Source organism: Gemmatimonadota bacterium (genome assembly GCA_026706845.1).
Taxonomy (GTDB): domain Bacteria; phylum Latescibacterota; class UBA2968; order UBA2968; family UBA2968; genus VXRD01.
Map to the genome: position 1 here is coordinate 1 of JAPOXY010000082.1, position 57,671 is coordinate 57,671.

General features: G+C 51.7%; 51 protein-coding genes and 2 riboswitches. Of the genes, 9 read left to right on the top strand and 42 right to left on the bottom strand.

The window, feature by feature from the left end:
• A partial coding sequence (locus OXG87_07895) for a cache domain-containing protein (GenBank protein MCY3869466.1) occupies positions 1-1,045 on the top strand: 1,045 nt, incomplete at its 5' end.
• 80 nt (positions 1,046-1,125) lie between these two features.
• Here the strand turns inward: OXG87_07895 and fdhF are convergent.
• The 9 genes from fdhF to thiO are packed head-to-tail and all read right to left on the bottom strand — an operon-like array spanning position 1,126 to position 11,704.
• Positions 1,126-3,936, bottom strand: coding sequence for a formate dehydrogenase subunit alpha (fdhF, locus tag OXG87_07900; GenBank protein MCY3869467.1), 2,811 nt, complete (start codon positions 3,934-3,936; stop codon positions 1,126-1,128).
• Positions 3,929-5,524 (bottom strand): SLBB domain-containing protein, encoded by a 1,596-nt coding sequence (locus OXG87_07905; GenBank protein ID MCY3869468.1) that lies wholly within the window; start codon positions 5,522-5,524, stop codon positions 3,929-3,931. Before OXG87_07905 ends, fdhF begins: the two co-directional genes overlap by 8 nt.
• Before the next feature lie 14 nt (positions 5,525-5,538).
• Positions 5,539-7,527, bottom strand: a complete 1,989-nt coding sequence (locus tag OXG87_07910; GenBank protein ID MCY3869469.1) for an SLBB domain-containing protein — start codon at positions 7,525-7,527, stop codon at positions 5,539-5,541.
• An 8-nt stretch (positions 7,528-7,535) separates the two neighbouring features.
• Positions 7,536-8,147, bottom strand: coding sequence for a thiamine phosphate synthase (thiE, locus tag OXG87_07915; GenBank protein ID MCY3869470.1), 612 nt, complete (start codon positions 8,145-8,147; stop codon positions 7,536-7,538).
• 7 nt (positions 8,148-8,154) lie between these two features.
• On the bottom strand, positions 8,155-8,949 hold the full coding sequence (gene thiD, locus OXG87_07920) for a bifunctional hydroxymethylpyrimidine kinase/phosphomethylpyrimidine kinase (GenBank protein ID MCY3869471.1): 795 nt from the start codon (positions 8,947-8,949) through the stop codon (positions 8,155-8,157).
• Positions 8,946-9,560 carry a thiamine phosphate synthase gene (locus OXG87_07925; GenBank protein MCY3869472.1) on the bottom strand — a complete coding sequence of 205 codons (615 nt, stop codon included), beginning with the start codon at positions 9,558-9,560 and terminating at the stop codon, positions 8,946-8,948. The genes thiD and OXG87_07925 overlap by 4 nt, the downstream gene beginning before the upstream one ends.
• Positions 9,557-10,333 (bottom strand): thiazole synthase, encoded by a 777-nt coding sequence (locus OXG87_07930; GenBank protein MCY3869473.1) that lies wholly within the window; start codon positions 10,331-10,333, stop codon positions 9,557-9,559. Before OXG87_07930 ends, OXG87_07925 begins: the two co-directional genes overlap by 4 nt.
• Before the next feature lie 23 nt (positions 10,334-10,356).
• Entirely contained in the window at positions 10,357-10,563 is a 207-nt protein-coding gene (thiS, locus tag OXG87_07935; protein ID MCY3869474.1) for a sulfur carrier protein ThiS, read from the bottom strand.
• A gap of 4 nt (positions 10,564-10,567) precedes the next feature.
• Positions 10,568-11,704, bottom strand: a complete 1,137-nt coding sequence (thiO, locus tag OXG87_07940; GenBank protein ID MCY3869475.1) for a glycine oxidase ThiO — start codon at positions 11,702-11,704, stop codon at positions 10,568-10,570.
• 53 nt (positions 11,705-11,757) lie between these two features.
• Positions 11,758-11,853: riboswitch (TPP riboswitch) on the bottom strand.
• Positions 11,854-11,949: 96 nt separating this feature from the next.
• A riboswitch (TPP riboswitch) is annotated at positions 11,950-12,039 on the top strand.
• A 60-nt stretch (positions 12,040-12,099) separates the two neighbouring features.
• On the opposite strand from thiO, the gene thiC reads away from it, so the two are divergent.
• The gene (gene thiC / locus OXG87_07945) at positions 12,100-13,782 is read left to right on the top strand and encodes a phosphomethylpyrimidine synthase ThiC (protein MCY3869476.1); all 1,683 of its coding nucleotides are present in this window, start codon (positions 12,100-12,102) and stop codon (positions 13,780-13,782) included.
• Between the two features lie 81 nt (positions 13,783-13,863).
• Here the strand turns inward: thiC and mltF are convergent, their stop codons facing one another.
• From mltF to OXG87_08050, 21 genes are all read right to left on the bottom strand, one after another.
• Positions 13,864-15,978: a membrane-bound lytic murein transglycosylase MltF gene (gene mltF / locus OXG87_07950; GenBank protein ID MCY3869477.1), complete on the bottom strand. Its 2,115-nt coding sequence runs from the start codon at positions 15,976-15,978 to the stop codon at positions 13,864-13,866.
• Between the two features lie 160 nt (positions 15,979-16,138).
• Entirely contained in the window at positions 16,139-16,504 is a 366-nt protein-coding gene (locus OXG87_07955) for an STAS domain-containing protein (GenBank protein MCY3869478.1), read from the bottom strand.
• A gap of 61 nt (positions 16,505-16,565) precedes the next feature.
• The gene (locus tag OXG87_07960; GenBank protein ID MCY3869479.1) at positions 16,566-16,916 is read right to left on the bottom strand and encodes an STAS domain-containing protein; all 351 of its coding nucleotides are present in this window, start codon (positions 16,914-16,916) and stop codon (positions 16,566-16,568) included.
• Positions 16,917-17,103: 187 nt separating this feature from the next.
• On the bottom strand, positions 17,104-17,592 hold the full coding sequence (locus OXG87_07965; GenBank protein MCY3869480.1) for a CinA family protein: 489 nt from the start codon (positions 17,590-17,592) through the stop codon (positions 17,104-17,106).
• 15 nt (positions 17,593-17,607) lie between these two features.
• Positions 17,608-18,606 carry a Gfo/Idh/MocA family oxidoreductase gene (locus OXG87_07970; GenBank protein MCY3869481.1) on the bottom strand — a complete coding sequence of 333 codons (999 nt, stop codon included), beginning with the start codon at positions 18,604-18,606 and terminating at the stop codon, positions 17,608-17,610.
• A gap of 1 nt (position 18,607) precedes the next feature.
• Positions 18,608-21,304 (bottom strand): valine--tRNA ligase, encoded by a 2,697-nt coding sequence (locus OXG87_07975; protein ID MCY3869482.1) that lies wholly within the window; start codon positions 21,302-21,304, stop codon positions 18,608-18,610.
• A 38-nt stretch (positions 21,305-21,342) separates the two neighbouring features.
• Positions 21,343-22,881, bottom strand: a complete 1,539-nt coding sequence (locus tag OXG87_07980) for an AI-2E family transporter (protein MCY3869483.1) — start codon at positions 22,879-22,881, stop codon at positions 21,343-21,345.
• Positions 22,878-23,408 (bottom strand): cyclic nucleotide-binding domain-containing protein, encoded by a 531-nt coding sequence (locus tag OXG87_07985; protein MCY3869484.1) that lies wholly within the window; start codon positions 23,406-23,408, stop codon positions 22,878-22,880. Before OXG87_07985 ends, OXG87_07980 begins: the two co-directional genes overlap by 4 nt.
• Positions 23,408-24,202, bottom strand: coding sequence for a DNA repair protein RecO (recO, locus tag OXG87_07990; GenBank protein MCY3869485.1), 795 nt, complete (start codon positions 24,200-24,202; stop codon positions 23,408-23,410). Before recO ends, OXG87_07985 begins: the two co-directional genes overlap by 1 nt.
• Positions 24,199-24,567 (bottom strand): septum formation initiator family protein, encoded by a 369-nt coding sequence (locus OXG87_07995; protein MCY3869486.1) that lies wholly within the window; start codon positions 24,565-24,567, stop codon positions 24,199-24,201. The genes recO and OXG87_07995 overlap by 4 nt, the downstream gene beginning before the upstream one ends.
• A gap of 32 nt (positions 24,568-24,599) precedes the next feature.
• Positions 24,600-25,745 carry a glutamate 5-kinase gene (proB, locus tag OXG87_08000; protein MCY3869487.1) on the bottom strand — a complete coding sequence of 382 codons (1,146 nt, stop codon included), beginning with the start codon at positions 25,743-25,745 and terminating at the stop codon, positions 24,600-24,602.
• A 5-nt stretch (positions 25,746-25,750) separates the two neighbouring features.
• Entirely contained in the window at positions 25,751-26,548 is a 798-nt protein-coding gene (gene hisF, locus OXG87_08005; GenBank protein MCY3869488.1) for an imidazole glycerol phosphate synthase subunit HisF, read from the bottom strand.
• 1 nt (position 26,549) lies between these two features.
• Positions 26,550-27,152: an imidazole glycerol phosphate synthase subunit HisH gene (gene hisH, locus OXG87_08010; protein ID MCY3869489.1), complete on the bottom strand. Its 603-nt coding sequence runs from the start codon at positions 27,150-27,152 to the stop codon at positions 26,550-26,552.
• A 1-nt stretch (position 27,153) separates the two neighbouring features.
• Positions 27,154-27,960: a pyrroline-5-carboxylate reductase gene (gene proC, locus OXG87_08015; protein MCY3869490.1), complete on the bottom strand. Its 807-nt coding sequence runs from the start codon at positions 27,958-27,960 to the stop codon at positions 27,154-27,156.
• Positions 27,961-27,985: 25 nt separating this feature from the next.
• Positions 27,986-28,915 carry a branched-chain amino acid transaminase gene (locus OXG87_08020; GenBank protein ID MCY3869491.1) on the bottom strand — a complete coding sequence of 310 codons (930 nt, stop codon included), beginning with the start codon at positions 28,913-28,915 and terminating at the stop codon, positions 27,986-27,988.
• Positions 28,916-28,936: 21 nt separating this feature from the next.
• Positions 28,937-29,713 (bottom strand): 16S rRNA (adenine(1518)-N(6)/adenine(1519)-N(6))-dimethyltransferase RsmA, encoded by a 777-nt coding sequence (gene rsmA, locus OXG87_08025; protein ID MCY3869492.1) that lies wholly within the window; start codon positions 29,711-29,713, stop codon positions 28,937-28,939.
• Complete coding sequence (locus OXG87_08030) at positions 29,710-30,480, bottom strand: TatD family hydrolase (protein ID MCY3869493.1); 771 nt, start codon at positions 30,478-30,480, stop codon at positions 29,710-29,712. The genes rsmA and OXG87_08030 overlap by 4 nt, the downstream gene beginning before the upstream one ends.
• Before the next feature lie 35 nt (positions 30,481-30,515).
• Complete coding sequence (locus tag OXG87_08035) at positions 30,516-30,752, bottom strand: hypothetical protein (GenBank protein MCY3869494.1); 237 nt, start codon at positions 30,750-30,752, stop codon at positions 30,516-30,518.
• Between the two features lies 1 nt (position 30,753).
• Positions 30,754-31,290 (bottom strand): GNAT family N-acetyltransferase, encoded by a 537-nt coding sequence (locus tag OXG87_08040; GenBank protein ID MCY3869495.1) that lies wholly within the window; start codon positions 31,288-31,290, stop codon positions 30,754-30,756.
• Positions 31,271-33,157: a methionine--tRNA ligase gene (gene metG, locus OXG87_08045; GenBank protein MCY3869496.1), complete on the bottom strand. Its 1,887-nt coding sequence runs from the start codon at positions 33,155-33,157 to the stop codon at positions 31,271-31,273. Before metG ends, OXG87_08040 begins: the two co-directional genes overlap by 20 nt.
• Before the next feature lie 14 nt (positions 33,158-33,171).
• A complete protein-coding gene (locus tag OXG87_08050) occupies positions 33,172-34,206 on the bottom strand; it encodes a hypothetical protein (GenBank protein ID MCY3869497.1) in 1,035 nt (344 codons plus the stop codon).
• 372 nt (positions 34,207-34,578) lie between these two features.
• On the opposite strand from OXG87_08050, the gene OXG87_08055 reads away from it, so the two are divergent.
• Entirely contained in the window at positions 34,579-34,998 is a 420-nt protein-coding gene (locus OXG87_08055; protein MCY3869498.1) for a co-chaperone GroES family protein, read from the top strand.
• Positions 34,999-35,055: 57 nt separating this feature from the next.
• On the opposite strand, the gene OXG87_08060 is transcribed toward OXG87_08055, so the two are convergent.
• The 5 genes from OXG87_08060 to OXG87_08080 form a co-directional block, all read right to left on the bottom strand.
• A complete protein-coding gene (locus tag OXG87_08060) occupies positions 35,056-35,994 on the bottom strand; it encodes a formylglycine-generating enzyme family protein (protein ID MCY3869499.1) in 939 nt (312 codons plus the stop codon).
• Between the two features lie 164 nt (positions 35,995-36,158).
• On the bottom strand, positions 36,159-36,476 hold the full coding sequence (locus tag OXG87_08065) for an HU family DNA-binding protein (protein ID MCY3869500.1): 318 nt from the start codon (positions 36,474-36,476) through the stop codon (positions 36,159-36,161).
• Positions 36,477-36,626: 150 nt separating this feature from the next.
• The gene (locus OXG87_08070; protein MCY3869501.1) at positions 36,627-37,610 is read right to left on the bottom strand and encodes an aldo/keto reductase; all 984 of its coding nucleotides are present in this window, start codon (positions 37,608-37,610) and stop codon (positions 36,627-36,629) included.
• 30 nt (positions 37,611-37,640) lie between these two features.
• Complete coding sequence (locus tag OXG87_08075) at positions 37,641-38,402, bottom strand: SDR family oxidoreductase (GenBank protein MCY3869502.1); 762 nt, start codon at positions 38,400-38,402, stop codon at positions 37,641-37,643.
• 17 nt (positions 38,403-38,419) lie between these two features.
• The gene (locus OXG87_08080) at positions 38,420-39,436 is read right to left on the bottom strand and encodes an alcohol dehydrogenase catalytic domain-containing protein (protein ID MCY3869503.1); all 1,017 of its coding nucleotides are present in this window, start codon (positions 39,434-39,436) and stop codon (positions 38,420-38,422) included.
• A gap of 161 nt (positions 39,437-39,597) precedes the next feature.
• Between OXG87_08080 and OXG87_08085 the strand changes: the two genes are divergently transcribed.
• From OXG87_08085 to OXG87_08110, 6 genes are all read left to right on the top strand, one after another.
• Positions 39,598-42,450, top strand: coding sequence for an exonuclease domain-containing protein (locus OXG87_08085; protein ID MCY3869504.1), 2,853 nt, complete (start codon positions 39,598-39,600; stop codon positions 42,448-42,450).
• Positions 42,447-43,868, top strand: a complete 1,422-nt coding sequence (locus OXG87_08090) for an HD domain-containing protein (GenBank protein MCY3869505.1) — start codon at positions 42,447-42,449, stop codon at positions 43,866-43,868. The genes OXG87_08085 and OXG87_08090 overlap by 4 nt, the downstream gene beginning before the upstream one ends.
• Before the next feature lies 1 nt (position 43,869).
• Positions 43,870-44,187: a hypothetical protein gene (locus tag OXG87_08095; GenBank protein MCY3869506.1), complete on the top strand. Its 318-nt coding sequence runs from the start codon at positions 43,870-43,872 to the stop codon at positions 44,185-44,187.
• Between the two features lie 200 nt (positions 44,188-44,387).
• Positions 44,388-45,860, top strand: a complete 1,473-nt coding sequence (locus OXG87_08100; protein ID MCY3869507.1) for a DUF1800 domain-containing protein — start codon at positions 44,388-44,390, stop codon at positions 45,858-45,860.
• Between the two features lie 39 nt (positions 45,861-45,899).
• Positions 45,900-47,333, top strand: a complete 1,434-nt coding sequence (locus OXG87_08105) for a DUF1501 domain-containing protein (protein MCY3869508.1) — start codon at positions 45,900-45,902, stop codon at positions 47,331-47,333.
• 82 nt (positions 47,334-47,415) lie between these two features.
• On the top strand, positions 47,416-49,560 hold the full coding sequence (locus tag OXG87_08110; protein ID MCY3869509.1) for an RNB domain-containing ribonuclease: 2,145 nt from the start codon (positions 47,416-47,418) through the stop codon (positions 49,558-49,560).
• On the opposite strand, the gene OXG87_08115 is transcribed toward OXG87_08110, so the two are convergent.
• From OXG87_08115 to OXG87_08145, 7 genes are all read right to left on the bottom strand, one after another.
• Positions 49,557-50,153: a UbiX family flavin prenyltransferase gene (locus OXG87_08115; protein ID MCY3869510.1), complete on the bottom strand. Its 597-nt coding sequence runs from the start codon at positions 50,151-50,153 to the stop codon at positions 49,557-49,559. The genes OXG87_08110 and OXG87_08115 overlap by 4 nt on opposite strands.
• Positions 50,154-50,172: 19 nt before the next feature.
• Positions 50,173-51,069 (bottom strand): putative 4-hydroxybenzoate polyprenyltransferase, encoded by an 897-nt coding sequence (gene ubiA, locus OXG87_08120; GenBank protein MCY3869511.1) that lies wholly within the window; start codon positions 51,067-51,069, stop codon positions 50,173-50,175.
• Positions 51,035-51,898 carry a peptidyl-alpha-hydroxyglycine alpha-amidating lyase family protein gene (locus OXG87_08125; protein MCY3869512.1) on the bottom strand — a complete coding sequence of 288 codons (864 nt, stop codon included), beginning with the start codon at positions 51,896-51,898 and terminating at the stop codon, positions 51,035-51,037. The genes ubiA and OXG87_08125 overlap by 35 nt, the downstream gene beginning before the upstream one ends.
• A gap of 161 nt (positions 51,899-52,059) precedes the next feature.
• A complete protein-coding gene (locus tag OXG87_08130) occupies positions 52,060-54,567 on the bottom strand; it encodes a beta-propeller fold lactonase family protein (GenBank protein MCY3869513.1) in 2,508 nt (835 codons plus the stop codon).
• Positions 54,568-54,571: 4 nt separating this feature from the next.
• Entirely contained in the window at positions 54,572-54,961 is a 390-nt protein-coding gene (locus OXG87_08135; GenBank protein MCY3869514.1) for a hypothetical protein, read from the bottom strand.
• Positions 54,961-56,541, bottom strand: coding sequence for an Ig-like domain-containing protein (locus OXG87_08140; protein ID MCY3869515.1), 1,581 nt, complete (start codon positions 56,539-56,541; stop codon positions 54,961-54,963). Before OXG87_08140 ends, OXG87_08135 begins: the two co-directional genes overlap by 1 nt.
• Positions 56,542-56,647: 106 nt before the next feature.
• On the bottom strand, positions 56,648-57,535 hold the full coding sequence (locus OXG87_08145; GenBank protein MCY3869516.1) for a tyrosine recombinase XerC: 888 nt from the start codon (positions 57,533-57,535) through the stop codon (positions 56,648-56,650).
• Positions 57,536-57,671 lie beyond the last annotated feature (136 nt).

The following is a 57,671-nucleotide window of genomic DNA, read 5'->3' on the forward strand; positions in this document are numbered from 1 at the left end:
GCAGGACGGGGTCGAGATCGGTTCCTGGTCCAGCATACCAATTAACGCAGGCTATAAGGTCATACTCTATTTGCCCATTGGCGGAAAAGCACAGGTAAAAGGTTCATACTCCCTGGAAGAGCCAACAAAACAGATCACAGCCAGAGATGTAGTAGATAAGAAAACCCTGAAAGCCTTTGTAGAAGCTGCAAAAGAATACGCGAAAAACTTTCCCCTTTCCGAGGACATCGAAGCAGAATTCAGACAAGAGGGTGGAAGATGGAAACACGAATCCATCTACCTCGTAATTGGAAACAGTGACGGCGTCATATTATTTCACGCAGCCAATCCAGCCCTTGAAGGGCAAAACGTGTTTCACCTTGAAGACCCCAATGGTGTCAAATATACCCAGGAACTCATCGCCGCGTCTGCTGCAGGTGGTGGTTTTGTCGAGTATTACTTCGATAACCCGACGATAGACGAGAATGGAGATGGCGAATTAGTAGGCGATCCCATTGGCTCACCCAAAATAAGTTACGCCATCCCATTCATAGACTCTGTGACTGGCATGGAACTAACCATGCTATCTGGCTTTTATCCAGTCACGGCTCGTGCTGTGGTAGATAAAGAAACCCTGAAATCATTTGTCGGAGCCGCAAAAGAATACGCTAAAAGCTTCCCCTTTTCCGAGGAAATCGCAGAAGAATTCAGACAAGAAGGTGGCAGGTGGAAACATGAATCCATCTATCTCGCAGTTTTAAACAGCGAGGGCGTCATAGTGTATCACGCAGCCGATGCAGATCTCGAGGGACAAAACCTGATTAACTTTGAAGATCCCAATGGCGTCAAATACGTCCAGGAACTCATCGCTGCAGCCGCAGCAGGTGGCGGTTTTGTCGAGTATTACTTCGATAATCCAGCGGTAGATGAGAATGGGGATGGCGAATTAACCGGAGATCCCATTGGCTCGCCCAAGATCAGTTATGCCATCCCAATCATTGACTCACAAACCGGCATGGCACTAACCCTGCTATCTGGCTTTTATCCGCAGGTACAAGACGGATAACCTGGTCGATTTCAATCTACTTATTAGCGAACAAAAAAGCCGCGAGCATAACTCGCGGCTTTTCTTCATACATCCCCAACTCAATCACCCACGCGCTGCAACCCCGGTCCCTTCTCGTAATAATAGCTCCCCGGAAAGAACTTTTCATTATCGGGCATCGACTCGACCAACCGCACCTCCGCCGCACACACTTTGTACTCTGCTGTCCCCGTCACCGCATCGCCCACATCATTCGTCAACACATTGGCGCGCGCCTCGGCAAAATGCAACGGCATCCAGATACACCCCGGGCGCACTTGCCGCGACAAAATAGCCCGCAACTGCACACGCCCGCGCCGCGTTGTCACCTCCACCATATCCCCGTGATGAACACCCCGCTTCCGCGCATCGCTCGGGTGTAACTCCACAAAAGCCTCGGACTGTTTTGCATCGAGCCCGGACTCTCGGCGCGTCTGGGTTGCGGCATTGTAGTGATACAGCGTGCGTCCCGTAGAAAGAAAAAGACCGTAATCTTCATCTGGCAATTCCGCCGGTGGGATATAATGCACGGGCATAAACAACCCCTTACCGCGCAAAATGCCATTTTCGTGTAAAAATTTTGTACCCGGGTGATCCGCATCGGGGCACGGCCACTGTAAGCCCGCTATGCTCTCTTCTCCTGCATCTATCTTTTCCAATTTCTCGTGGCTGATACCAGCAAATTGAGGAACGTCTTTAACCATCTCGGCATAAACTTCCGCTGGATCTTTATACGACCAATTCGCGCCCAGCTTATTCGCCAGCATAACCAGAATTTCCCAATCTGGAAGCGCTGCCCCTGGGGGTTCAACCGCTTTGCGAACCCTCTGAATGCGACGCTCTGAATTGGTGAACGTCCCCTCCTTCTCGGCAAACACGGCTGCGGGCAAAATCACATCGGCAAAACGCGCCGTCTCATTCATAAACGCATCCTGCATCACGATAAAATCGACATTATTCAATCCCTTTTCCAACTCAAGAACATTGGGTTCGGACAACACAATATCTTCACCCATCACAAAAAAACCGCGCATCTGTTCCCCCACCGTCTTCATCATCTCATTGAGATTCAGACCCGGCACAGGGGACAGCGGAACACCCCAGGACTTTTCGTATTTTGCCCGCACTTCTGGATCATCCACACGCTGATAACCCGGATAAAACATCGGCGTAGCACCCGCGTCATTCGCACCCTGCACATTATTCTGTCCGCGCAGGGGATTCATCCCGGTCGATGGCTTGCCCAGATGCCCCGTCATCAAAACCAGATTTGCAAGCGCATACACATTATCCGTACCGTGTGCGTGTTCCGTAATGCCCAGCGTATAATATATACCCGCTTTTTCCGTCGTAGCGTACTGCCGCGCAGTCCAGCGAATATCATCTGCTGAAATACCCGTTATCTCTTCAGCCTTTTCGGGTGTATAAGACGCGACAGTTTCTTTGACCTGCTCAAAATTTTCAGTCTGATTTTCGATAAATTCGCGATCGATCAAATCCTCTGCCACAATCACATGCGCCATGGCATTGAGCAACCACACATCTGTACCGGGATTGAGTTGCAAATGCTTTTCCGCAATAGACGTCATCCAGATCGCCCTGGGATCGGCGACAACCAAGGTCGCGCCTTTGCGAATCGCGCGCTTCATTTCCATAGCGATAATCGGATGTGCCTCGCTCGTATTGCTGCCAATCACAAACAGAAAATCAACATCGCGTATCTCGCCAATTGAATTCGTCATAGCACCTGCGCCAAATGTTTCGACCAGACCGGCCACAGTAGGTGCGTGTCACGTAGCCGCGCACTGATGGACGTGATTTGACCGAAACAGTGCCCGCGCCATCTTCTGAACGAGAAAATTTTCCTCCATCGTGCACCGCGACGAACTCACAAAACCCAGGGCATCTGCGCCGTGTCGCTCTACAACGCCCAATAAACCCTCCGCTGCTCTTTCGAGCGCATCGTCCCATGTCGTTGGATACAATACACCATCCTCACCGCGCACAAGCGGCTCAGTCAACCGATCTTTGTGGTGCACAAAGTCATACGCAAAGCGTCCCTTGACACACAAATTGCCGTCATTGGTCGTCGTGCCCGGCGGTGGACTCGTCACCTTTACAATCTGCCCCTGACCATCGCGTCCTTCTAAATCCACATTGAGATCGAGCTGACAACCCACCCCACAAAAGTTGCAAGTTGACCGCACCTTTACCAATTCACGCTCGGGTTTTTGCCCGCGCATCAGTGGCAATTTTTCATTCATAGCACCAGTTGGACACACATCGATACATCCACCGCACAACTCACACGTCGTATCCAGCAGGGATTTTTCTTCCACCGTAGAAATCGTCGTATGTGACCCTCTACCCGCAAGCGTAATAGCCGAAACACCTTCGACTTCCTCGCAATAGCGCACGCACCGCGCACACGCAATACAGGTATCGGGATTAAAATCGACATAGGGATTGCGATCCTCTCGATCTCCCCGCATCGGCTCCATCCATCCCCAATCCATTGGCGCATCGAACTCGGCAGCCATATCCAGCAATAAATCCGGCGAACCCACTTCCGATATCTCGCGCTCGTGCGGATGATCGGTCATATACAAAGCCATCAGAGTCTGGCGGTGCCGATCAATGCGCGCATTCTCGGTCGTCACCACCATCCCGTCTTGTGCGATGCGCGCACAGGCCGGCGTCATCAACCGCTCGCCATCAATTTCCACAAGACAAGAGCGACACGCACCCGCGGGTTCTAAACGCGGATCGTGACACAGGGTCGGAATTTCCAACCCATGACGAGATGCAATATCCAGCAGGGTTTCCCCTTCGGCAAAGCACACCGTCCGTCCGTTCAATATCAATTTATTCATCAAACTCCTCGGGGAAGAATTTTTGGGCACTCGTCAGGGGGAAAGCAGCAATTTGCCCAAGACCACATATAGAACCCTCACTCATTTGCCACGCCACATCTGCCGCGTGTTGCAAGTGAGGTTTGTGGCCCTGTTCCCGATTGCAAATGCGATTTTCCAGTGCCTCGTGTAAATACCGCGTACCAATGCGACAGGGGGCGCATTGCCCGCAGCTTTCATCGTGAAAAAATCTCAACTGTTGACTAACCGACCATTTTATATCCACCGTGTCGTTCAATACAACAACACCGGCCGAGCCGAGCAGCGAACCCAACCCATCCATTGTCTTAAAATCCAATGGCTGATCTCTGTATTTAGCCGGCAAAAAACCCGAACTCGCACCCCCGGGGCTAAACGCCTTCGGAGTGCCAATATATCCGCCCGCCTCTTCGACCAATTCATCCAAAGTCACGCCCAATGGCAACTCATAGATACCCGGGCATTTGACATGCCCGCTAATACAATACACTTTTGACCCTGCCTCTGTGCGCCCCAAATTGCGAAACCAATCGCCCCCTCTTGAAATAATCGAAGGCACGCACGCAATAGTTTCCACATTGTGAATAAGTGTGGGTTTTCCCCACAGGCCGTATTCTGTGGGATAGGGCGGTCGCAAACGCGGCATCCCGCGCTTGCCCTCCAAAGCCTCTAAAAGCGCGGTCTCCTCGCCGCAAATATACGCACCCTGCCCCGAGTGCATGTGAAAACGGATATCGGGAAATATATTATGCGATTCAAACTCTGCAACTGCTTTTGTCATCACAGCCTTTGGAAAAGCGAACTCGCCCCGCAAGTACAAATAAACATCTCTCGCCCCGATTGTATAAGCCGCAATCGCCAATCCCTCAATAACCAGATCGGGACGACGCATCAAAATCTCGCGGTCCTTAAATGTACCTGGCTCACTCTCATCGCCATTTAAGATTACATAACGCACGGTCTCTTTTTGTGAACACACGGCATTCCACTTAAAAGACGCGGAAAAAGCCGCGCCACCGCGACCTTGCAGCCCCGATGTCTCTATTTCTTCGACAATTTCTTCGGGACGCATCTTCGCGGCCTTTGCAAACGCTTTGCCCGACCAATCGATCTGCCCCAACAAATTGATCGCCATAGTATCTGAATCATCCACCTCTGGTCCCACATGCCCCAACCAGCTTTTGCCACTGGACACTATCTCTGGCAGAAGCCTTGTCCAATCGCCATCTGCCCGCACCACATCTTCGACCGATACAGCAGGCAGCACATCGCGGTCTCGCAACACCGCAGGCGGACGATCACAAGCTGCCAGACATGAACACCCCATCGCGGGCAGGCCCGCATCTTCCATCGCCTGCAGCACCTGATCTGCACCCGCCATGCGACACGACAAACCCGTGCATACCCGCACTTTTTTATCCACATCAGTCAACAAATCAAAAAAGCTACCCACGCCATAGACCTGCGCTTCGGGAACACCGGTTTGTTGCGACACCTCCTGCGACACACCTGAATTTAACCCGCCTTCAATCTGAAGCAGATCGGGCACATCGGCCTGTTTTTTATTCACATCAAACCTCGCTCTTATTGCCGTGCAAACACCTGAACGCCCCACACCAAGTCCCTATCTTTTGCCACAGCGACCCCCACATGTGTCCAGTGTCTCGCCAATATATTTGAACGATGACCCGCACTTAACATCCAGCCTGCCTGCATCGTTTCGACAAAATGTCCGTTTGCCACATTTTCACTCACCTGAAAAAAAGGCAAGCGTCGGGTGGTTACATGCCACATCACATCCAATCCCCCGAAAGAAAAGTGGGATACCTCACCCAAAGCCAGCATTTCCTCAAGACGGATGCGCGCCACATGCATCAAATTGGGATGTGGAAGTACAGCCTGACGTCCAATTCGCCTTCGCGCCGCATTAATTTCATCAATCAAAAATTGTTCAGCCGCCTCATCACCTAGATAAGGGGCTATTGTCAAAACCTCGTCTTCTAACTTCTCGGGATTGCCAACAACCACAGCCTGATGAGAAACCGTAAAGGTGCGCGCTTTGGGCAGGACAACCTGAACCTGTACGCGACAATGTCCCACCTCCCCAAACCGAAACCGCGCCTGAAACCGCCGTCCCCGCCTTCGTACATTCCCTTTGATCACATTGCCATCGGGCGCGAGAAAGGTCGAGATAGATATATCTTCCACCTCGCTGTGTAACTGCCCTGTAACCGTCAGTTCTTCACCTACAGCAACCGAGTCTGGAAGCGGATTGACCACCGCGAGATCTGTGCGCAGCGGACCGGGATAACTGTATGCCGCCGGCATTCGCACTTCTTTTCGGCCATCGGGCCACGAGGTGATTTTTTGTCCAAATCGGTTGCTCTCGATCTCTCGCCCATCGGGGAAAATCTCCACTTGATACCCGGTTCCGCTGCGATGCAAAATTCGCCCATCGGGAAATGTTTCCCGAATTGAACCATCCACCCCTTTCACAATCATATACCCATCGGGCTGAATGGCAGGCTCATTTCCCCCTTTTTGTCGGGTTACTATAGTGCCATCGGGTATTACCCCTGCCGAAATCTCCGTCGCCCTTTCCGAAGCGCGTTCCTCCATCGCGCCGCCAGCTACACCATTGCGAACCGCCGACTCATCTTTCAAGCGAGACACCAGCTGTTCATAGGCAGACACAACCCGCCCATCGGGAAACCGGGTTTCTTTCGCGCCCCCGGGAAATGTCACCTCCACCCGTCCATCGGGATGCTGCCAGCGCTGTCGCCCATTGGGAAAAGTCGTCCACACACGCCCGTCCTCAAAGCGACGCCGGCGCAATCCACTACCCGGAAAAGATGCACTCCTGGGCGTTAGCAAAATCCCCAGCAACACGCGCCAATAACCCGTGTCCGGAAGCTGTAACCCTCCAGGGCGCACATAATCCAACTGCGTTCTGGTGCGTGTATGGATGGCGTGTGCATCTTCCAGAGCCTCCAAACTGTCAATCACATCTCCCGTAAAACCCGTCAGGCGGCCGTATTCATCGGGGTGCAAATGAACATATAAGTAATGAAAAGCCCATACTGCCTTTGAGGTATCAGCTATCTCGTAAACTTTTCCGCGCCCAAGTAACAACGCGACCAGCACGCCGCGCTCTGTCCACCCAGACACCAGGGCACCTGTGGAAATTTTGAAAATCCGACTCTCATGAACCAATCGGACATTGCGCAAAACGCGAACCGTATCCAATCGCACGTCATAAACGCGAACTGGCACTTTAATCTCATCATCGGGCAAAACTTTTGGATGCTTCGACAGGGGAATCGTCACACTTTTGATTATCTCTTTGCCAGAAGAGTCAACCAAACCTCGAACCAGATATGCACTATCGAGAAGAGCTTCTTCCGTCAGGCCACCGGCACCTTTGAGATAACTGTTCGCCGATCTGTCGGGCTGATATACATAAGTACCCGGCTTTGCAACCGCACCCGAAACTGTCACCTGTTCACCAGGCTGACACCCCGCAAAAATCGGGACCAGAACCAGCGTGTGAATAATCAAATGGCTTTTAGACAAAATCGTACCTATAATTGATCCATTAGTCTTTGGGTCGCCTCAGCGGGATCGGGCTGGCAACACACGGCTGAAATCACCGCAATACCGTGCGCCCCTGCGCGTATTACCTCGCCGGCATTCTCTATTCCAATACCCCCAATGGCAATAATTGGAACACTGACCCCATTGACTATCTCGCGCAAACCCTCCAGCCCCTTCACCATACCTGCATCGGCCTTTGAGCCAGTTGCATAAATCGGTCCAAAACCGATATAATCCGCACCTTCGGCAATACACTGACGCGCCTGTGAAAGCGTCTTCGCCGTCCCGCCAATTACCGCATCTTCACCGAGCAAATCGCGTGCCTTTTCAATGGGAAAATCATCTTGTCCCAAATGCACCCCATCGGCCTCTGCGGCAATCGTCACATCAACCCGGTCATTCACAATCAAAGGCACATCGCCACACGCATTCTTCACGGCAATAGCCATCTCAATCAACGCGCGCGTCGAACCCTCTTTCTGCCGAAACTGAATGGTATCCGCTCCACCGTCAACAGCCATTTTCGCCAGTGCTACGTGTGAAAAACGATCTTGCAAAACAACATCGGTTATGACATGAAGCTTGCCAATTTTTTTCATATTAGAGTTAGCAGTCAGTACAATCTAAAAAATAAAAGTGATTTACAGGACCTTTGCCTTTGCCAATATCCAAGCCATGCCGGATAGCTTCTGTAACATAATTTTTTCCCCGATCTATCGCATCGCACAACCCGTATCCCAGCGCAAAATTGGCTGCTATCGCCGATGATAGTGTACAACCTGTCCCGTGTGTATTCCCGGTATCTATGCGTTCACTCTCAAAAATCGTTTCACACGCCCCATCCCACAACACATCCACCGCTGTACCCTCCAAATGTCCCCCCTTCACCAGCACCGCACATGTACCCAAATCGGCAATTTTACGCGCTGCAAATCCGGCATCTTCTCGCGTCTTTATCTTTTTTTTACTCAACAATTCTGCTTCAGGGCAATTCGGCGTCGCCAACGCAGCGATCGGCAACAAACGATCTGTGATGCATTGTATCGCATCGCCCTTAAGCAACGAAAATCCACTCGTCGAAATCATCACCGGATCGACCACGAGCGGTTGCTCATTGCGAACTGTCAACTCATCGGCCACAGCCTCTACAATCTCACGCGAAGACAACATCCCCGTCTTCACCGCAGCAATCTCAAAATCGTCAAACACGGCACTTATTTGAGCGCGGACAATCTCTTCGGGCAAATCACAAGCTGCACGCACCTCTTGCGTATTTTGAGCAGTAACCGATGTAATCACAGACAAGCCAAACACGCCATGGGCGTGAAATGTTTTCAAATCCGCCTGAATGCCCGCGCCACCACCGGAATCCGAACCCGCAATTGTCAGGGTTTGTTTCATTCCCATGCCTTCAAAAATTCACATACCGCCTTGGCCGGATCTCTCGCTGCCAAAATACCCGACATCACCGCGACACCCGCACATTCCGTCGTACGACATCTGGCTACGCGTTTGGGCGTAATCCCCCCCAGTGCGTAAACGGGCAAGCGAGAATGCGCCACCGCATTTGCCAACCCCTCAAGCCCTGCTTCCACGCCATCATACCCGGGCTTGGAGCCCGGTGTAAAAATGGGACTATAAGTCACAAAATCTGCCCCATCAGCGCAATCTAATTCTGCATGGGTATGCGTGGAATAGCCGATTAAAAATGACGGCTTGACCCGGTCTCGGACCACCCGCGGCAATGCACCACCTGGCAAATGCACACCCTGCGCGCCGATCTTCACGGCAATATCTGCTACTAAATTAATCAACAGCATCGCATCATAGCGCGCTGTCAACAACAACACCTGCTCAGCCAGAACTTCTAATACTTCTCTATCCAGAGCCTTTTCCCGCAACTGCACCATCTGCACCCCGGCATCCAATGCACGCGCGAGCACATCCAGCATTGGTCGATCACCGCACGTTGCCCGATCGGCAATCAGATAGAGAGGGGGCAATAAATTCAAATTTCCACCCGTCCTTCCATCGCTGTCGAAGCCGTTGCGTACAGCTTTCTGGGAATTCGCCCGGCTTCAAAAGCCAACCGCCCGGCTTCAACGCCCTTCTTCATTGCCATCGCCATCTTCACCGGATGTCGCGCTCCAGCCACCGCCGTATTCAACAACACGCCATCACAACCCAATTCCATCGCCAGAGCAGCGTCCGATGCAGTTCCCACCCCTGCATCGACAATAACAGGCACCTTCACCGAATTCAGAATAATCTGAATATTGTACGGATTGCGAATCCCCATCCCCGAGCCAATGGGCGCACCCAGAGGCATCACAGCGGCACACCCCAAATCCTCCAGCTTCTTACAGGTAATCGGATCATCATTGCAATAAGGCAACACAGTAAACCCATCATTCACCAGAGTCTCGGCAGCCTGGAGCAACCCCACCACATCGGGAAACAAAGTGCGCTCATCGCCAATCACCTCTAACTTAATCAGATCTGTTTCCAGCGCTTCGCGGGCCAATCGCGCAGTAAGCACCGCGTCTTGAGCCGTAAAACATCCGGCAGTATTTGGCAAAATAGTGTATCGCGATCGATCGAGCAAATTGAGAACACCCTCGCCCGATTCGTCATTCATATTGAGCCGACGAATACCCACCGTTACAATCTCTGCGCCACTGGCTTCAACGGACTTCAGCATCACCTGCATATTGGGATAACGCGCAGTGCCTATCAACAGCCGTGAACGATATGTTACGCCTGCTATCTTAAAATCGCCTGTCATAATATCCTCACCGTTATTTCCCACTACCCACCCTGAACCGCGTGAATAATATCTACCCGGTCGCCATTGCACAACCGCGTATTTACCCACATCGCCCGCGCGATAACCTCCGCATTTACAGCCACGGCAATACCCTTTTGTTCGGCGTTAAAATTCATCTCAATCAGCAAATCGAGCAGCGTTGACGCGCCATCCACTGATCGCTCTTGACCATTCACTGTAAGTTGCATCGGTTTATAATCCAAATCGATCAATCCCAAAAGGCCTGATAAGTGCCGGGGTACGCCGTTCCAAAATCAATTCGGCAATAGATAGCGCAGTCAACGGCGCCAGCAAAATACCTTTCCGATAATGACCAGTTGCCATAATTAAACCCTCAATAGGCGTCTCGCCCAAAATAGGTGCGTCATCCCGGCTACCTGGACGCAATCCCGCCGCAGACTCGACCAGAGGCAAATCGTAAACCCCCGGCACCACTTCCCACGCAGCGCGCAACAACTCAAACATCCCCCCTGCGGTCACATCTTCATCAAATCCCATCTCTTCTGAAGTAGCCCCCAAAACGAGATGCCCATTATCCTTCGGCACGAGATACGCCACCGTAGAAGTCGCCACCCGCGAATACCAGACCATTGTATTGGGCGCAAAATCCTCCGTCATAGCCAGGCGCATAATCTGCCCGCGCACGGGTCGCACCGGAGGCCTGGCACAATCGGGCAAACCCGGTATCAAACGCGACCAGCACCCCGAAGCCAACACTACAGTATCGCCCTCAAAAACTTCCTCGCCAACCCGCACCCCGCACACACGCGCACCATCTATCAAAAGTTCATCTACTCCCATCTCTTCAAACACCTCGCCACCCGCCGCTACAAGCCCCTTCTTCAACGCCATCACCAGACGCCGATTATCCACCTGATGATCGCCCGGACACCACACAGCAGCGCTCACCTGAGCCGACAAATGCGGCTCTCGTTCCCGGGCCTCATCACCCGAGAGATAGATAACAGACAATTCCAAATCGCGCTGATAGCGATACCGAAATTTTAAGTACCCCAGATCGTCTTGAGTAATGCCCACCAGCAGCACCCCATCGCGGCGATAGCCCACACAACACCCGGTCTCGGCCTCCAATTCACCGACAAATTCGGGATAAACCGCCAGCCCCTTCAGGCCGAGATGCAGCAGGTCTTCCTCTTCAAATTGCACCTCTGATAGCGGCGACAACATACCCGCCGAAGCCCAGCTCGCCGAGTGCCCAACGCGACCCCGATCAAACAGGGCCACAGCAAGCCCCGCACGCGCCAACCGCCAGCCAATCGCCAGTCCAATTGCCCCACCGCCCACAATGAGCACGCGCTTTTGTGCCATCGCAACCTCAAAATAAAAAACCACCCTTCGCGCAGAGCCGAAAAGTGGTCTCACTATCCGTTCAACAAACTCCCTACGCCGGCACGATCCGGATCAGGTACAAAGGGTATAATCTCAGCTCGCAACAACAAGCACCCCTGTCTTCTTTCAGTCTTGCAAAGATACCATTTTCATATCTTCAGGTCAAGATATTCCCTTATGACTTGACAGGCATCAACATATTCCTTACGTTGTTCAAAACAACGCTGACCGTACAGGGGTGCCGAAAGGCTGAGAACACACCCTACGAACCTGCTCTGGGTAATGCCAGCGAAGGGAACACGGCGCATTATGGAAATACAAACCGCCGATGCCTTCGCACACATCGTCGGTTATTTTTTTCTAAGGAGAAAGCCATGAGTAACCAGAATGGCAACAATGCTACAAAAATTTATCTCAAAGGCAAACACGGAATTCGCGTTCCTGCCCGCAAAATATCTCTGACAAACGGTGAAGATCCCGTTTACGTCTATGACACCAGCGGACCACAAGGTGGGGATGTGCGAAATGGTCTGCCCCCGTTGCGCGAACCGTGGATTCGGGCGCGAGGCGATGTCGAGGATGTCGCACCAACTTATGTCCCGCAGTCAGATGCGCCGGAAATCCCGGAAAATCTTCGCCGCAAAACCGTTCTTCGCGGCACGGGCAATGTCACGCAGATGCACTATGCCAAACGCGGTGAAATCACGCCCGAAATGGAATTTATCGCCATCAGGGAAAATGTCGATCCCGAATTTGTGCGCTCAGAAGTCGCGCGAGGCCGCGCCATCATCCCGGCAAATATCAACCACCCCGAAAGCGAACCCATGATCATCGGGCGCAACTTCCTCGTCAAAGTCAATTCCAATATTGGCAACTCGGTGGTCACTTCCTCTATAGAAGAAGAAGTCGAAAAGATGCAGTGGTCCACCCAATGGGGTGCCGATACAGTAATGGACCTATCTACAGGCAACGACATCCACGAAACCCGCGAATGGATCATTCGCAACTCTCCCGTGCCCATCGGGACAGTGCCGATCTATCAGGCTTTGGAAAAAGTGGGCGGCGTTGCCGAAGACCTCACCTTTGACATCTTTATGGACACCATCATCGAACAGGCCGAACAAGGTGTCGATTACTTCACCGTGCATGCCGGCGTACTACTCCGCTATGTGCCCCTCACCGCCAAACGGGTCACGGGTATCGTATCTCGCGGCGGCTCCATCATGGCCAAATGGTGTCTCGCCCATCACCAGGAAAGCTTTCTCTACACCCGTTTCCGCGACATATGCGAGGTGATGAAACAATACGATATTTCATTCTCTCTCGGAGACGGGTTGCGCCCAGGATCCATTGCCGATGCCAATGATGCGGCGCAGTTTGCCGAATTGCAAACCCAGGGCGAACTCACCAAAATCGCCTGGGAATACGATGTTCAAGTCATGAACGAAGGCCCCGGGCACATCCCGATGCACCTCATCAAAGAAAATGTCGATAAACAAATGGAGTGGTGTCACGAAGCCCCCTTCTATACCCTGGGACCTCTCACCACAGATATTGCGCCGGGATATGATCACATCACCTCTGCCATTGGTGCGGCAATGATCGGATGGTATGGCACAGCGATGCTCTGCTACGTCACCCCCAAAGAACACCTCGGCTTGCCGAACAAGCAAGATGTAAAAGACGGCCTGATCGCGTACAAAATTGCCGCTCACGCCGCCGACCTCGCCAAAGGACACAAAGGCGCGCAAGACTGGGACGACGCCCTGTCAAAAGCGCGCTTTGAGTTCCGGTGGGAAGATCAATTCAACCTCTCGCTCGACCCCGATACAGCCCGCTCTTATCACGACGAAACACTACCTGCTCAGGGCGCCAAAATCGCACACTTCTGCAGCATGTGCGGCCCCAATTTTTGCAGCATGAAAATCACGCAAGACGTGCGCGCCTATGCCGAAGAAAAAGGCATAGAATCAGCCGAAGCCCTCGAAATTGGCATGGCCGAAAAAGCGCGAGAGTTCAAAGAAAAAGGGTCTGAGATTTACCAGATCGCGGATTGAGGCAGAAAAATAAAACCGAGGAATGGAAACAGGTATTGCTCTATCTCTTGAGCAATACCTGTTTTAATAAGGAATGCAGGCTCAGCGGCGATTTACTACAGCAGGCGGAGGTCCGACGAGGCCTGAGCTAAGCGGTTGTGTCACCTTCGCAGGTATCGCCGTATTCAGTATTTCGACATACGCATCGTAGAAATTCTGAATATTTTCGACATAGTGTACGGGCTGACCGCCGCGGCAGAAACCGTATCGCGCCCGCTCGTAATAGTCCGGTTGAGACAGCAAGCGCATCGCCTTTTCCACGTTGCCAAACCAGCGGTTGGGATCCCATCCCATTTCCCGCGCCAGACGGCGAGCGTCGAGTACATGACCGTATCCCGCATTATAAGAAGCCAGCGCAAAGCGAATCCGCACTTGCATCGGCAAATTGTGATCAAACCGGTTGATAAGCTGATGCATGTACTTGACCCCTGCGTGAATGCTCTCATGGGGGTCGTGAAGATCGGTAAATCCCAACTGCTCTCCCGTGCTCGGCATCACCTGCATCAGCCCCTGCGCGCCGACCCAACTGACCGCCTCTGGATCAAATCTGGATTCCTGGTACATCTGTGCGGTAATCAACCGCCAGTCCTGCCCGTATTGAGAGGCGTATTTTTTTGTCAGATCATCATAAGGCGACAACTGCCCGCTCAAACCGACCCGCATTGAATCTTTGGCTCTGGCAACAGCGCGCGTGCTCTTAAAATACCTCTTTTTCATCATATTAAAAAACAAGCCGCCTTTTTCTTCTTTTATGTATTGGTTGAGCGCCGCCAGCAACTCTGAATTGTCCTTGCGAACCGCCCAGCCCAGTGCCGTGGGCTTTATACTCAAAGCGGCTTTGAGGCGGCGACCATACGCGCGTTCTATATCGAGCAAATGGGAATCGCACATCGTAAGATCATAGATACCCTCTTCAACTCCAGCTAAAATATCTTCGGTTTCTACATCGTCGGGCACGATCGCAATCTCGAGACCATCTACGGAATCCCGCAACGCCATCAGCGTCGTATAAAACGAAGAACTGGCGCGCACATGTATCGTACGTCCAGCCAGATCCTGGAGGCTGGCAATCGAATCGCCATCCGCATGCACCACCACCAGTTCACTCACTTCATTATAGGGTAGCGTAAATGCCGCCTGCTCTTGCCGTTTCTCAGTAATAGTCATTGCCGAAGCGACGACATCGCCCTTGCCTTCATTCAAATACGGCAACAGTTCGGCGTGACTATTCGGAATAACAATTTCGAGGCGCAGGTCGTGTTGCGAGGCAAATCTCTTTATAAGCTCGTATTCAAATCCTATCTGCTGTCCCCGATAAATAAAATAGGTCATCGCATTATTGCGCGTGATCATGCGCAACCGGCGGCGTTCCTTCAAACCGGGCAGATCGTCGGTAAATGTCTGCTGGCGCTGCCGCGTAAATTGATGCGCCAGCAAATACTCATCTACCGCGACCTTGAGCTTTGTATCGTTTGGTCGCATCATCAAGGCGAGTGGACGCTCTTCGGCCACAACGAGCGGTGCGACGAGATTATCGTGATAATTGGCGATGGCATGCCATAAATGCGCGTCGCACAAGGTCGCTTTGTATTCGCCTTGAGCAATGCCTTTGACCAGCCCCTCGGTGCCAAGCGTATCTGACACAGTGTGGATACGTAAAGACGGCACCTCCTTCTGAACATCAATCAAGGTCTGATAATACGAACTGGACTGCCGCACGCTGATCTCCATACCGGCAAGATCTGCCACTGTCCGGGGTAGGCTATCTGCCCGCGCTGTAATCAAATATTCATCGACGTATAAATACGGAACTGAAAACGCTGCTATCTTTTCTCGATCTGGTGTAATCGTCAAGCTGGAGGCGATAATATCGCCCTCGCCTTCGAGTAGTTTTTCCAACATCTGAACATAATTATCGGCCTTTACAAGCTCCAACTTCAGCTTGAGTGCATCCGCCAGACTATGGGCGATATCGTAATCCAGGGTCACCGGCTCCGCTTGTCGGGGCATATAGGTAATCGGCTCCTCACTGACGATCACCCGCAATACGCCGCGATCCTGCAATTGCGGAAGATCGCCGGTGTATTTGGGTGGCGCGGGTTGTTTTTCGCTGCACTGTACAAAAGCACACAGGATAATCAGTGCTGGGGGAATCATACGATGCAACACAGATGTATCTCCTTTCAATATATCGCCTCATCGCCGGCCCGATAGGGCTAAAATATTTTGCGGTATTTTCTTCCCAAAAGAAGAAGGGATTGCGATATAATCGCACCCCTTTTTTATGAACGAAATACAGATGATAGTTTGGGGCGATTTATGTTTCCCGTCTCCCCGGCGGGTCGGATACAAAGCTTTCGATAGCCGCGTCAACAGATTCCAACGTGCGAAAATGCGACGACAACTTTCCGACCATCATCAAACTCTCCATCCGGTTTGCAATGCCGGCCAACCTGAGATCACCTCCGGCATTTCTCAACATCTCCAGGCTGACCGCCAATACGCCCAACATCGTGCTGCCAAACCACTTCACTCTGGAAAAATCAACCACGACATTTGTAATGCCATCGGCCATGACCTCTTCGACATAATGCTGAAAAGGAACAACTGTAGGACCACTCATCAAGGTACCCGATACACTCAGAACCGCGACCTGGTCGCGAATGTCAACTTTGACTCTCATCAATTTGGCGAACAGCTCTTCAAAAATTGGACTTTGATCAGTCCACAATTTACAAAAATCTCTATGCATCCTGATCTGCAAAACTTTCCACAGCCCGATCTACTGTATCCAGAGTCGTAAAAATATTTGCCAACTGTGTAACCATCAAAATACTTTCAATCTTCCTGGTAACGCCCGTCAATCTCAAATCGCCGCCTTCACCGCGCAACGTCGTCAAACTCGCCGTTAGCACGCCCAGCATGGCACTGCCAAACCATCTCACCCTGGAAAAATCAACCACAACCTTTTTTATACCCTCACTTGCAAGTTTTTTAATATGATCTTGAAAAGGGGCAACCTCGGGGCCGCTCATCAATTCACCCGACAGGGTCAAGACAGCGACATCGCCGCGGATCTTTTCCGAAATTTTCATACAAACCTCCAGGACCAGAACTCACTGCACATCGCGCAGGGCACTGAAAATACGGCTGAACGAGAAAAAAATCAAGCTTATCAGTTGATATTATGCAGCGACTCTATATCTTGTGATTTATTTGAAATGAGATATACAAGATATTGTGGCAAAATAAAGCTTTTTTCGATAAACTGCATAACACCAGTTATCGGTTATCAATTGTTTTTTTCGCCTCAATCACCATTTTCAAGGCAGCATCTGCTATCGCATCGCGAATCGCATCGCGGTCTCCATCAAACTGAAAGACCTCACACACCACGCCTTCTGCACTGGCAACTGCGATATACGCCGTACCGATAGGCTTGGGCGACCGCCCGCGAATGGGGCCAGCGATCCCTGTCTCGGCCAGGCCCAAATCTGCACCACTCACTTCTTGCACGCCTTTGGCCATTGCGCGCGCGGCTTCCGCACTCACAGCACCATACGTATCCATCACCTTTTCATCTATCCCCAGCATCTCGCATTTAGACAACGCGCTATACGCAATAACCCCGCGTTCATAATAAGCCGAACTGCCAGGAACCGAAACAATGCGCGCGCTGATCAGTCCCCCTGTCGTGGTTTCTGCAACTGCAATAGTCCAGTCCCGTTCTCGAAGCAATATTCCGAGCTTTACTTCCAACTGTTCAGACATGTTTTACACCGCATATCACCGCTGATCAATAACCACAGGGGAACCCGATTTTGAAGACGCATAAGCTGCACAAAAGAGCTCAACAGACTTTCGGCCCTCTTCACCCGACACCACAGGTATCGTGCCTTTGGTGATAGCAGAAACCATATCCTCTGCAATATCGGCAGGCGCATCGGGCACTTCAAAACGGCTCAAATCTACCAATTCCTCATCCTTTGTCATCACTTCTATACCGCCGCGTTGATCCCACCGCACAGTGCCTTCCGTGCCGCTGATCTCCACCTGTGTCCCCAAATTTGGATAACTCGATGTCGTGGTCGTAATCAGCCCCCACGCGCCGCTTTGAAATGTCAACTGTGCAATTGTAATATCTTCCGTTTCAATATCGTGTGTCATGGTTGCACTGCGCCCATAAACTTCCTTTACCGGGCCGAGCAACCAGCAGATGAGATCGACAAAATGCACACCCTGATTGGCTATCGATCCGCCCTCTGTCTCTTTGCGGCTACGCCACCCCATGGGAAAGCCCCCATTGTAATAGCTCTGCTCGCGCCACCACTTCATCTTCACATCACCCAAAAAAATCTGTCCAATGATCCCCTGATCAATGGCGGCCTTCAATTGCTGGTTTGCCTTAGAATAGCGATTCCCAAAATCCACTGCCAGAACCTTCCCCGCATCTTTTGCCGCCTGAATCGCCGCATCGCACTTTTCCACGAGAATATCCATCGGCTTGGTAACAAATGCATGTTTGCCTGCTTCTATCGCTTCAATGGCGTAATCGCAATGCGTGCCACTGGACGTATAGATACCGATCGCATCGATATCATCACGCGCAAACATCGCCTTGTAATTCGTCGTCCAATCGCATCCATACATTTCGGCCTGCTCCACGGCCTTTTCTTCCTGTAAATCGCACACGCAAACCAGCGCACTGCCCTCTGCTGCTGCCACCTGTTTTGCTGCTCCGCGGCCACGCCCCAATCCCATAATACCAAATCTAACGCTCGACATTTTAATCTCCCTCTGAAAGCACCGCAAAATTTTCCCGCAACTTCGACAGTGTATCCCGATACTCGCGCTCGCGCTCGCGCTCTTTTGCCACGACCTCTGCGGGGGCATTATTCAAAAAACCCGCATTGCTCAACTTCTTCTCCAATCCGCTCAACGCCTTTTCCAATCCGCCAATCTCCTTCTCCAACCTCTGACGTTCCACAGTGAGATCTATCACGCCGGCCAAAGGCACAAAAATTTCCACATCACCAACCACAGCACTCGCAGACGCTGCCGGGCGTTCTAAAGCCGCGCCAAGGGTCAAATTTTCAACGCGCCCCAACGCCTTCATATAGCCCTTAACAGACGTCAAAATCGCACGTGCCTCCTCTGAATCCGTCTTACACACCACATCCACGAGCTTGCCCGGCGGAATACGCATTGTACCTCGAATATGGCGCACAGCACCCACCACATCCCGCATCAAAGCCATTTCTCGCTCGGCAGCTTTATCAAATTGCGTCTTGTCGCATTTGGGCCAGGGCGCGGCAATAAGAGCCTCGCCTTCTCGTGGAAAGGTCTGCCACAACGCCTCTGAAATAAAAGGCGCAACGGGATGCAACAGGCGCAGCGTGCCTTCAAACACGACACACAAAACCGACTGCGCGGTTTGACGGGCAGTTTGATCATCGCCATACAGGCGCACTTTCGCCATCTCCACATACCAATCGCAATACGCGCTCCACACAAAATCGTACAACGCGCGCGCCGCCTCGTCAAAGCGATACGCCTCCAAAGCCTCTGTAACCTGCAACACCGTGCGATTGTACAAACTCAAAATCCACCGATCAGAAAGGTCCGTAATCGGCTCGGGGACCGTCAGCAATGCCACATCGAGTATGTCGCGATCGTCCAGATTCATTTGTACAAACCGCGCGGCATTCCAGATCTTGTTGCAAAAATTGCGGCACATTTCCGCAATGGGCGAATCTTGCAACTTATTGTCCTTCACATCGGCATCAAACCGAATATCCTGCGAACTGCCGCATTGGTACAAAAGCGATAGGCGCGTGGCATCTGCGCCATAGCGGTCAATCAATTCGCGCGGATCAATCCCCGTACCCAACGACTTGCTCATGCGCTTGCCATCGCGCGTTTGCACCGTGGGATGAACCAGCACCGTCCGAAACGGAATCTCGCCCACAAATTCAACAGCTGTCATAATCATCCGAATCACCCACAGATACAAAATATCCCGTCCCGTAATCATCAAATCCGTCGGATGAAACAGCTTCAAATCCTCCGTATCTTCGGGCCAACCCAGCGTTGCAAAAGGCCACAGTGCCGAGGAAAACCACGTATCGAGCACATCGGGATCTTGCGTCAACTGCTGACTGCCACACGTTGTACACACTTCGGGAGGCTCTGCATTCACAATCACCTCGCTGCAATTTTCACACGTCCACACCGGAATGCGGTGCCCCCACCACAGTTGTCTCGAAATACACCAGTCGCGGATATTCTCCAGCCATTCAATCGAATATTCCCGAAACCGATCCGGCACATAATCGATCTTTTTTTCTCGCATCAAGGGCAAAATCAAATCGGCCAAATCGCGCATCGCCACAAACCACTGCTCCATAGGCATCGGTTCAATCACCGTGCCACAGCGGTCGTGATGCGGTACCGCGTGGGTATAATCCTCAATTTTTTCCATCAACTCCAGCTCGTCGAGTGCCTCGACCACCGCCTTGCGACACGCATAACGGTCCTGCCCGACATAAACGCCCGCATCCTCCGTCATCTCGCCATTCAGACCAATAACCGCGATTTCGGGCAAATCGTGACGCTGCCCTATCTCGTAATCATTGGGATCGTGTCCCGGCGTCACCTTCACCGCACCGCTCCCCATTTCCGGATCGGCATAGTCATCTGCCACAATGGGAATGGGGCGATTCATAAGCGGCAACATCACCCTTTTACCCACAGCATTGCGCCATCGCGCATCGGATGGGTGCACCGCCACTCCGGTATCGCCCAGCATGGTTTCCGGACGCGTTGTCGCCACAACCACATCGGGCGCACCATCTATCCCTTTGTACCGAATATGCCACAAGTGACTATCGACCTCTCTTTCCTCCACCTCGAGGTCGGAAATCACAGTGCCACACTGCGGACACCAGTTCACCATGCGTTTGCCCCGATAGATCCAGCCCTTCTCGTAAAAACGCACAAACGTCTCCAACACCGCCCGCACATACTCCTCATCCATTGTAAATCGCTCGCGCGACCAGTCATAACTACAGCCCAACTCGCGCAACTGTCGCAAAATTGTGCTGCCGTATTTTTCTCGCCAGGCCCATATCCGTTTCAACAAATCTCTGCGCCCAATTTCTCTGCGCGTCTTTTTTTCGTTCTCCCAGATCTCCTGCTCCACCTTCATCTGCGTGCCAATACCCGCGTGATCTGTACCGGGCAAACACAGCGTGCGAAATCCCCGCATCCGCTTGTATCGAATCACCGCGTCGTGAATCGCGTGTTGTAGCGCGTGGCCCATGTGCAACTCCCCCGTCACATTGGGTGGCGGAATCGTCACCGTATAGGCGGGACCTGTCGCGCGAAATTCCGGACGAAAATATCCCTTCCTGTACCAAAAATCATACCACGTCTTTTCAATATCTTTTGGATCGTAAGCACGCTCCAAAGCTTTATTCTTCATCGTCTCCATTACTCCTTAATTAGCGGCCTACCCCTTTTTTACACCGAATAACTTCGCCACCCCTCATAGATCGTCCGGACAGCTACTTTAATCACCGCTGTCGTGGGCACAGCCAACAACATGCCGACTGCGCCAAACAACTCGCTGCCAACGAACACAGCAAAAATGACGAGCAGAGGATGCAAATTAACACTGCGCCCAACCACCATAGGAGCGACAAAAACATTATCTACGAGTTGAACGATCGCAAACACTATAATCACTGGGATAACCACACCAAAACTCAGCGCAGAATATTGCAATACAGCGGCAACAACACCGGCAATAATCCCAATCGCAGGTCCCATATAGGGAATTACATTGGCCAAACCAGCGAGAAGACCAATCACCAAAAAATGTTCCAGACCGATGATATAAAGTCCGGTACTTGACAGAAGCGAAACAATTATTACAGATAACACCATACCGCGCATATAGCTCCCCAATTGCCTGTCAATGCGATGCAACAGATTCAATATCAGTTCGAAATATCGATTTGGCACCTGCACGATAATCGCATGCTTCATCGTTCTGCCCTCTGCCAAAAAAAAGAATAAAGCAAAAGGCACAATGATGAACAAGGTAAGTCCCGATAGCAATTGCCCGACCAATCCGGGAGTTTCCTTAAGCAAAATTGTCACGACGTTTTGCAGGTACTGATTCGCGGCCTGTATCCAATCGCGGCCCTTGAGCATTGGCAAAATTTCTTCCACCCAATCGCGGCCCTTAAGCATTGGCAAAATTTCTTCGAGATAGGTCTGAGCTGATTTCAGCCACGGCAGGAATGAAGTTTCATAAACTGACTTGAGTGCCATCAAAGAACTGGGCTTGTATTTGCCAAACGCATGTTTTGTCGCCGAGATTAAAATTTTAGATGTGCCAAATTGAACCGAAGCCATTGTATCCGAAACCGATGACACATCCTCCATATTTCCTCTAAGCGTCAACACAATAGAATCTTCCCGGCTGCCAGACGAACCGTACAACCTCAAAGACGCCTGGCGCGGTTCATCCGCTTGTGGAGAAAATACCACGCGCAGTGTATCTCGCCCACCGACCACTTTTGGGTTGGCCTGTGGGGCAGCGGATTCCGCGTCTCCCCCACCGGGTATCAATTCCAGGGGCAAGCCATCAACCTTAAAATCTTCGAGTTCGCTCTCAAACCGATCAATCTTCACCACATCATCGCCCGTATTTTCCACCACACAGTACCAGGTGCCCTGCTCACCAATAATGCTCTTGACCATATCCTCCGTACCGCGCACAATCATAGGCGCGACCACAATAAGCGGAATGACCACAATTGCAAAAACAGCCAGCAAGACGACAACCACGGCGACAAGACGATTTAAGCGGTGCGATTCGAGAAAATCAACCACAGGCATGAGAAAATACGACAGCACAAACGCAATAAAAAAAGGGACCAGCGTACTTCGAATAGTATATAGCAACCAGATCATCACAACGATGAGGCCCAAAAAAATCACAATACGCAAAATTTGAGCAGTGCCCAGGCCGCCAGAAGATGGTTCATTCATGACTCGTCTTCTCCGTCCTCTTTTTGTTTTGCTGCCAACTCATCTCGGGCAACCTGCAAACTGTGATTGGTTTGTCGCAATCGCTCTGCGGCAATCCGCGAAAGTTGAATGGCAATTTTTACCCCCAAATGCGGTCGTTGTTCCGCCAACTGGTGCAGTGCGTCTCGCGGAAAAAGTGCCAACCTGGTATCTTCTTTCGCCACTGCTGTTGCTGTTCTCGGCACATTTTCCAAAAGTGCTGTTTCACCAAAAAAGGAACCGGATTCAGATTGAGCAAGTAGCACTTTCTCGCCATCTTCACCATCCTTCTGAATCACTTCTACACACCCTTTTAACACCACGTAAACACCGTCTCCCGGGGCACCCTGTTCAAAAATAACATCGCCTGTTGAATACTTGCGCATTTCTATAAGTTGCACCACCGCCTGCAACTCTCGGCGATTCAGTTCCCGAAACAGTGGAATGGCGCGCAATTCGGGAAATAGCGGCTTTTCGCGTTCCAACCAGCGCTGTAGAAATCGATTCATCACAAATCCCGTATCCCTGCGCGATAAGGCACCGCGGGTTCTGCTGCCCTTAAGCGTTCAAAAAAATCCAGTGCCTTTGGACGATAGCGCGATTCGATGTGTTGATCAAAAAAAGCGCGCAATATTCGCGTCACCTCTGCGCGATTTACACCCCGCAAGAGGGAAAGATCGATGCGGTCGGGACGTCCCACCTGTAGATGCGCCATAAAATTTATCGCCTCGAACTGCACGCGCATGCCCGCCTCTGCGTGATTGTCACACAGCGTACCGCCCAGACTGGGACTAAACCCCAGGCGGTGCCCCTGGAGCCGAGCACCACATTGAACACACCCACTCACATGGGGGCGATATCCCACCGCACCCGCAGCGCGAATCTGGAAATACCACACCGGTACATCCAGCGCTATTTCAGCAATACTCCCCACCCATTGCATCGCTTCAAGTGCAATACTAAACAAAAGTGGATTGCGATCTTCATCTTCGGTAATACAATCCAGAAACTCGCATATCGCGCTTCCAGCTGCCATCCGACCGTAGTGTTGTTTTACCGGTTCAAAAGCGTGTGCAATATCGCCTTCGCTCAATATTTGCAACTCTCGATTATCCTGTCGATAAAAAACATAATGTCCCCACGTCATGGGTTCAAGACTCGCGCCAAATTTGCTTTTGGGTCGTCGCGCTCCTTTGGCTACCAGACGCAACTTGCCGTAATCGCGAGAAAACAGCACCACAACCTTGCTGCTTTCACTCATGCGAAAACCGCGCAACACCAACCCATCGGTATGGCAAATCACGGTGACTCCAATGCTGTCGGTGGATTGGGATAAACCATATAAATCGATTCATTGGGATACACCATGCCATAGCGCTCTCGAGCAATGCGTTCAATTTCACCCAAATTGTTTTCCAGCAATTTCGCCTCGCGTTCCAACATTGCATTCTGCTGGCGAATAGTTTCAATTTCCCGTTCTAATGCGGCAATTTGCTGCTTGCGCATTATGAGTTGAAAAATCCCACTATCTCCTGCAAAAAACAAATAAAGCGAAAGCACCACTGGTGCAAATATCAAAAATCTATTCAGGCGTCGCCTTCCACTTCCCGGTATCATCGGACTGTTTTCCGGCAACACCGTACTTTGTCCCCGATAAAATGAGCGCATAACACAATCTCCAACGTCAGTTGTCGGTTGTCCTACTTCCGATTTAACACCACCATATCATCCCGATGGATAACCACCGCGCCATTGTTGATCCCGAGAATTTCTGCAACTTCTGGCGTTTTTTTTCCGCGAATACGTCGCACATCATCGGCGTCAAATCGCGTTAAACCGCGCGCAATCTCAACGCGTTTTTCTGATTCAACGCCAATGAGCTCACCAACTTCAAAATCGCCAATAACGCGGATAATACCCGAAGGCAACAAACTTTTGCCTCCATCGCTCAAAGCAACCACTGCGCCATCATCTACGACCACACCCCCTCGCTTTCGGGAATGCACCAACCACAAATCTCTGCTGTTCAAACTGCGATTATCCGCCACAAATAACGTGCCGCAATCTGCCCCATCCAAAATTTCGCGCAAACCGTTTGTACATCCATTTGCAATCACCGCCATCTGCCCACCTTGCATCACGGCCTCCGCCGCCCTGAGTTTTGTGCGCATTCCCCCGCGTCCCAGTGCACTCCCCGAAGACCCTACAGTTGCGTAGAGTTCTTCGGGCATCCCGTGCACAGACCGAACCAGTTGCGCGTCTGAGTCTTTTGCGGGATCACTTAAAAACAACCCATCGACATCGGTCAACAACACCAGCATATCCGCATCCACCAGATGCGACACCATTGCGGACAGGCGGTCATTTTCGCCCACAGACAATTGCAATTCTTCCACCGCCACGCTGTCGTTCTCATTGACAACAGGCACAACACCATACCGAAACAATTGATCCAATGTATTGCGCGCATTTACATACCGAGTGCGATTATCCAGATCATCCGATGTCAACAGCACCTGTCCCACCAAAACACCGTGTGCCTCAAATGCCCGTTTGTACGCATCCATCACCAATCCCTGTCCCACCGCAGCCGTAGCTTGCAAATCGGCCAACCGCCTCGGCCGATTATTCAATCCCAATTGCCCCATACCGGCGCCAACGGCTCCGGATGTCACAATCGCCACCTGTAAACCGCGATCTCTCAAATATGCCACATCGGCAGCCAGGCGGTCAATCACCGCGAGATTCAATGTGTTGCCATGTGCCGTCACCACCCGCGTGCCCAATTTTACCACCACCCGCCGCACATCGGCAAACAAAACTTTGCGGTCTATTCGTTTATTCATCCCACTCATGTCAAATCAATTTCGATTTTGGGACGCACTGGCACCCCGCGTTCTGCGAGATAGGTTTTGACTTCCGCAATACTGTATTGATTGTAGTGAAAAATCGACGCCGCCAGTGCCGCGCTCGCCTTCCCTTCGGACAACACCGCGTACATATCCTCTGGTCCCCCTGCCCCTCCAGACGCTACAATCGGCACATCCACGCGCTCGGCAACCATGCGGTTCAATTCAATATCGTATCCATCTTTTGTACCGTCTGCATCAATGCTATTCAAAACCAGTTCTCCCGCGCCGCGGTCCACCAGTTCCTCAGCCCATTCGAGGGCATCTCGTCCCGTATATGTGCGCCCGCCATTGATAACCACTTCCCATCGCACATCCTCGGTTTGATCGGGATTCGGCTGCCGAATTGCGTCAATTGACCCCACAATTGCCTGCGATCCAAAACTTTCAGCCCCCTGCGTAATAATTTCAGGCGTGTGTATAGCTGCCGAATTGATCGACGCTTTTTCTGCGCCCCCTTCGATAATTGTGCGAATGTCCTGATACGTGCGAACGCCTCCGCCAACCGTAAAGGGAATAAACACTTCTTCGGACACGCGCCGCACGAGTTTGCCGACAATATCGCGCTTCTCCGCCGACGCCGTAATATCGTAAAACACCAGTTCATCGGCACCTTCTGCATCATAGCGTTTCGCGAGTTCAATGGGGTCGCCAGCGTCTTTATCGGCTGAAAACTTAACCCCGCGCACATTGCGACCGTTTTTCACATCCAAACACGGAATAATTCGCCTGGCCAGCATCCTACACCCTCTCCGCAAAATTCTTCAAAATTTTCAAGCCCGCATCCTGACTTTTCTCGGGGTGAAACTGCACGCCAAAAGCCCGACCATTTCCGGCAATCGACGCATAATCAATCCCGTAATCCGTCACCCCGACCACATCTTCATCGCGCTCAGACGCCACAAAAAAAGAATGGACAAAATAAAAATAAGACCTGTCGGGCACGCCATCTAAAAGTGCTGTCTCGCGCTGAATTCGCACCTCATTCCACCCAATTTGCGGAACGCGCTGCCCTTCGGGAAAACGCTTCACTTTCCCCGACAAAATGTCCAACCCCCTGTGCTGCCCCATTTCTTCACTCTCGGCAAACATCAATTGCAACCCCAAACAAATACCCAAAAAAGGTCGGCCTTCTGAAATAGCTCTTACAATGGGCGCAATCAATCCCGCTGTTTTCAGATTGTTCATCGCATCGCCAAATGCTCCAACGCCGGGAAGCACAACGCGCTCGGCGGCATCGATATCCCCGGGGCTATCGACAATAACAGCCTTTGCCCCAACGTGTTCAAACGCCTTTTGAACACTTCGCAAATTCCCCATCCCGTAATCGACAACCGCAATCATCTCATTCTCCCAATGCGCTCGACCGCTCTGTAGCAGCCAAAACAGCATCCATCAAAGCAGCGCGCAAACCGCCCTGTTCCAGCGCGTGCAAACCCGCAATCGTCGTTCCGCCCGCCGACGTCACCTGATCTTTCAAAATTGCCGGATGATCGCCGCTCTCGGCAACCCTGCGCGCAGCTCCCAGCACAGTCTGTGTCGCCAGTGTCAACGCCATATCTTTTGACAAACCAGACCGCACCCCGCCATCTGCCAGCGCGTCAATTACCGCGTACACATAGGCAGGTCCACTACCCGCGAGTCCAGTCACCGCATCCATCTGTGATTCTGAAACAACGACCGCTGCACCAACCGCATTGAACAGAGACAGCGCCAGACTCAGATGATCCTCACCCACATGTGCGCCAGCACATATTCCCGAACCCGCCGCACCGACCTGCGCCAGAACATTGGGCATCGCGCGAATAACGGGCAGCGAACCCAATTCTGCTTCCAATGCCGCAATACGCACACCCGCCATAAAGGAAATAATCACCTGATCACAGTGCAACAAATCCCGAAAGCCCTCAACGGTCTGCTTCCAGAACTGGGGCTTCACACCCAGAACCACAATATCCTGATGGCCCACCACTTCGCGCGCATCCGCAGCAATGTGAACACCCAACTCGCGCTTTCTCTGATCCAACACCTCAGCAACCAGATCCACCGCCGTGATATTTTCAGGCGCGATCTCTCCCGACCGAATCCAACCGGCCATCAGCGCGCCCCCCATATTGCCTGCACCAATAACAGTAATTCTTTTATTTATCATAGCAATCAGCTTTTTTTTTACCTCATCAAACATACGTCAACCAGCCGCGCTTATCTTCCGCACGACCTTCCACAACAGCAAAAAAGGCATCCTGTAGTTTCTTGGTGATTTCTCCCCGAGAACCACAGCCAATTTTGATGTGGTCAATAGTCGTAATAGGCGTTATCTCTGCCGCGCTACCCGTAAAGAACACCTCATCGGCTATGTACAGGGACTCGCGTGGAATTGGTCGCGTGGTCACGGAATAGCCCAATTCTCGGGCCAGCGTAATAACCGAATGTCGCGTAATACCGGGCAAAATAGACGACTCAGTAGAAGGCGTGTAAATCTGCCCATTCTTCGCCATAAAAATATTCTCACCGCTGCCTTCGCTCACATAACCCTGTGTATCCAGGGCAATACCCTCGGCATAGCCATCGGCCATCGCCTCCATTTTAATCAGCTGTGCATTCATATAATTTGCCGCCACCTTGGCCAGCGAAGGCATGGTATTGGGCGCCAGGCGATTCCACGACGCAAATCGAACCGACACGCCTTTTTCCAGCGCTTCTGGCCCCAGGTACTCGCCCCATTCCCACACCGCGATCACCACGTCAATCGGGCATGGCATCGGATTGACGGCCAACTCGCCAACGCCTCCATATCCCCGAAAAACCACGGGCCTGACATAACACGATTGCAAGTTATTAATGCGAATCGTCTCCAAAATAGCCGCTTCCAGTTCATTTTGTGTATAGGGAATTTCCATGCGATAAATTTTGGCCGAATCGTAAATCCTTTGCACATGATCTCGAAGCCTGAAACAGGCCGGTCCTCTTTCGGTATGATAACATCGCATCCCCTCAAAAACACTCGAACCGTAATGCACCACATGGGACAACACGTGAATTTTGGCATCGTCCCAATCCACAAAATTCCCATTAAACCAGATCTTATACGACTTTGGAATGGGCATAAGAAATCCCTTTCTATAAAACTATCTCACAGCCAATGCGCGACAAATCCGTTCAAATCCATCTATCGATATGGTTTCGGGACGCGCGCGACCATCGATATTCGCTTCCATCAAAATCTCATCATCTACCACACCAGCCAACGCATTGCGCACCATCTTTCTCCGCTGCTGAAATGCGGCGCGCACCACGCCAAACAAACGCCTTTCATCTGCAATATCATAAGCAGAATTTGCTTCAAAATCCAGCATCAACACAGAAGAATGCACTTTGGGTCGCGGATAAAAATGCGCGGGAGGCAGATCAAACAACCGTTTTGCGACACACCGCACCTGTGTAACAACCGACAACACGCCATATATTTTGCTGCCCGGCGGCGCGATCATGCGTTGTCCCACCTCGCGCTGCACTGTAATCACAGCGCGTTTCCAAACCCTTCGAGCATCTGTAATTTGCCTGATAAGCGCGCCCGTAATATGATAGGGCAGATTGCCCACCAAAATCGCCTTTTCACTTTTTGACGTTTCAACAAGCGCGGGCAAATTGACCTGCCGCACATCGTCTGATACAATTTTTAACCGCGAACCAAATCGATCCGAAAGCAGATCACACAACGCCCCATCAATCTCAATAGCGACCACCTGCCCTGCCCGCCCAACCAAAAGGCCCGTCAAAGCACCTCGTCCAGGACCAATTTCTACGACCAGATCCTCTTTCTCAACCTGCGCAGCCTCTACGATTCGCGCGATAGATGCACCATCCGTGAGAAAATGCTGGCCCAGCCGCGTCTTCGTTTTCACGTTGATCCCAATCCAAACAAAGCCTGAGCATTTTGCGTCGTCTGCCGACAAACATCTTCAGTATCCCCGCATCCTGCATCAGCCAGATACTCGGCGACATAGCGCACATAAGCTGGCTCATTGCGCTTGCCGCGTTTTGGCGCCGGTGCCAGAAACGGACAATCCGTCTCCAAAAGCAACCGCTCAGCGGGCACATCTAATGCAACCTCCAACGCACCCGAATTTTTGAAAGTAACAATACCGCCAAACCCCAGATAAAAATTGAGATCCACCGCGCGCTTGGCTCCTTCGACATCCCCGCCAAAACAATGCATCACACCGCCCACCTCCGATCCACCCTCTTCCTCCAACACATCTAACACCCGCGTTTCAGCACCCCGACTGTGAATAATCAGCGGCAGGCCCATCTCTCTCGCCAGACGAATATGTGCCCGAAACGCCCGTTCCTGAACCTCGCGCGGCGCGTAATCGCGATAAAAATCCAACCCCGTCTCGCCAACCGCAACAACCCTGTGATGCTCCAAAAGCGCGGGCAACTTTTTTAAAGCCGCTTCATCCGCCTTTGCAGAATCCGACGGATGAAACCCCGCCGAAGCAAACACATCGTCCTGCGCCTCAGCAAGGGCAATAGCTGCACGACTCGTCTCCAAATTTGTACCCACATTCACAATCTGCCCCACCCCCGCAGTCCTCGCCCGGGCGAGCAAATCGTCCAAATCCTTCCTGAATTGTGGAAACATCAAATGAGCGTGTGAATCGACAAGCATGTTGAAATCCTGAAAAACAAAACCGTCGGCTATATTCAGGTTAATGCAGCGTAATCATACACAGGTGTTTCAATAGTGCGAATGGGTTGACATCGTTCCCAAACCGCCTGTTGCAAACATTCGACAGTCTCTGGAGAAAAGAACCTTTCCCCCGTCTCAACATTGACCCGAGCAGGAACATCTTCAATGATAACAAACCGCCCATTGACTTCAATGCTATACGTAACGCTCATCTCAACCAATGTTTCACGTACCGATTCTTGATCAGACATTCTATTTTCTCCACGCCTGTCGGGTCAGTTGAAACCGCCGTGCGGGTTCGTTCTCGAACTTGGAACTATTGTATAGAAACCCTTCCGTCTCCTGAAACCCATTCTTCTCCAGAACACGAGCGGAAGTCGGGTTGCACTTCAGACAAGCCGAATGAACCATCTCCATGCCGAGTTCACAAAACGCGTAGTGTAGCGCAAGAGCAACCGCTCTGGTCGTGATTCCCCTGCCCCAGTGCGACGATGCGATTGCGTAATCACACCGGACGCTGCATTTTTCGTAATCAACTGCTCCGAGTCCCACCACGCCAATCATATCGCCATCTGCAACAATAGCGAAAGAGAAACCCTCTCGATTTCTGTGTGCTCTAATGCTTCTTCTGACGAATGTTTCCCCGCCATTCTCCGGATATGGTTGGGGTATGGTAGTAGTACGCGCAACGCGTTCATCAGAGGCATAGCGCTGCACTGCTGCTGCATCGCTGAGCCGCAATGGACGAATTTTAACCTCTATTTGCTTCTCAATTAACCTCTGCCCCATCACTAATCTCACCATCCGGCGTTACGAGTGTGAGGCCCTGATCATCGGAAGCCGCCAGCAGCATACCCTGGGATTCGACACCGCGAATAGTCGCGGGTTCCAGATTGGCAACCACCACAATCTGCTGCCCAACGAGTGCCTCTGGTTCGTAAAACTCGGCAATCCCGGCGACGATCTGGCGCTGCTCATCGCCCAAACTAATTTGCAACTGCAAAAGGCGATCCGCCCCCTTCACGCGCTCGGCTGCCTCAATTTTTGCCACGCGCAATTTGAGCTTCTGAAAATCTGAAAAAGAAATCAACTCTTCTTCTGGTCTTTCCTCTGCCACATTGACCTCCTCAATACGCGGGAACACCGGATCGCCAGGTGCAACCTTCAAATTGGCATCCAGACCGCCCCATGTTTTTAAATCATCCAAATGAACATCTTCCGGCGAACCCTTTGCACCGAGTTGTCGCCAAATCTCACACGCCTTTGACGGAATCACCGGAAACAGCAAAACGGCCAATTGCCGCAGAGTCTCCAGCAACGCGTAAATCGTCACCTCAAGCTCGGCCCTCTTGCTCACATCCTTCACCAAATGCCACGGCGCCTGCACCTCGACAAACCGATTGGCCTCCCGCACCAACCGCCAAACCGCATCCAGCACCGCATTGGGATTCATCGCATCAATAGCTTTGCCCACCGCATCGAGCGTCTCATCAGTCTGCGCCTTCAAAGCGTCGAGTGCGGCATGACGACCATCAACAGCAGGCACAACCCCATCCAAATATCGCGCAGCCATCACCACCGAGCGATTCAGCAAATTGCCCAACTCATTGGCCAACTCGGTATTATAGCGCTGAACAAAAGCCTCTTCGCTAAAATTGCTATCTTGCCCCAGCGTCATATCGCGCACCAGAAAATACCGAAACGCATCCACCCCGTATTTATCAGCCAGATCCAGAGGCCGAATCGCATTGCCCAGCGACTTCCCCATCTTTGTCTCATCCACGAGCCAAAAACCATGCCCCATAATCGTTCTGGGCAATGGCACACCTATTGCCTTGAGCATCGTGGGCCAATAGACGCAGTGCGTGGTCAAAATATCCTTGCCAATCAAATGACAAGACGCCTGCCACCAGTGCTCAAAACGCGCATCATCGGCGATATAACCCGGTGCCGTGATATAATTGATCAGCGCATCGAACCACACATAACAGACATAATCTTCATCAAAAGGAAGCGGAATCCCCCATTCCAAACGCGCTCTGGGACGAGAAATACACAAATCGCCCAGCGGCTGGCGCAAAAACCCGAGGATCTCGTTGCGCCGCTTTTCCGGTCGAATAAAATTGGGATGTGTCTCGATATACTCAATGAGCCAGTCCTGGTATTTGCTCATCCTGAAAAAGTAATTCTTCTCCGAAATCTTCTCTGTAGGCCGCCCGCAATCCGGACAATTCCCATCAACCAGATCTTTTTCCGTCCAGAACCGTTCGTCCGGGATACAATACCAGCCTTCGTAATTGTCGGAATAAATCTCACCCGCATCGTAAATGCGTTGCAAAATCTCGGAGACAACGCGCTTGTGCCGCGCTTCGGTTGTGCGAATAAAATCGTCGTTAGAAATATTTAAGGCCTCCCACAACGCCTGAAATCGCACCACCATCTCATCGGCGTGAGCCTGCGGCGACAAATTGCGTTCCTTCGCCGCCTCATCCACTTTCTGCCCGTGCTCATCCGTACCCGTCAAAAACAACACATCATCGCCAGCCAGGCGATGAAAACGCGACAGCACATCGGCCATAATCGTCGTGTACGCATGCCCGATATGGGGCTCATCATTGACGTAATAAATCGGTGTTGTAATATAAAATGTGCCCATTTTTCTACACCCACTCAAAGGGACCTGATCTGTCGCCAGAGCGAAATCAAGCCCAGATTCATATTCACATTGCGTTGATTCATCTCCCGCAAAGACTCAATCTTTTTTACAATTGCGGCGAGTTGGTCCAGATCAAAAACCTCCGCCAATCGCCCGACATTGTCCTCCTGCGCGGCATTGGCTATACAATCGCCCCGACCACATTGCAGCAACAGCGCGTCCCTGAGCCAGATTTCTGCACCTGCCAAAATATCCAACGCCTCTTGTCGGTCGAGTTTTACCAGTGCTTCAAACGTGCGCTCCTCCTGCTCCCCCAACAACGCTTCCAAAAACTTGAAAGATCGATCTTGCCTATCTGCGACATGGCCATCGGTCATATCCAATGCCCTGCGCAAGTCGCCGCCACATGTGCGTGCAATAAAATCTGCCGTTGTCTCATCAACGCCCCTTGCCACCAACCCGGCACTGATATCCTGAGCCGAAAGCGCGGGAAATTTCACAAACTGACACCGGGACACAATGGTGGGCAACAACGCATCGCCATGGGAAGCAATCAAAATCATCAGCGACCGAACAGGTGGTTCCTCCAGAGTTTTCAACATAGCGTTGGCCGCCTCTGCACGCATTTGATCCGCGTGTAAAATAAGAGTCGTGCGCCATCCCCCTGCAAAAGCACTATGCGTAAACTGCCGCTGCATCTCCCGAACGCGATCAATGGCAATCGCTGCATTGTCGTCGGGCAATGAATAGTGATAAGGCGATTCCCACACCTCGTGCAATGCGCCTTGTCTATCTTCCTCTTTCACACTCCGAGAAAAAGGAAAGAGCAACGCACTATCCGGATGATTGAGACTTGTCACCTTGTGGCATGCGGCACAATGCCCACAGGCCACAGCAGCATCTCCCGGACAATGCAATGCCTGCACAAAATCCAATGCCGCAGCCACTGCACCCGTGCCAGAAGTACCCAAAAACAAAAGCGCGTGTGGGACTCGATCTCTTTCAATCAACTCGGCCAAAAACCCAACCGCTCGCTCCTGTCCGATCACCCGTTCCAAGTATCGCCTCTTAATATGAAAAGCCGCTGGAACGGAACATTCCAACGGCTTTTTATTAATGCAAACGACTAAAATGATCCGCTATCCATGCTCCCGCTCACAATGGGAATGTACAACACGTGCAGCCCGTACAGAGACGGGCATCGGCATTTGCATTGTTGGCACAAAAAACAACATGGAACGGCTCCATAATCAAAAATATTCACAACGCGGTGAAAGATAATATGCCTTATCCATCCATTTGTCAAGATTTTATTATTAAAATAGTTTTACCCCTAAACAGTTGACACTTGCGATACAATTTTTTAAGTTTCACAAACAATTATTTGGATGTGTTTGGGACTCATTGAGAGAGAAAATGCAATGCAAATAGGAAATAAAGAACTCGTCGTTATCGGCGACCGCGTTTTGGTCAAGCGGGAAGATTTGGAAGAACGAACCAAAGTGGGGCTTTATTTGCCCCAAACCGTAGTCGAAAAAGAAGAAGTACAGAGCGGTCGCATTATGGCCACAGGCCCAGGTCTGCCCCTGCCAGAAACGCCCGAAGACGATGAACCCTGGCGCAATTCTCCAAAAGAACCGCGGTATTTGCCCCTGCAAGTTGAGGAAGGCGATTTTGCCTTATTTTTGCAAAAAGCCGCGATGGAGATCTCTTTTGAAGGGGAGAAATATCTCATTGTGCCCCAGGCTTCCATTCTCGTTGTGATTCGAGAATCGGATACCATAGTAGGCGAAGACGAGGTATTGGATGAATTGGAGGGTTTGGACGACCTCGACCTGTAATGGTTTTGTGAAAGTTCATAAAAAAAGCCGCTGATTTAGCGGCTTTTTTATTTTAACTCACTGTTTCGCCTGTGCCTCAGTATCCGATCTGGCACATCGAAAACCCAGAGAAGGATAGGTTTTATCGGGCTTTTCACCCCGCCGTCGAGCCATGTGGATATGTGGGGCACTCCAGCCCCCACCCCTTATAACGCGCTTTTTTCCCGCCTCTGGCCCCGTGGGATTGTGGAGCGGGGAGACACGATAATATCCTTCGTCAAACCAATCCCAGCACCACTCCCATACATTGCCCGACATATCGAGTAACCCTTCACTGGTAGCACCTTCGGGGAAGGTTCCCACAGGCAGCGGACGCCGGTTCCGAGTCTCCCGGGTATTTGTCCTCGTGACGTCAAAACGGTCGCCCCAGGGATAAAGACGGCTTTTTGCCCCCCGTGCTGCGCGTTCCCACTCTGCTTCAGTGGGCAGTCGTTTCCCCTTCCATGAACAATAGGCATTGGCGTCATGCCACGAAACACCCACAACGGGTTGGTTGGGATCGTTGTATTTGGTCTCGCCCCAATATCTGGGAGTTGCATGCCCTGTGCTCGTCACAAATTCGCGGTACTGAGCATTGGTTACTTCGCGTGTATCGACCCAATACGCATCGAGATAAACCTTGTGTACAGGCGCGTTTTTATCTCGGGTATCTCCCATGAGAAAATCGCCTGCGGGAATTTGCACCTCCATTTTACCCGTACTATCGGAAGACACTGCCGTGCGAGACCTGTACCGTTCAAAAGGAGAACGTCCATCAATCGTCTTGATACTCAATTTGGAAATTTCGATCCGGCTGGAAGAAAGCTGAAGCGTAATAGAAGTCGCGGTCTCCCGAATCAGTTCGCCTCGCACAACGCGACCCGATTTGAGAACGACCTCAACGGCCTCAGTTGTATCGACCAGGCCTGATAACACCCCAAATACGATCAAAAATACTCCCGTAATATACCGCCGCATATTGCCTCCTTGGCGATTGGATTATCGCTTTTTGGTCGCAACTTTGAAAGTAATCATTTCGCGGTATTTTGTCCAGTCCCGCAAAACATACCCAAAGTGTAAACATAAAAAAGCCCAACCTTAAAAGGCTGGGCTCTGCGACGGTTCCCTAAATGCGACAATTGCTAAACCATGTCTTTCAGTTTTTTGAGGGCTGAAATTCTTACACCCTGCGAAGCGGGTTTGGCTGCAATTGTTATTTTTTCGCCCGTGAAGGGATTGACGCCCTCTCGTTCTGCGCGGGCCGGTTTTTCGACCCTTTTGATTTTGAGCAGACCAGGCAACACAAATTCACCGACAGAACCTGCTGTGATATGGCTCTCAATGGCACTGCCCAACCCATCGAGAACGCTACCCACATCTTTTTTGCTCAGACCGGTACTTTCTGCGATCGCGCTTACAATTTGGGCTTTGCTCCATCGTTTTGTTACAGCTTGCGACATAATTCTCTCCCTTTGTGAAAATGGTTATAATCTCAAACCTAATGCCTCCACGAAGGCAGATAGGTCGAAGGCTATGTCTTAATTATAGTCCAGCATGCTTTGATTTGTCAAGTATAGATTACCCATTCCTCATTTTTTGTGTCTTTTAGCCTACTCCACCCAAATATCCGGGCGTGTATCCACCCCGTAACTCTCAAATATCGCATCAATAGCACGCTTATCGTCTTCGGATAACGCCACCTCCAATGCCCCCATATTCGACACCACCTCCTCGGGTTTACGCACGCCAACCAGTGCGGTGCTGATTACGGGATTGGACAACACCCACGCCAGCGCAAGGTGATACACCTCTGTGCCGAGGTCTGCTGCCATCTGTTTTAACGCTTCCACCACCTTCAAATTGCGCGGGAAATTCTCTTCGGTAAACAAAGGCATATTAAACAACCCACCCTTAGACCGCCAATCTTCTGCGTCGAATGTCGTATTCTCATCAAATGCCCCGGCGAGCAACCCATGCGCCAGAGATCCATATCCCATCATCCCAATACCGTGCGCTTCGCAATAGGGAAAAACATCCCTCTCCATACGCCGATCAAACATGTGATAGCCGTATTGCCCCACATCCACCCGCCGCGTCTTCATGCACGCATCGATCTCTTCTGCCTTGAAATTCGATACCCCTCCAAAGCGCACCTTACCCTGCTGAATCAAATCTTCCAGCACCTGCATAGGCTCTTCAAAAGGCGTGTGCCGATCGGGCCAGTGAATCAAATAGACATCGACATAATCCGTATTCAAAAACCGCAAACTATTCTCTACCGACGCCATAATCCGCTTCCTGCGACTGTCGCGCCCCTTTTCCCGTCCCGAATCCGTATATCCAATACCGACCTTTGTCACCACAATCACATCCTTGCGTCGATTCCCAAGCCCGCGCGCGAGCAAAGCCTCTGATTTTCCCTTTCCATAGCCTTCGGCCGTATCAAAGCAATTAATTCCCAAATCCAGTGCCTTGTGAATGCCCTCAATCACTTCGCCTTCCTCAAAATAACCATAATTCCCACCGAGTTCCCAGCACCCAAACCCAATCGCCGAAACATCCAATCCCGTCTTTCCAAACGGCCTGTATTCCATATCAGACCTCCAGATAAAAATATTGTTTAATCACCGCCCCATCCATCCGCCATCTACCGTCAAAATCGCACCATTGACATAATTGGCCGCATCCGAACACAAAAACACACATGCGCCTTTCAAATCATCCGGCTGTCCCCATCGCCCCTGCGGAATGCGCGTCAAAATTTGCTCGGAACGGACAGAATCACTGCGCAGGGCTTCTGTATTATCCGTTGCAATATAACCCGGCGCAATAGCATTGACATTCACTCCCTTGCTCGCCCACTCATTTGACAGCGCCATCGTCAAAGTCGCGATACCCCCTTTGGCCGCGGCGTAACCCGGCACAGTAATACCCCCTTGAAAACTCAGCAACGACGCTGTAAAAACAATTTTGCCACCTCCGCGTGCCACCATCTCCTTGCCAAACTCGCGTGCGAGAACAAATTGGGCATTCAAATTTACCTCAATCACTCGATCCCAGTATTCATCGGGATGATCCGCCGCTGGTTCCCGCAAAATCGTACCCGCATTATTCACCAATATATCGACCTGAGCGACATCTGCTTTCACCTGTGCTATAAACGCTCGCAAAGTATCTCGATCGGAAAAATCACACGCATAAGGGCGGAAACTACGACCCAATCCGGTAATATCCCCCTCCACCTCACTACCCGAAGCCAGCGATGCACTCACCCCCACAATATCGGCACCTGCCTCGGCCAACCCCTGGGCAAAAGCGCGCCCAATACCGCGCCGACACCCCGTCACCAGTGCAGTCTTGCCGCTCAAATCAAACTTATCCAAAATTCCCATAATAACCCCTGTTACGCCTGACAATCTAAAAGCACCTTCATCACTTCGCCACCCGCCACCATCTGTTCAAACCCTTTTGCCGCATCATCCAGTGGTAGCGTATCTGTAATCAGCGCTTTTACATCAACTGCGCCAGACGCCGCCAATCGAATTGCCCGCTCAAAATCTATGGGTTCGTACACGCGACACCCCACCAGATGCAATTCCCGCCAAAAAAATCGCTGCAAATCCACAGGCGGTGGTTCAGCGTGTACCCCAACCAGCACAATGGTTCCGCGAACCCGGGCCAACTCAGTCATAACCTTTGCGCCGGGCGCACTGCCGCTAACTTCAAACACGAGATCCGCACCTGCGCCCCCGGTCCAATCTTCTGTATATGCCAGAAGATCTGTCTCCAATGGATTCACAATCTCAAAGCCCAATGCCCTCGCCTTTGCCAAACGAAAGGGATTCACTTCGGAAACCACCACCTCGGCCCCATCCAATCGCGCCGCCATTGCAACCAGCATCCCAATCGGACCACCGCCAATCACAACCGCGCGATCACCCAATTCCACTTTTGCACGCCGAACATCGTGGACAGCGACCGCAAGCGGTTCAATAAGCGCGCCAGCATCGTCGTCCAGTGCATCGGGTACGCGGTGCAGGCGGTCGAGAGGTGCATTCCAAAAAGCCTGAAATGCCCCTGCAGAGTCAATACCTAAAAAATTCAGATTCTGACAAACATGACGATGCCCCCGTCGGCAAGCCGCACATGCGCCACATGCCACTGTGGGTTCAACCACCACGCGATCCCCCACTTTGAACCCGGCATCTTTTGTAACATCTACAATTTCGCCGCACATCTCGTGCCCCATCACCAGGGGAATTTGCACCCGCTGATCCATATGCCCCTGATAAACATGCAAATCCGTACCGCACAAACCCGCCCGTGCCACCTTGATGAGCACCTCATCATCACCTGGTTTGGGTTCCGCAATATCGCGCAATTCAACCCGCTCGGGACCCAGATAAACAGACGCCTTCATCTCACCTCCGCAATAACCCTTGAAATTCAGGGCTTTGTAATGTATAATTCATAAATCGCCGCCTGCAAGAGCCGATCGGAAAATCAAAACCGGTCGGCATTTATGATACTGCACAGAACCCAAAGAGTCAACTTAAAGCATCCAGGATTTTTTCATCCTCCATGTCCATTCTCCACACCTACATAACCCTCGACCTCGAAACCACGGGTCTGAACCCGAAAGAAGCCGAAATAATCGAAATCGGTGCTGTCAAAGTCAAAGATGGCGAAATAGTCGATCGCTTTCAGACTTATGTGCGCCCCCAAATGGGTGTACCCGAAGAAACAACGCGCCTGACGGGCATCGCATTCAAAGACGTGAGAAACGCACCCCGCATCAACGCGGCAATCGAAAACTTTATGACCTTTGCCGGCGACCAGCCCCTCATCGTACACCAGGGCCGATTTGAAACCCGCTTTTTATCTGAAGCCTCTGGCCTGCCCTTTGGCAACAACATACACAGCGTGCGCGATCTCGCGCGGATTGCCCTGCCCAATTTATCCGATCATCGGGCGAATACGCTCGCGGACTACTTTGAAGTCGCATCCTCAGCAGCACACAAAGCACTTTGCGATGCCGAGCAACTCGCAGGCATATACCCGGGCGTCATCGAGGTCTTGCGCGAAACATCATTGCAAACAAAACAAAACATACTGCGGCTTTTGCAAGGCACAAATAGCCCCTTGCTCAACATCTTTGTCGATCTGGGCAATGAAGCGGTCAAAAGCGAATTTATGAACCGCATTCGCGGTGGAGGAGCAGATGGCCTTCCTCTATCCAATGTGGGTGGCGAAGAACTCCGAGCGGAAACAGAGGCCAGTGAAGAACCCCTCGACATCGACATGCTCTGCACCCTGTTTGAATCCGGCGGCACATTTGACCGTCAAACCGAAGGATATGAAGTGCGTACCGAACAGATCGAAATGGTACGCGCCATTGCCGATGCCTTCAACAACAACCATCTCCTCGTCGCCGAAGCCGGCACAGGCGTGGGCAAATCCATGGCCTATCTCACCCCGGCCATTCACCACGCCGTACAAAATGACCGCCGCGTCATTGTTTCCACCAATACCAAAAATCTTCAGGAACAATTGTTCTTCAAAGACCTGCCCCACCTCGAACGCATCCTGAATGTACCCTTCAGCTATGTCCTGCTCAAAGGTCGCAGCAACTATATATGCCTCAATCGGTGGCATGCCGCACTCGCCAATATCGAAACCTTCTTTACCGAAGACGAGCGCGAAGGCGCTTTACCCCTCGTTATATGGGCAGAACAAACGCAAACCGGTGACATTTCGGAAAACAACGGCTTTGATATGCGTCGCTATGCTGGTCTCTGGTCAAAAGTGTGTTCCGACTCGGGGTATTGCCGCTCGCAAAAGTGCCGCACCAACGGACAGTGCTTTGCCAACGCCGTGCGCCGTTCTGCCCAAAAAGCACATATCGTAGTTATCAATCACTCCCTGCTCTTTTCCGACATCGTCTCGGAAAATGCCGTGCTGGGCGAATATGAAGACCTCATCCTGGACGAAGCCCACAACATCGAAAAAATTGCCGCACAATATTTGGGGTGCGAACTCAATATATGGCAAATCAAAAATTTTTCCGATCAACTGCGCAGTCCGGGTTTTCAGAGCACCGGCACCCTGCCCGCATTGCGTCACTGGATCGGTATAGCCGATCTCAAAGACAATATCTTCGCCACCTTTGACAAAGGCATTGGGCGGGCAGTGAACGCCGCCGAAGACATCTATCTCAAAGCGCAGACCTTTTTTCAAGACCTCACGGAATTTCTGTACAGCAAACAGGGCAGCCGCAAATTTTACTACACGCCAAAAGTGCGCTATCGCCCGGGTGAAAATACGTTTGAAGCGGTTGGTGAAAGTCTTGGGGACTTTGCCGAAGCGATCAAAGAACTCAACAACAACTTAAAAAATCTGTGCGATTGGCTCAAAGACTTGCCCGACGACACCTTTCCCAACCAGGACGAACTCGTCAACGAACTCGACGGGCGCGCACAGGAATGCAGCGACCTGCTCGCAGCCCTCAACCACTTGACCCATCCCGAAGATGAACAATGCGTTTACTGGGTTGAATTGCCAACCCGAGAAAACAGCAGTGACACGCGCCTGTTTTCTGCGCCTCTGCACGTCGCCGAAGTATTGCACAACGCACTCTACGACAAAATGCGTACCATCGTCTTCACATCGGCCACTCTGGGTATTCGCGGCAAACTCATCTACTTTCTTCAGCGCATGGGGCTCGACACCATGCCCGAAGAGCGCGTGCAAACGAGTTGTCTGGGTTCGCCCTTTGACTACAATTTACAAGCCCTCGTCTGCGTACCTCAATTTATGCCATCGCCCAAATCCCCTCATTTTCAACGCGCCGTTGACGATTTGTTGCGCCATCTCGCACGCAAAGTCGGACGGGGCACGCTGGCATTATTCACGTCCTACAGCATGCTCAACCAGTCTTATGACGCACTCAAAAACGATCTGTCGTCCGACGGCATCCTGCTCCTGGGACAGGGGATAGACGGCGCGCGCGGCAGCATTACCGACCGCTTTAAGACCCACCGCCGCGCAATGCTCCTGGGCACCGACAGTTTCTGGGAAGGGGTAGATATCCCCGGCGAAGCCCTCGAAATCCTGGGCATTATTCGCCTGCCTTTTGCCGTGCCATCTGAGCCCCTCGTTGCAGCGCACATGGAAGAACTCGAAAAACAGGGCAAAAATCCTTTTTTACACTACTCAGTCCCCGAAGCCATTCTCAAATTTCGCCAGGGTTTTGGCCGCCTGATACGCAACAAATCCGACAGAGGCATTGTCATCGTCTTCGACAGTCGGGTTTTATCCACCTTCTATGGACGGGCTTTTCTCGAAGCATTGCCAGTTCAACATCGGGCGTTTCGAGCGCCAGACCATTTATTGCAAGCCATCAAAAGCTGGTTCGACAAAGCGAGCGCGTCGTGAATACCAAACACCTGACTTCCATACGCGAGCCTCTGCGGAAATTGCTGGTACAAATTCCCCAGCGCAATCATCCGCTCGTCGGGCATGCATACCACTTCGCCAATGCCAGCCACGAAGGCCAGGACCGCGATGCCGGGCAACCGTATATTACCCATCCCATCGGCGTGGCACTCATCCTGGCTTCTGAATTGGGCTTTGCACGCGACGCGGAAATGATGGCAGCGGCACTATTGCACGACGCCGTTGAAGACTCTGCCCTGACCCTTAACGACATTGAACCCACCTTTGGCAAAAACATTGCCACCCTCGTCAGTGGCGTCACAAAAGTAGAAGGATCAAAAGCCGGTCGCACTGCGCGGCGCATTGCCACCTTGCAACATCTGTTCACCCACGCCAGAAGAGACCCTCGCGTACTCATTCTCAAATTAGCTGACCGCATGTATAACATGCGCAGCCTCGACGGTATTTCAGAAATCGACAGGCGACAACGCATTGCGCGAGAAACCATTGATATATACGCGCCCCTATCGCACTTGTTGGGCATGGCCCGTATTCGCCGCGAACTCGAAGACCGCAGTCTTTGCTGCCTTGAACCGCGTATCGCGAATCAGATACAGACGACATTTAGAACAGAACCAACCGGGCACCTCGTGAAATTCCAGGACACAATTCGCAACTTGCTCAACGCCAACGGCGTGCGGACAAGTGTGCGCGTGCAACAGAAAAGTTTGGGTAGCATTTACCGCAAAATGCAACATCGTCCCCTCAGTCAAATACAGGATCGCTACGCAGTCGAAGTCATTGTCTCGCGCCGTCGTCTGTGTTATTTGGCTCTGGGCATTCTGCACGAGCACTTCCTGCCCGTTATGGAGCGTTTCAAAGACTTTATTGCCCTGTCCAAACGCAATGGCTACCAGGCCCTGCATACCAGTGTCCACCACAAGGACCAACGCTACGAAATCCACATTCAAACCCCTGCAATGCATCGCCTGGGCGAATTTGGCATCGCCGCATTGCGCGGAGACGTACAGCACGAAGAGCGACGCACGCGCTGGTTACACGATTTTGTCGATTGGTACGACCGTGCCGATGCCTCCCATCACCTGATGACTGAACTCAAGCGCATCCTCTTTACCCGGGAAATTGTCGCACTCACCCCCAGAGGGGATCCCTTTATATTGCCCGAAGATGCGACCGTCGTCGATTTTGCCTTTGCCGTGCATACCGACCTCGGCTTACAATGCAAAGGAGGCCGTATCAACGGCGCGCGGGCTTATCCGTTCTCCAAACTCGCCTGGGGCGACACCGTTGAAATTGACACCGACCCAGACCAACATCCCAAAAAGAGCTGGATCAGCCGCGTTAAAACCTACCGCGCCCGCCGTCACATCCAGCACCATCTCAATAGTCAAAAATAATATGCCTCGCTTTCTCTTATTTTTTGCCATTATCCTGATTTTTGCGTGTTCGGGAACCAATCCCGTTCTCGAAAGTCAAAAGGTGAAGGTCTCGCAAGCCCAAAAGACGCTGCGCGAAGAACGCATCCGCCTGCAAACCCTGCGCGACAGCCTGCAAAGCGAAATTCGCCGCAATATCGCCCTGGGCATCTCAAAAGAACAGGCAGAACAAATAGAACATGCCCGTATCAAAATTCAGGAAACCATTGTCGTGGCATCGGAGAGAAATTTGGCGGCGCAACGCGCATTGCTCGATTCCCTCACAAAATATTCTCCCTGAGGCTTTGTATTTACAAATATTTACAAATATTAACTTGCTCTAATAGCACAAATTTATCATCATAACTTATACCTGTATTTAATATCCAATAGCAAATATTTGTATGTCCAAAATATTAACTTGCTCTAATAGCACAAATTTGTCATATTGACCACATATCTGCGCTTTCCCGAAAATCTTGAACAAGAGGAGGAGTATCCGTGTCCAATCGCGAACATTTTCCTGTTGCGCCCAAACTTGCGTATGCATCCACGGGACTCGAACCGTATATCCCCTCGGCAGAACAGCCGTGGGACGAGCACCGGGCCGCACACCTCTTGCGGCGCACCCTGATTGGCCCAACGCCAAAAGAAATTTCAGAAGCTGTGCAAAGCACACCAGAAGCCGTTGTAGATCGCCTTCTGGAAATGCCTTTTTTGCCACCGAATCCACCCGCTCAGTGGGTTTATCAGGATCCATTTCAAAAACCCAATCAAGACCAGCGCAAAATCGAGCGCGCGCGCGTTGACGAGACCCGCGCCTGGTGGATGGCACTCATCGTCAACCAGGGGTTCTCAATTCAAGAGCGCATGGTGCTCTTCTGGCACGATCACTTTGCCACCCAGGCAAAAGATGTCAGACGTCCACAGTGGATGTATCTCCAGAATTTCCTGTTTCGCAAACACGCCGTCGGCAACTTCAAAACAATCGTCGAGGGCGTCACGCGCGATCCAGCCATGATCTACTACCTCGACAGCAACTCCAACAGAGTGGGAAGACCCAATGAAAATTACGCCCGAGAACTCATGGAATTGTTCACCATGGGCGAGGGCAGTACCTACACAGAACACGACATCGGAGAAGCGGCTCGCGCACTCACGGGGTGGATTGTCGTAGGCAGGCAACCCACTTTTAGAGAGAACCGATTCGACAAAGGCCAGAAGACATTCCTTGGACAAACCGGCAACTTCAATGAGCAAGACATTATCGATATCATCTTCCAGCAAGAAGTCACAGCCGAATTTATATGCGGCAAACTCTATCGCGAATTTGTCTATGAGCATCCAGACAAAAACGTCGTCTCGGAACTCGCGCAAATCATGCGCGACAACAACTACGAAATCAAACCGGTTTTGAAGACATTGCTCTTGAGCCAGCACTTCTTCGATCCAGCCATCATCGGTGCCAAAATCAAAAGCCCCGTCGAACTCGTCGCTGGCACAGCGCGCAGTCTCGGTTTCAAAGCTGGCACAGGCAGGAGCATCAGTTCCGAGTACCTCGTTTACATCGCTCAGGTGCTCGGTCAAAAACTGCTCGATCCCCCCAATGTAGCCGGGTGGCCGGGATATCGACTGTGGATCAGTACGTCAACACTGCCCGAACGCCACAAAATGACCGACGAAATGGTCGATGCCAGACCGCGCAATCCCAATCGTTACACCATCATCAACCCGGATACCGTGGGATTCGTCAAGGCATTTCCCGAACCCTATGACGCGGAAAAACTCGTTCGCGACATGGGAGAGTGTCTGACGGCTTTTCCGGTTGACGAATATCGCCTCGAAATGTTTTTGGAGACACTCCTCGAAGGCGCCGATGTCTATGACTGGAATCCCGACGCGATTGCAGCACCCCGACGCATCAAGAATATTCTCAAACTCATCTTTGAATTGCCCGACTATCAACTGAATTAGACTTGAGGCCTGCCTGTTAGCCTCCAGAAGGAGCTCGTTATGAACAGACGCGACTTTATGAAAAATGCGACTCGAGGTGGTGCCGGATTTGCGCTCGGTGGTTTTATGACGCGGGCTTATGGGCGCGCCGAAGCCGTTGGTCCCCTGGCCGCAGCAGCCCTCAGCGAGACCGACCGCGTGCTCGTTATCATTCGCCTCAATGGTGGTAATGACGGCCTCAACACCCTGGTCAATTTTGAAAACGATGCCTATTATCAGGCGCGTCCCAAAATCCACATCAAAAAATCAGAAGCCCTCAGACTCACCCCAGCACAGGGCCTGCATCCTCGACTCACCGGATTCAAAGAACTCTATGACGAAGGTCAAATGATGATCATGCAGGGGGTGGGTTATCCCAATCCCAACCGATCACACTTCCGGTCAACCGACATCTGGTTGACCGCATCGAATTCCAATGAATTTTTGAACCACGGTTGGCTGGGGCGCTATTTTGAATCCCAGACTCCGGGCTTCCCGGACACCTTGCCAGAACATCCTCTTGCCGTTGACATCGGTCCCGTGCTTTCTCTTGCCTTATTGGGCAAAAACGGTGCCATGGGCATTGCCCTGCGCAACCCCAGGCAATTTGTCAATCTCGTGGAGCAGGGCAACAAAATTATCGAAGATGGTAAAATTCCCACACCGGCAGGATATGAACTCGACTTTATCCGCCGCATCAACTTTGAATCCCTGCAATATTCCTCACAGGTCAGAGATGCCGCAAATAAAGGCGCGAACAGGGTTGAATACCCCACCGGGAATTCGCTCGCCAACCAGCTCAGTCTGGTCGCGCGGTTGATCGCAGGCGGCTTGAAATCCAAAGTGTACCTGGTCTCACAGGGCGGATACGACACACATTCCAATCAGCTCAACCGCCACAACACCCTGATGGGATATCTCAACGACGCAGTCACGTCTTTTGTTCAAGACCTGCGGCAACATCAGTTACAAGACCGCGTGCTCGGCATGAGCATTTCGGAATTTGGTCGTCGAACCAAAGAAAACGGCAGCGCAGGTACCGATCACGGCACATCAGCGCCCATGTTCTTCTTTGGCCCATCGGTTCAGGCGGGCATTGCAGGTCCATCCCCCAACTTTGGGCAGGTTGACAGGCGCGGTGACTTTTACTACGATCACGATTTCCGCCATGTCTATGCCTCAGTGCTCAACCAGTGGTTTGACGTATCGCAAGATGTTGTCTCAAGCATCTTTTCATCCAATACGTCTCACATACCCATTCTCAGACCATCACCACTATCACCCCTCGAACTCGCCAAAGTTGACTTTAATGCCGACGGCAAACTCGACTTTACCGACTTTCTCGAATTTGCCCAGGCATTCGGTACCAACGAAACCAAATACGACTTAGACGGCGATGGCAACGTTGGATTTGGCGATTTCTTGAGATTTGTCGATGCTTACCGAAACCGTTAAGCATCCAGCATCGTCTGAAACCATAAAAGCCCCGGTCCTGCACCGGGGCTTTACTCATGGGCAATAGAGACGAGGCAAAACCATGCAAAAATCCAAACGCGAAGTCACAATCTCCAACCGCTATCTCTACTTCTACGCCAGCCTGGTCAAACGCATCTACGGTCTGATCATCCGAAATGAACACAAAAACCAACCCGACGAGCGCTACACGGGCCATCTGGATGAAGATGGAATACCGAGTTCCCAGGATGCGCCTCATACAAAAGGCAGACTGCCCGACACACCTGTCCAGGATGAAATTGTCCTGTTTCGCTTTCGAAAACGCCTGCTCATAGGAACATGCCAGGCTGTTTTGCCCCGCAAAATTTCCGAAATCGCAGTCTTATCAGAAGATGGCCGACGCCTCCGCTTTCACCACCCCAACCTCGTCTATCTCACCGGCACCTCATCGCGCGATGTCCCACTCAAAACTTATGCAATGACCGTCCGCGCTTTGAGCCGGGAAATAGACCTCGAAGACGTATGGGAAATCGCCGTTGAAGCTGCGACCCCGCTTCCACTTTCAGAAATCGCCGACCTCTTCTACGATACAGAAATCGATGCGACACAATGGATCGCCCTCTATCTTCACCTGCACGGCGCCTGTCCTTATTTTCAACCTCTATCTTCCAACTCGTATTCGCCCTATACGGTTGATCAGGCATACTTCCGCCGTCAACACATCAGCCGCAAAAAAGATCGGGATGAAGAACGCGAAGAATTTATCCATGTCATGGCGAATAATACCGAATCCATTGCAGAACACACACTGACCCAACGCCAGCAAACCTATCTGGAACAGATTCGACAATACGCATTGTGGGGCAGCGAATCCCAACACGCGACTCACGCTCAGGCATTGATCTCTGAAATTTGCAAAACCAAAAAAAACCGCCAAAAATCCGCAGTCGAACTACTCATCAAAAAAAAGGTCTGGAAACGCAATCAAAACCTCGACTTGCTCCGCGCCGAAGTTCCAACTTCATTTTTAGACCTCGTCATCCGCCAGGCAGAAACACTTGTGCCCACTTGTGGCAACCTGAAAAAACAACCCGTCTTTGTGATACACCCGCCCGATCATCCAAACATCGCCCTCTCGTATCGCCGCCGGTTCTTTGGAGGCGCAGAGTTTGGCGTACACATACCAGATATCGGCGCACTCATCCCCAAAAATTCGCACATCGACCGCGACGCTGCCGAGCGCATGGCGCACATACCCTTTCCCGATCAACCCATTCCCATGCTACCCACGCGCTTTTCACACGACCTGGGCCAATTCCAGAGCGACAAAGCGCATCCAGCACTCAGCATCTTCTGGCGCGTGAATAGGGATAGCCACATCAAAGATTTTTGCATTGCGCAAACGGCCGCAATCAATAAAGCGGATCTTTCACCTGAAAACATTGACCATGCACTGAATGACCCCGCTCACCCGCAGCACCGCGCCATACAATTCTTCTCGCAATTATCCGCACGCCTCCTCAAAAAGAGGCAAACAGCCATTCACGACCTCGAGGAACAATCACCTCCAAATCACGCCCATCACATTGCCCGTGAACTATCTCTGCTCGCTGGCATAGCCGTTGGTCGGTGGTGCGAAAATAAAGGGATTCCCGCAATTTACGAAACACGCGATCCCATTGAAAATACCGAGTCTATCGTACAAATCTCTCACCCCATCGTGCGCCGCCACGAACTTCACCGCCAAACCCCGAACACCGGCCTCAGTACAACACCAGAAACACATCACGGCTATGGCATCTCGCATTATTGTCCCATCACCCAACCCACAACCAGATACACAGACCTCGTAATGCAACGCCAGATCGATCACTACCTTAAAACCGACCAATCCCTCTACACAGTTGACGACCTCAACACCCTGCGCTACCGCATGTGGGAAACGCAGGACCTCATCGACGACCTGGTACACCGCCATACCCGCAACTTAATGTTACAATCGTGGGAAAATCAAATTGGTCGTGAATTTCGCGCCGTTGTCCTCCACCTCAAAATGCGCGGCGTCCTCGTCGAACTCCTCAACCATCCCTTCAAAACAGTCATCTATCCGGGTTATCCCGTAGAAGTCGGCGACGAAATTGACCTGCGCCTGACGGGTATTGATCGCTGGAAAGGCTGGGCACACTTCACAGAAAAAACCTACCAGCAATCAGCAGTCGGCTTTTAGCCCCCTTCCCACGCCGGATACAAATCGTGCTCAATGCCCAATAAACTCAAAATTCGGCCAACCACGAAATCTGCCAAATCATCAAACGTCTCCGGCTTCTGATAAAATGCTGGCATCGCCGGCACCACAACAGCACCCGCTTCGGCCACCGCCACCATATTGCGCAATTGAATCAAATTCATCGGCGTCTCCCGCGGCACAATGATGAGCTTGCGGTGCTCTTTCAAAGCGACATCAGCGGCGCGCTCAATCAAATTGCGCGACAACCCATGTGCTATACTCGCCAGTGTTTTCATCGAACACGGCACCACCACCATGCCGTCTGATCGCGCCGAACCACTCGCCAGCGTTGCAGCGAGATTCTTAAGTGGATGCAGCGCCATATTATCTACCGAAACACCGTAAAGTTCCCGAATGAATCTCCCAAAATCTCGCTGTTTTCCCTCAAAGCCCGCCTCGTCTCGAAGCAACATCCAGCCAAATTCGGATATCACCACATCCACCGCAACCTCGCGCATCAGCAATGCGCGCAACGTGCGCAACGCATAAATAGCCCCACTTGCTCCGGTAATTGCAACCGTAATACGTCTCATAGCAAACAGGCCCCCAAGATTACAACAACAAATCGGCCAGTGTCCCGGCAAAATACACCACACTAACTACACCATTCATTGTCAAAGACGCCATACCCGCCTTTGACAAATCCCGATGTCTCACCAGATAGTGCTCATAAACCAGCAAGCCGCCCACGCACACCACGCCAGCCACATAAATCATCCCCAGATCAAACACCTGCCCCACGCACACCATCAAACCAAAAGCAATCACATGAAATATTCGCGCAATCCACAATGCGGGACCAACCCCAAATTTCTGCGGAATCGAATACACACCAAACCGTTGATCAAACTCGGCATCCTGACAGGCGTAAATCACGTCAAACCCCGCGACCCACATCAACACCGCGCCACCGAGCAGTAAAATCTTTGCATCCAATTGTCCCGTCACAGCGATCCACGCTCCCACAGGCGCAAGAGACAATGCCAAACCGAGAAAAAGCTGCGTAGTCCACGTAAAACGCTTCGTATAAGAATAAAAAAACACAATGCCCAATGCCACGGGCGACAGCATCAAACACAGTGAATTTAAATTATAAGCCGCAAAAACGAGCAGCGCAGAAAAAACGCACACAAACACCTTCACAGCACCTGCAGAAATAACTCCCCGCGGCAACTCGCGATTGGCCGTGCGCAGATTGGCCGCATCCATCTTCCGATCCACGAGCCGATTAAAACCCATGGCAGCACTTCTCGCGCCCACCATCGCCACCACAATCCAGAACACCTGTTCGGACGAAATCCCGTATCCAGCCGCCGCCAACGCCGCGCCTGAAAGCGCGAATGGCAAGGCAAAAATACTGTGGCCGAATTTAATCATCCGACCATAAGTGACAATACCCTCAATCATCACAGTCTTACCTTTGCCGGATAAACTTTTGCAACCGGCCATCTGTCTGCACTTCTCCCACGTACAAATCGCCGTGTGAATCCAGCCAGATACCGTGCGGACACTTTTTGAACTCACCCGGAATATCGCTTTCAACCCCGCGCCCCCACTCGGACAATTTCTCGCCATCAACCGTCCAGATACTCACCCGCTGGTCCAATTCCGCGATATAAACCACGCCATCTTCGTCATCAATATAAACCGTATCGGGATGGTGCAAACCCGTCCACTCGCCCTGAAAATTGCCCTCAGTATCAAAAAACTGAATGCGATTATTGCTCCGATCCGCCACCCACAAACGGTCATCCTTATCGACCCGCACAGAATGCACCAGATCAAATTGCCCCGGACCAGTACCCGGTTCGCCCCAGGACTTGATCAACTCGCCATCGGGAGTAAACTTGTGCATTCTCGCATTGCCATACCCATCGGACACGTACATAAACCCTTCGGAGTCAAATGCCACATCGGTCGGCAACCGAAACGGCTCGCCCTCAGCGCCTTCCTGGTCGGGTGTCCCCACCGTCATCAACAACTCGCCATCGCAACTAAACTTCCGCAAACAATGCGTATTGCGCTCCACACAATAGACGTGATCTTCCGCATCAATATAAATGCCATGCGCATCTTTCAACACATCTTCGCCCCACGAAGACAAAAAATTTCCCTCGCGATCAAATACCACCATCGGGTGCTCGCTGCGACTGTACACATAAACGCGATCCTGCGAATCAACAGCCACCGCCGGTACCCATCCAAACGACCAGCCTTCGGGTAGCGTCCACCAATTTTCCTGCACCGTATAGACATAGTCCCCTTGTCCAAATGTCATCACATCCTCCTTGTCAGGTAAGAGAGGCATCCCTGCCTCGACATTGAAGTTTCACACATGCGTACGTCAATCACACGCCATTGCAATATACACTACAATTTGAGCGCAAAAAGAAAAAAAGCTCTGGAAACCCAGAGCTTTTTTCGAGTAATCATCGCATATCAGGCTGTTCTTCCGAAAACACTGGTAAAGAAAATAAAATCGCCGAAATTGACCTGGCCATCCCCATTCAAATCAAAACGCGCATCGGGACTCTCAGAACTAAACGCGGCAACAAACAGGAGAAAATCGCCAAAATCGATCTTTCCACTGCCATCAAAATCCGCTTGAGCAGCTATCTCCTTCAAAGGAAGAAACACAGCAGGCTGAGAACGCACCGCCATACCGCGCGGCCTATCCTCAAAATTCAGCGTTCTCAGAATCTGAAACGACTCTGCATCAAAAATAACCAGCTCATTCGAATTCTGATTCGCCACATACACCTGCGATCCGTCGCGCGACACAAACAAAGAGCGCGTCTCTTCACCTTCGGGCAAAACCTTTACAGTATTCACAACGCGATTTTGCGCCACATCGACGACGACTAATTGGGCATTCGTGCGATCAGTTCCGTATAACCGCGAACCATCCGGCGATAAAGCGAGGCGAAATATCCCGGCATCCATCCGAATCGTTGTCACCACAGACTCCGACTCGGTATCAATCACCGCAATACCGCCACTGCCAACGTCACCAAAGTCCCCCCCCGACACATACAACCGCTTCCCATCCGCAGATATAACCAGTGAGCGGGGTTCCTCAATCACATCAATGCGACCAATAGTCGCCCTGCGTGCGGTATCGACAACCAGTACCTGATTGCCATTGATATCTGTAACATAAAGCCGCTTCCCATCCGGGTGAATCGCCACACCATAAGGACCGCGTTCTCCGCTAATCGGCACCCGAATGCGAGAACGCACAGTCAAACTCGCCACATCTATAACCGAAATACTCTTAGATTCTGAATTGGTGACATAGAGCAACTGCCCATTCGCGCTCAAAGCGAGATCCAAAGGCGCAGTATCAACTTTAATATTCGCCGCCACCTGATGCGTGGCAGTCTCGATAACTGTGACCCGATTCTCAGATGTACCGACAGATCCCCCCGTATTGGCGACAAACAAATAGCGCTGATCCGGTGTCATCAAAACGCTCAAAGGCACCACGCCAGTGGGAATGCGCGCCACCTCTTCGCCCGTACCCATATCGATAACAGCCACCACATCGACATCTCGCAATGCAACAAAAAGTATGGGCGATCCAGACAATGATATCACATCGAATTGCAGCATGGGCAAATCAGATGCTGGCGAAGGCGTCTCATTGCCATCGCCATCGCGCGCAATCACCCGATACTCAATCCTCGATCCCACACTTTGCCCGTCGAGTTCCGCGGCAAAAATATCGTTCCCCGTAGGGATCATTGGCAGCACCTGCTCGCCCCCGCCATTGATCCGATAACGCAATTCAACAGTAGCCACCCCTGTATTATCGGTCACCCTTGCCGAAAAGCGATAGGGACCATTGGGATCGGGCGTATTTGCTGGAAAAATAGTCTCCCGAATAAAAGGTGCGCCCGGTGCAGAAGGTCCAATCGCAAAATCGATATTTTCTATCACGCGGTCGATTTCGACGCGTATGATCTGGGCATTATCCCGCACAAACGCATTGTTGTAATACTCTCTATCAAGTCTTGCTTCATATAACGTCTGAAAAATACCACCAAAATTATCAGCAGAAATTGCAGGATGGTGGCGCTCAATCGCAACGTGATAATCGCCCGGAGGCAAACCGAGAATTTCATAACGCCCATCGCCATTGGGTCCCTTCTGTTCACCGGCCGCCCCCGACAGAGCGCTCGCGACAAACATAAGGGAATCTGTTCCCGCCTGATAGACCACCACATGCACGCCAAATGCGGGACCATCGGCACTCAAGACCTGCCCACGCACACCGCCGGTCAGCCCTTCTACCGGATATATCGCCGTTATACCTGCACGGTCATCGGCTTCCAGAGAACGCTCTGCACGCGGTGCCTGGGACGAAGCAAAGGGAAACATTGTCGCGCGCAGTTCGGGGGCACCCACCCAGGGGCTATGATCCAGCCCCAACAAATGACCGATTTCATGCGTCATTATAGCGTGAAGATCAAACAGATCCTCAGGCGTATTATTCTCCTCAATCGAAAACTGATGATCCCGCCCATTAAAAACAATATCCACATCCGTAATCAAACCATCGTCGTTATTGATGATCCGGGCAAATGCAACGACCCCCGTACCCTCGGGTGCGCCAATAACCTCTCCCGTCGCATCGTAAAAAATCACATTGCGATTATCATTACCCGACACTTCAAGCTGTGCTGTACCTTCATATTCAAAGGTAATAAATGCCGACGGCACCGCGCTCCAGTCGTTAAACCCCTGCTGTGCAATCCGCACCACCTCGGTCTCGGGAAAGGGAAAACTCCCGGTATTGACCACAAAGGGAATACCAGCACCGGCCCGAGAAGGCGACCAGCGATTTGTCACAATACGCCCACGCGAATTTGTCTCTGTAAGAATCACATACCCCTCTGCACCAACCCACAGAGCGAGCAGAAGGCCAAAAACGCAAATTTTTTTCACAATATTAATCCTCATGTTTGAGTACTGGTTCTGATCGCCTTGCATCCACCATCCACACCTCGGCTTTGCCGTCTCGATCAAAATCCGCTTCTGCATACGCCTTGAAATCATCCTCTAAAACGGTCACCCGATAGCGAAAACGTCCGGGTACATTATTGAGTTGTAAAATACCACCATTATTTTCTTCATCAATAGGCAAATAAGTGCCATATTCTGCGCGATATGCGTGTTGTAGAGCCGCAATGCGTTGCAACATAATGCGGGCGCGTTCTCGCTCTGCGTCTTCAGGCGTGCGATATGTAAACTGATAAAACAACACCACGCATATCAATACCAGAAGACCAATCACAACACCCACTTGAGGCAACCGATCTCGATATTTCCAAAATAACATCACGGACTCTTTTCATCAGGTGGCAACATCCACCAGATCCTGGATTCCAACTTTCCGACCTCCATCTCCCATCGCGTCCGCACCTCCACAGTATCGGCACGCGCGATCAAAGGCTCCGCAGGCACAAACGGAAGGACCTGGCCAGACATCCACTGACCATTGCCATCGCGATCTAAAAAACCGGAAATGCGATACGTCCCCGGAAGCAAATTCGTCAAACTAAACGTCGTATCCCGCAAAACCTGTTCCCGAAAAAAATCATGCGTCACCCCCTCCATCCATATCACCACATCAGAAGAAGACGTCGTCCCGGAAACGCGCCCCAGAGCCGCGGTGTCCATCACAGAAAAAACAAACGAAATCGGTTCAGAAAGAACATTGCCGCCAATATCCAAGAACCTCTCGTGCTTTCCAATAAGCCGAATCGTCTCGCCATTCGTCCAGAGACTATCCGGTACAAACACGAGATGATTGGGCGCAACCCATTCAAAATCCCCTTGCGGAACAACCGTCGAATCAGATGCTATCCAGAAGTCAGACACGGCATCTACGCGCATCGCATCGGAAAACAACATGCGAATCACAGTCGTTGGCAAAACATTCTCGGCATTCTCCGCCGGTACGCGTGCCAGCACCTCTGGCGCGCGTCGATCTCGCGTACCATCGCCTCGCACCGTTACATCTGTGGTATCGCGATTCCCCCACCGATCTGCGACATCAACCCGCACCCTGTATTCCGCACCCTGCGTTTGCAGTTCAGTAATCAACCCCACCCCACTCGAGTCAGCGGGATCTTGATATATCTCCAACACCGACAGGTCGGTTATTTCAACGCCTGAAACGCGCACTGGTTCATCAAAACGCATCAAAACATGCTGTTGATCGGGAGTGCGTGCGGCAACGAGCGCAGGTGCTGATGTATCGCGCACCGCGAGTTTGAGATCGCCCAGGCGAACGCGTCCCTCATCGGAAAGCACCACATCGCCGGGCGGAAGTGCCAACAAGTCGCCAGATGAATACGCGCGATCATTATTCTGATCGCCAAAAGCAAATATCCGATAATTCCCAGAACCCAAACGCGGCAATACAAAATGACCCGTTTCATCGGGCTGCGTCACATAAGTGGGACGGTCTTTTCCAGGATCGGGTGCCACCACCACAGACAGATCATAAGCCCAAACAAAAACCTGTCCCCTCTCCTCCTTAGACTTCAACACCCGCCCATTGAGTTCCCCGCGATTTAAGCGCTCCCCCGTCGCAAATCCAAAACTATAAGAAGACCGCATGCGGTTGCGCCACTCATCCGCGCTCTCCTGCCCCACCGTAACCAGATACGTCCGATCGGCTTGCAAGCCATCGGACAATCGAACTTCCAGCACATCCCCACGCCACTTGAAATCGAATTCCTCAGCCCCCTGTGGCGAAATAAATAATGCCCGCTCGACCGACCTGCGATCCATCGCCTCAGAAAAGCGAATGCGAATCGGCGTATCCAACCCGACTCGCACAGAATCATCTGCGGGCACTGTGTCGATCACCCTCGGCGGCGTTTTATCGAGCGGGCCCCCTGGCGGAGGCATCTGCCGCGCACAGGCTATTAGAAAACAAAAAAAAAGATAAAACGTGACACGCGAAATGCGAGCAGTTGTTTGGCGAAAATTTTGGTGATAATGCCACATTATTTCTTCACGCCCGTGGATGCGCTTGTCGATAGGCTCTTTTTAACCGCTCAACACTCACATGCGTATAAACCTGCGTAGTAGAAAGACTCGCATGACCGAGCAATTCTCTCACCGCATTGAGATCTGCGCCTGCATCCAGCAGATGGGTTGCATAAGCGTGGCGCAATGCATGGGGGGACAAAGTCCGCCCGGTCGCTTTGCCGAGATACCGGGCAACGCGACCTTGAATACCACTCGGACTCAGCGGACGCCCAGAGCGCGCCAAAAACAAATGACGTCTATCCGTCGTCTGCTCAGAAACCAGTTCCTCTCGCCGCATCAAATAAGCCACCAGTGCGACCCGGGCCGGTTCCCCAAAAGGAACCAGGCGCTCTTTGTTGCCCTTGCCTATAACCCGCACCAGTTTATCTGCCAGATCCACAGCCTCAATTTTAAGCCCCGCAAGCTCGCGCAATCGAATTCCCGCGCTATAAAACAACTCCAAAATCGCCCGATCGCGCAATCCCAACACCGTATTGGGCGACGGCAGGGACATCGCGCGGGCAACCTCGTCAACATCCAGATAAACGGGCAATATCTTATCCTGCCTGGGCGGACGCACATCGAGTGCTGGATTCCGATCCAAATCCCCCACATTGCACAAATAACTCAAAAACGTTCGCACCGCCGCCAGCTTTCGGGCAACAGACCGCCGACCAAATCCCCTATTGAGCAAAAATCCCAAAAAATCCCGCACTGCGTTCCGATCAATCTGTTCCACGCGATCCACCTGACGCCCATGCAAAAAAGCGGCGAACTGCTCCAGATCCGTGTTATATGCCGCACACGTATGATCGGACAATCGCCGCTGCCGCGATAGATGGTTGAGAAATTGTGTAATGGATGTTTTCATGGCAATGTGAATTAAGTAGAGTTAAAAGCTCTCCACCCTTCTTGGACGCCCTTGCTTAAAACAAGAGCGTTATAAGTGCCAACAGTCATTACTGACATTGTTCTGCTGCCGTCATCGCGGCATGATGTTGAGCCGC

Excerpts from the sequence above, each read along its gene's own strand:
- mltF (MCY3869477.1), bottom strand. The coding sequence starts at position 15,978 with ATGATTCCCCCAGCACTGATTATCCTGTGTGCTTTTGTACAGTGCAGC.
- OXG87_08055 (MCY3869498.1), top strand. The coding sequence starts at position 34,579 with ATGCAAATAGGAAATAAAGAACTCGTCGTTATCGGCGACCGCGTTTTG.
- OXG87_07975 (MCY3869482.1), bottom strand. The coding sequence starts at position 21,304 with ATGAAGAATAAAGCTTTGGAGCGTGCTTACGATCCAAAAGATATTGAA.
- OXG87_08035 (MCY3869494.1), bottom strand. The coding sequence starts at position 30,752 with ATGTCTGATCAAGAATCGGTACGTGAAACATTGGTTGAGATGAGCGTT.
- OXG87_08020 (MCY3869491.1), bottom strand. The coding sequence starts at position 28,915 with ATGCCCATTCCAAAGTCGTATAAGATCTGGTTTAATGGGAATTTTGTG.
- OXG87_08105 (MCY3869508.1), top strand. The coding sequence starts at position 45,900 with ATGAACAGACGCGACTTTATGAAAAATGCGACTCGAGGTGGTGCCGGA.
- OXG87_07955 (MCY3869478.1), bottom strand. The coding sequence starts at position 16,504 with ATGAGAGTCAAAGTTGACATTCGCGACCAGGTCGCGGTTCTGAGTGTA.
- OXG87_07965 (MCY3869480.1), bottom strand. The coding sequence starts at position 17,592 with ATGTCTGAACAGTTGGAAGTAAAGCTCGGAATATTGCTTCGAGAACGG.
- OXG87_08085 (MCY3869504.1), top strand. The coding sequence starts at position 39,598 with ATGTCCATTCTCCACACCTACATAACCCTCGACCTCGAAACCACGGGT.
- OXG87_08095 (MCY3869506.1), top strand. The coding sequence starts at position 43,870 with ATGCCTCGCTTTCTCTTATTTTTTGCCATTATCCTGATTTTTGCGTGT.
- thiO (MCY3869475.1), bottom strand. The coding sequence starts at position 11,704 with ATGGCACAAAAGCGCGTGCTCATTGTGGGCGGTGGGGCAATTGGACTG.
- OXG87_08135 (MCY3869514.1), bottom strand. The coding sequence starts at position 54,961 with ATGTTATTTTGGAAATATCGAGATCGGTTGCCTCAAGTGGGTGTTGTG.
- OXG87_08115 (MCY3869510.1), bottom strand. The coding sequence starts at position 50,153 with ATGAGACGTATTACGGTTGCAATTACCGGAGCAAGTGGGGCTATTTAT.
- proC (MCY3869490.1), bottom strand. The coding sequence starts at position 27,960 with ATGATAAATAAAAGAATTACTGTTATTGGTGCAGGCAATATGGGGGGC.
- OXG87_08040 (MCY3869495.1), bottom strand. The coding sequence starts at position 31,290 with ATGGGGCAGAGGTTAATTGAGAAGCAAATAGAGGTTAAAATTCGTCCA.
- OXG87_08140 (MCY3869515.1), bottom strand. The coding sequence starts at position 56,541 with ATGCCTCCGCCAGGGGGCCCGCTCGATAAAACGCCGCCGAGGGTGATC.
- OXG87_08065 (MCY3869500.1), bottom strand. The coding sequence starts at position 36,476 with ATGTCGCAAGCTGTAACAAAACGATGGAGCAAAGCCCAAATTGTAAGC.
- OXG87_08060 (MCY3869499.1), bottom strand. The coding sequence starts at position 35,994 with ATGCGGCGGTATATTACGGGAGTATTTTTGATCGTATTTGGGGTGTTA.
- thiS (MCY3869474.1), bottom strand. The coding sequence starts at position 10,563 with ATGCAACTTACAGTGAATGGTCAAGAGCGATCAGTGGATGGCGCGTCA.
- OXG87_08030 (MCY3869493.1), bottom strand. The coding sequence starts at position 30,480 with ATGCTTGTCGATTCACACGCTCATTTGATGTTTCCACAATTCAGGAAG.
- metG (MCY3869496.1), bottom strand. The coding sequence starts at position 33,157 with ATGGGCACATTTTATATTACAACACCGATTTATTACGTCAATGATGAG.
- OXG87_08110 (MCY3869509.1), top strand. The coding sequence starts at position 47,416 with ATGCAAAAATCCAAACGCGAAGTCACAATCTCCAACCGCTATCTCTAC.
- hisF (MCY3869488.1), bottom strand. The coding sequence starts at position 26,548 with ATGCTGGCCAGGCGAATTATTCCGTGTTTGGATGTGAAAAACGGTCGC.
- OXG87_08070 (MCY3869501.1), bottom strand. The coding sequence starts at position 37,610 with ATGGAATACAGGCCGTTTGGAAAGACGGGATTGGATGTTTCGGCGATT.
- OXG87_08125 (MCY3869512.1), bottom strand. The coding sequence starts at position 51,898 with ATGACATTTGGACAAGGGGACTATGTCTATACGGTGCAGGAAAATTGG.
- OXG87_07970 (MCY3869481.1), bottom strand. The coding sequence starts at position 18,606 with ATGTCGAGCGTTAGATTTGGTATTATGGGATTGGGGCGTGGCCGCGGA.
- thiC (MCY3869476.1), top strand. The coding sequence starts at position 12,100 with ATGAGTAACCAGAATGGCAACAATGCTACAAAAATTTATCTCAAAGGC.
- OXG87_07995 (MCY3869486.1), bottom strand. The coding sequence starts at position 24,567 with ATGCGCTCATTTTATCGGGGACAAAGTACGGTGTTGCCGGAAAACAGT.
- OXG87_08145 (MCY3869516.1), bottom strand. The coding sequence starts at position 57,535 with ATGAAAACATCCATTACACAATTTCTCAACCATCTATCGCGGCAGCGG.
- OXG87_07930 (MCY3869473.1), bottom strand. The coding sequence starts at position 10,333 with ATGACAGGCGATTTTAAGATAGCAGGCGTAACATATCGTTCACGGCTG.
- thiD (MCY3869471.1), bottom strand. The coding sequence starts at position 8,949 with ATGAAACAAACCCTGACAATTGCGGGTTCGGATTCCGGTGGTGGCGCG.
- proB (MCY3869487.1), bottom strand. The coding sequence starts at position 25,745 with ATGAATAAACGAATAGACCGCAAAGTTTTGTTTGCCGATGTGCGGCGG.
- thiE (MCY3869470.1), bottom strand. The coding sequence starts at position 8,147 with ATGAAAAAAATTGGCAAGCTTCATGTCATAACCGATGTTGTTTTGCAA.
- OXG87_08080 (MCY3869503.1), bottom strand. The coding sequence starts at position 39,436 with ATGAAGGCGTCTGTTTATCTGGGTCCCGAGCGGGTTGAATTGCGCGAT.
- ubiA (MCY3869511.1), bottom strand. The coding sequence starts at position 51,069 with ATGGCCGGTTGCAAAAGTTTATCCGGCAAAGGTAAGACTGTGATGATT.
- hisH (MCY3869489.1), bottom strand. The coding sequence starts at position 27,152 with ATGATTGCGGTTGTCGATTACGGGATGGGGAATTTGCGAAGTGTTCAA.
- OXG87_07985 (MCY3869484.1), bottom strand. The coding sequence starts at position 23,408 with ATGAATCGATTTCTACAGCGCTGGTTGGAACGCGAAAAGCCGCTATTT.
- OXG87_07960 (MCY3869479.1), bottom strand. The coding sequence starts at position 16,916 with ATGAAAATTTCGGAAAAGATCCGCGGCGATGTCGCTGTCTTGACCCTG.
- OXG87_07980 (MCY3869483.1), bottom strand. The coding sequence starts at position 22,881 with ATGAATGAACCATCTTCTGGCGGCCTGGGCACTGCTCAAATTTTGCGT.